Annotated in this window: 59 protein-coding genes (2 of these 59 running past the window's edge); 47 read left to right on the top strand and 12 right to left on the bottom strand. The window is 41.4% G+C overall.

Features of this window, described 5'->3' with window-relative positions; all coding sequences use genetic code 11:
* The 7 genes in view from sat to D9X91_RS09705 are tightly spaced (at most 19 nt apart) and all read left to right on the top strand, a layout consistent with a single transcriptional unit that may run on beyond the window.
* Positions 1–803 carry the 3' portion of a sulfate adenylyltransferase gene (gene sat, locus D9X91_RS09735; RefSeq protein ID WP_121680414.1) on the top strand. Its footprint begins 346 nt before the window's first position, so 803 of the gene's 1149 nt are visible here — the last part of the coding sequence; the start codon falls outside the window, past its left edge; its stop codon occupies positions 801–803.
* 10 nt (positions 804–813) lie between these two features.
* On the top strand, positions 814–1407 hold the full coding sequence (gene cysC, locus D9X91_RS09730) for an adenylyl-sulfate kinase (protein ID WP_121680413.1): 594 nt from the start codon (positions 814–816) through the stop codon (positions 1405–1407).
* Between the two features lie 14 nt (positions 1408–1421).
* On the top strand, positions 1422–3050 hold the full coding sequence (locus D9X91_RS09725) for a nitrite/sulfite reductase (protein ID WP_121680412.1): 1629 nt from the start codon (positions 1422–1424) through the stop codon (positions 3048–3050).
* A 19-nt stretch (positions 3051–3069) separates the two neighbouring features.
* The gene (locus D9X91_RS09720) at positions 3070–3291 is read left to right on the top strand and encodes a DUF3906 family protein (RefSeq protein ID WP_121680411.1); all 222 of its coding nucleotides are present in this window, start codon (positions 3070–3072) and stop codon (positions 3289–3291) included.
* Between the two features lie 17 nt (positions 3292–3308).
* Positions 3309–4091, top strand: a complete 783-nt coding sequence (gene cobA, locus D9X91_RS09715) for a uroporphyrinogen-III C-methyltransferase (RefSeq protein ID WP_121680410.1) — start codon at positions 3309–3311, stop codon at positions 4089–4091.
* Position 4092: 1 nt separating this feature from the next.
* Entirely contained in the window at positions 4093–4875 is a 783-nt protein-coding gene (locus D9X91_RS09710; protein ID WP_121680409.1) for a sirohydrochlorin chelatase, read from the top strand.
* Entirely contained in the window at positions 4856–5464 is a 609-nt protein-coding gene (locus D9X91_RS09705) for an NAD(P)-binding protein (protein ID WP_121680408.1), read from the top strand. The genes D9X91_RS09710 and D9X91_RS09705 overlap by 20 nt, the downstream gene beginning before the upstream one ends.
* 169 nt (positions 5465–5633) lie before the next feature.
* On the opposite strand, the gene D9X91_RS09700 is transcribed toward D9X91_RS09705, so the two are convergent.
* The gene (locus D9X91_RS09700; RefSeq protein WP_121680407.1) at positions 5634–5834 is read right to left on the bottom strand and encodes a YlaI family protein; all 201 of its coding nucleotides are present in this window, start codon (positions 5832–5834) and stop codon (positions 5634–5636) included.
* 143 nt (positions 5835–5977) lie between these two features.
* On the opposite strand from D9X91_RS09700, the gene D9X91_RS09695 reads away from it, so the two are divergent.
* Positions 5978–6442 carry a pyridoxamine 5'-phosphate oxidase family protein gene (locus D9X91_RS09695; protein ID WP_121680406.1) on the top strand — a complete coding sequence of 155 codons (465 nt, stop codon included), beginning with the start codon at positions 5978–5980 and terminating at the stop codon, positions 6440–6442.
* Positions 6443–6537: 95 nt separating this feature from the next.
* Here the strand turns inward: D9X91_RS09695 and D9X91_RS09690 are convergent, their stop codons facing one another.
* A complete protein-coding gene (locus D9X91_RS09690) occupies positions 6538–7143 on the bottom strand; it encodes a YhcN/YlaJ family sporulation lipoprotein (protein ID WP_121680405.1) in 606 nt (201 codons plus the stop codon).
* A gap of 199 nt (positions 7144–7342) precedes the next feature.
* On the opposite strand from D9X91_RS09690, the gene D9X91_RS09685 reads away from it, so the two are divergent.
* Positions 7343–8671, top strand: coding sequence for a PhoH family protein (locus D9X91_RS09685; protein WP_121680404.1), 1329 nt, complete (start codon positions 7343–7345; stop codon positions 8669–8671).
* Between the two features lie 53 nt (positions 8672–8724).
* On the opposite strand, the gene D9X91_RS09680 is transcribed toward D9X91_RS09685, so the two are convergent.
* The gene (locus tag D9X91_RS09680) at positions 8725–9222 is read right to left on the bottom strand and encodes a peptidyl-prolyl cis-trans isomerase (protein WP_121680403.1); all 498 of its coding nucleotides are present in this window, start codon (positions 9220–9222) and stop codon (positions 8725–8727) included.
* A 95-nt stretch (positions 9223–9317) separates the two neighbouring features.
* Between D9X91_RS09680 and glsA the strand changes: the two genes are divergently transcribed.
* The 4 genes from glsA to pyc all read left to right on the top strand — a co-directional run bounded on the left by glsA (position 9318) and on the right by pyc (position 15520).
* Positions 9318–10247: a glutaminase A gene (glsA, locus tag D9X91_RS09675; protein WP_121680402.1), complete on the top strand. Its 930-nt coding sequence runs from the start codon at positions 9318–9320 to the stop codon at positions 10245–10247.
* A gap of 108 nt (positions 10248–10355) precedes the next feature.
* A complete protein-coding gene (locus D9X91_RS09670) occupies positions 10356–10637 on the top strand; it encodes a YlaN family protein (RefSeq protein WP_121680401.1) in 282 nt (93 codons plus the stop codon).
* A gap of 177 nt (positions 10638–10814) precedes the next feature.
* Positions 10815–12029 (top strand): FtsW/RodA/SpoVE family cell cycle protein, encoded by a 1215-nt coding sequence (locus D9X91_RS09665; RefSeq protein ID WP_121680400.1) that lies wholly within the window; start codon positions 10815–10817, stop codon positions 12027–12029.
* A 50-nt stretch (positions 12030–12079) separates the two neighbouring features.
* Positions 12080–15520: a pyruvate carboxylase gene (gene pyc, locus D9X91_RS09660; RefSeq protein WP_121680399.1), complete on the top strand. Its 3441-nt coding sequence runs from the start codon at positions 12080–12082 to the stop codon at positions 15518–15520.
* A 292-nt stretch (positions 15521–15812) separates the two neighbouring features.
* Here the strand turns inward: pyc and D9X91_RS09655 are convergent, their stop codons facing one another.
* The gene (locus tag D9X91_RS09655) at positions 15813–16787 is read right to left on the bottom strand and encodes a COX15/CtaA family protein (protein WP_148709062.1); all 975 of its coding nucleotides are present in this window, start codon (positions 16785–16787) and stop codon (positions 15813–15815) included.
* Between the two features lie 516 nt (positions 16788–17303).
* On the opposite strand from D9X91_RS09655, the gene cyoE reads away from it, so the two are divergent.
* The 8 genes from cyoE to D9X91_RS09615 all read left to right on the top strand — a co-directional run bounded on the left by cyoE (position 17304) and on the right by D9X91_RS09615 (position 25480).
* Positions 17304–18218: a heme o synthase gene (gene cyoE, locus D9X91_RS09650; protein WP_121680398.1), complete on the top strand. Its 915-nt coding sequence runs from the start codon at positions 17304–17306 to the stop codon at positions 18216–18218.
* A 93-nt stretch (positions 18219–18311) separates the two neighbouring features.
* Positions 18312–19388: a cytochrome c oxidase subunit II gene (gene coxB / locus D9X91_RS09645; RefSeq protein WP_121680397.1), complete on the top strand. Its 1077-nt coding sequence runs from the start codon at positions 18312–18314 to the stop codon at positions 19386–19388.
* Positions 19389–19417: 29 nt separating this feature from the next.
* The gene (gene ctaD / locus D9X91_RS09640; protein ID WP_121680396.1) at positions 19418–21289 is read left to right on the top strand and encodes a cytochrome c oxidase subunit I; all 1872 of its coding nucleotides are present in this window, start codon (positions 19418–19420) and stop codon (positions 21287–21289) included.
* Positions 21289–21918, top strand: coding sequence for a cytochrome (ubi)quinol oxidase subunit III (locus D9X91_RS09635; protein WP_121680395.1), 630 nt, complete (start codon positions 21289–21291; stop codon positions 21916–21918). The genes ctaD and D9X91_RS09635 overlap by 1 nt, the downstream gene beginning before the upstream one ends.
* A gap of 4 nt (positions 21919–21922) precedes the next feature.
* Positions 21923–22255 carry a cytochrome c oxidase subunit IVB gene (gene ctaF, locus D9X91_RS09630; RefSeq protein ID WP_121680394.1) on the top strand — a complete coding sequence of 111 codons (333 nt, stop codon included), beginning with the start codon at positions 21923–21925 and terminating at the stop codon, positions 22253–22255.
* A gap of 182 nt (positions 22256–22437) precedes the next feature.
* Complete coding sequence (gene ctaG / locus D9X91_RS09625) at positions 22438–23358, top strand: cytochrome c oxidase assembly factor CtaG (protein ID WP_121680393.1); 921 nt, start codon at positions 22438–22440, stop codon at positions 23356–23358.
* 50 nt (positions 23359–23408) lie between these two features.
* Positions 23409–23870 (top strand): DUF420 domain-containing protein, encoded by a 462-nt coding sequence (locus D9X91_RS09620; RefSeq protein WP_121680392.1) that lies wholly within the window; start codon positions 23409–23411, stop codon positions 23868–23870.
* Between the two features lie 455 nt (positions 23871–24325).
* Positions 24326–25480 (top strand): GNAT family N-acetyltransferase, encoded by a 1155-nt coding sequence (locus D9X91_RS09615; protein WP_121680391.1) that lies wholly within the window; start codon positions 24326–24328, stop codon positions 25478–25480.
* 512 nt (positions 25481–25992) lie between these two features.
* Here the strand turns inward: D9X91_RS09615 and ytvI are convergent.
* Together ytvI and D9X91_RS09605 are read right to left on the bottom strand one after the other, a co-directional pair.
* A complete protein-coding gene (ytvI, locus tag D9X91_RS09610) occupies positions 25993–27051 on the bottom strand; it encodes a sporulation integral membrane protein YtvI (RefSeq protein WP_121680390.1) in 1059 nt (352 codons plus the stop codon).
* Positions 27052–27258: 207 nt separating this feature from the next.
* Positions 27259–27618, bottom strand: coding sequence for a YugN family protein (locus D9X91_RS09605; protein WP_121680389.1), 360 nt, complete (start codon positions 27616–27618; stop codon positions 27259–27261).
* 339 nt (positions 27619–27957) lie between these two features.
* Here D9X91_RS09605 and D9X91_RS09600 point away from each other — a divergent pair, with 339 nt between their 5' ends.
* Positions 27958–28983 carry a CAP domain-containing protein gene (locus D9X91_RS09600; protein WP_233569756.1) on the top strand — a complete coding sequence of 342 codons (1026 nt, stop codon included), beginning with the start codon at positions 27958–27960 and terminating at the stop codon, positions 28981–28983.
* 332 nt (positions 28984–29315) lie between these two features.
* Here the strand turns inward: D9X91_RS09600 and D9X91_RS09595 are convergent, their stop codons facing one another.
* Positions 29316–29810, bottom strand: coding sequence for a PaaI family thioesterase (locus D9X91_RS09595; RefSeq protein WP_121680388.1), 495 nt, complete (start codon positions 29808–29810; stop codon positions 29316–29318).
* A gap of 155 nt (positions 29811–29965) precedes the next feature.
* Between D9X91_RS09595 and D9X91_RS09590 the strand changes: the two genes are divergently transcribed.
* The 4 genes from D9X91_RS09590 to D9X91_RS09575 all read left to right on the top strand — a co-directional run bounded on the left by D9X91_RS09590 (position 29966) and on the right by D9X91_RS09575 (position 31612).
* A complete protein-coding gene (locus D9X91_RS09590) occupies positions 29966–30367 on the top strand; it encodes a YlbD family protein (RefSeq protein WP_121680387.1) in 402 nt (133 codons plus the stop codon).
* 15 nt (positions 30368–30382) lie between these two features.
* On the top strand, positions 30383–30622 hold the full coding sequence (locus D9X91_RS09585; RefSeq protein ID WP_121680386.1) for a YlbE-like family protein: 240 nt from the start codon (positions 30383–30385) through the stop codon (positions 30620–30622).
* A gap of 114 nt (positions 30623–30736) precedes the next feature.
* Entirely contained in the window at positions 30737–31111 is a 375-nt protein-coding gene (locus D9X91_RS09580; protein WP_121680385.1) for a hypothetical protein, read from the top strand.
* 57 nt (positions 31112–31168) lie between these two features.
* Positions 31169–31612 (top strand): YlbF family regulator, encoded by a 444-nt coding sequence (locus D9X91_RS09575; RefSeq protein ID WP_121680384.1) that lies wholly within the window; start codon positions 31169–31171, stop codon positions 31610–31612.
* Positions 31613–31706: 94 nt separating this feature from the next.
* On the opposite strand, the gene D9X91_RS09570 is transcribed toward D9X91_RS09575, so the two are convergent.
* Positions 31707–32036, bottom strand: a complete 330-nt coding sequence (locus D9X91_RS09570; RefSeq protein WP_121680383.1) for a hypothetical protein — start codon at positions 32034–32036, stop codon at positions 31707–31709.
* A gap of 100 nt (positions 32037–32136) precedes the next feature.
* On the opposite strand from D9X91_RS09570, the gene D9X91_RS09565 reads away from it, so the two are divergent.
* Positions 32137–32412, top strand: a complete 276-nt coding sequence (locus D9X91_RS09565) for a YlbG family protein (RefSeq protein WP_121680382.1) — start codon at positions 32137–32139, stop codon at positions 32410–32412.
* Between the two features lie 108 nt (positions 32413–32520).
* On the opposite strand, the gene D9X91_RS09560 is transcribed toward D9X91_RS09565, so the two are convergent.
* Positions 32521–32910 (bottom strand): DUF7147 family protein, encoded by a 390-nt coding sequence (locus tag D9X91_RS09560; protein ID WP_121680381.1) that lies wholly within the window; start codon positions 32908–32910, stop codon positions 32521–32523.
* Positions 32911–33058: 148 nt separating this feature from the next.
* Between D9X91_RS09560 and D9X91_RS09555 the strand changes: the two genes are divergently transcribed.
* The 3 genes from D9X91_RS09555 (at position 33059) to coaD (ending at position 35821) form a co-directional block, all read left to right on the top strand.
* Complete coding sequence (locus D9X91_RS09555) at positions 33059–34468, top strand: stalk domain-containing protein (protein WP_121680380.1); 1410 nt, start codon at positions 33059–33061, stop codon at positions 34466–34468.
* Between the two features lie 295 nt (positions 34469–34763).
* On the top strand, positions 34764–35339 hold the full coding sequence (gene rsmD, locus D9X91_RS09550; RefSeq protein ID WP_121680379.1) for a 16S rRNA (guanine(966)-N(2))-methyltransferase RsmD: 576 nt from the start codon (positions 34764–34766) through the stop codon (positions 35337–35339).
* On the top strand, positions 35339–35821 hold the full coding sequence (coaD, locus tag D9X91_RS09545) for a pantetheine-phosphate adenylyltransferase (RefSeq protein ID WP_121680378.1): 483 nt from the start codon (positions 35339–35341) through the stop codon (positions 35819–35821). The genes rsmD and coaD overlap by 1 nt, the downstream gene beginning before the upstream one ends.
* Positions 35822–36148: 327 nt before the next feature.
* Here coaD and ylbJ read toward each other — a convergent pair whose 3' ends face one another.
* Entirely contained in the window at positions 36149–37363 is a 1215-nt protein-coding gene (gene ylbJ, locus D9X91_RS09540) for a sporulation integral membrane protein YlbJ (RefSeq protein WP_121680377.1), read from the bottom strand.
* Between the two features lie 189 nt (positions 37364–37552).
* On the opposite strand from ylbJ, the gene D9X91_RS09535 reads away from it, so the two are divergent.
* Both D9X91_RS09535 and D9X91_RS09530 read left to right on the top strand, forming a co-directional pair.
* The gene (locus D9X91_RS09535) at positions 37553–38347 is read left to right on the top strand and encodes a patatin-like phospholipase family protein (protein ID WP_121680376.1); all 795 of its coding nucleotides are present in this window, start codon (positions 37553–37555) and stop codon (positions 38345–38347) included.
* Positions 38340–39395 (top strand): SepM family pheromone-processing serine protease, encoded by a 1056-nt coding sequence (locus D9X91_RS09530; RefSeq protein ID WP_121680375.1) that lies wholly within the window; start codon positions 38340–38342, stop codon positions 39393–39395. The genes D9X91_RS09535 and D9X91_RS09530 overlap by 8 nt, the downstream gene beginning before the upstream one ends.
* A gap of 322 nt (positions 39396–39717) precedes the next feature.
* On the opposite strand, the gene D9X91_RS09525 is transcribed toward D9X91_RS09530, so the two are convergent.
* Positions 39718–40923 carry a nucleotidyltransferase gene (locus D9X91_RS09525; protein ID WP_325050513.1) on the bottom strand — a complete coding sequence of 402 codons (1206 nt, stop codon included), beginning with the start codon at positions 40921–40923 and terminating at the stop codon, positions 39718–39720.
* Positions 40924–41345: 422 nt separating this feature from the next.
* Here D9X91_RS09525 and D9X91_RS09520 point away from each other — a divergent pair, with 422 nt between their 5' ends.
* From D9X91_RS09520 to D9X91_RS09505, 4 genes are all read left to right on the top strand, one after another.
* Positions 41346–41891 carry a YceD family protein gene (locus D9X91_RS09520; RefSeq protein ID WP_121680373.1) on the top strand — a complete coding sequence of 182 codons (546 nt, stop codon included), beginning with the start codon at positions 41346–41348 and terminating at the stop codon, positions 41889–41891.
* Positions 41892–41959: 68 nt separating this feature from the next.
* A complete protein-coding gene (gene rpmF, locus D9X91_RS09515; protein WP_121680372.1) occupies positions 41960–42133 on the top strand; it encodes a 50S ribosomal protein L32 in 174 nt (57 codons plus the stop codon).
* Positions 42134–42430: 297 nt separating this feature from the next.
* Positions 42431–43180, top strand: coding sequence for an enoyl-CoA hydratase/isomerase family protein (locus D9X91_RS09510; RefSeq protein ID WP_121680371.1), 750 nt, complete (start codon positions 42431–42433; stop codon positions 43178–43180).
* An 82-nt stretch (positions 43181–43262) separates the two neighbouring features.
* Positions 43263–43874 carry an RsfA family transcriptional regulator gene (locus D9X91_RS09505; protein ID WP_121680370.1) on the top strand — a complete coding sequence of 204 codons (612 nt, stop codon included), beginning with the start codon at positions 43263–43265 and terminating at the stop codon, positions 43872–43874.
* Between the two features lie 51 nt (positions 43875–43925).
* On the opposite strand, the gene D9X91_RS09500 is transcribed toward D9X91_RS09505, so the two are convergent.
* Positions 43926–44405 carry an N-acetyltransferase gene (locus D9X91_RS09500; RefSeq protein WP_121680461.1) on the bottom strand — a complete coding sequence of 160 codons (480 nt, stop codon included), beginning with the start codon at positions 44403–44405 and terminating at the stop codon, positions 43926–43928.
* A gap of 286 nt (positions 44406–44691) precedes the next feature.
* On the opposite strand from D9X91_RS09500, the gene D9X91_RS09495 reads away from it, so the two are divergent.
* From D9X91_RS09495 to D9X91_RS09445, 11 genes are all read left to right on the top strand, one after another.
* Complete coding sequence (locus tag D9X91_RS09495) at positions 44692–46032, top strand: acetyl-CoA carboxylase biotin carboxylase subunit (protein WP_121680369.1); 1341 nt, start codon at positions 44692–44694, stop codon at positions 46030–46032.
* Positions 46033–46049: 17 nt separating this feature from the next.
* Complete coding sequence (locus D9X91_RS09490) at positions 46050–46262, top strand: acetyl-CoA carboxylase biotin carboxyl carrier protein subunit (protein WP_121680368.1); 213 nt, start codon at positions 46050–46052, stop codon at positions 46260–46262.
* A 39-nt stretch (positions 46263–46301) separates the two neighbouring features.
* Positions 46302–47843, top strand: a complete 1542-nt coding sequence (locus D9X91_RS09485; RefSeq protein ID WP_121680367.1) for an acyl-CoA carboxylase subunit beta — start codon at positions 46302–46304, stop codon at positions 47841–47843.
* Between the two features lie 107 nt (positions 47844–47950).
* The gene (locus D9X91_RS09480; RefSeq protein WP_158598273.1) at positions 47951–48850 is read left to right on the top strand and encodes a 2-dehydropantoate 2-reductase; all 900 of its coding nucleotides are present in this window, start codon (positions 47951–47953) and stop codon (positions 48848–48850) included.
* Position 48851: 1 nt separating this feature from the next.
* On the top strand, positions 48852–49250 hold the full coding sequence (locus tag D9X91_RS09475; protein ID WP_121680365.1) for a DUF3397 domain-containing protein: 399 nt from the start codon (positions 48852–48854) through the stop codon (positions 49248–49250).
* Between the two features lie 110 nt (positions 49251–49360).
* On the top strand, positions 49361–50989 hold the full coding sequence (gene bshC / locus D9X91_RS09470; RefSeq protein WP_121680364.1) for a bacillithiol biosynthesis cysteine-adding enzyme BshC: 1629 nt from the start codon (positions 49361–49363) through the stop codon (positions 50987–50989).
* Positions 50990–51687: 698 nt separating this feature from the next.
* Entirely contained in the window at positions 51688–52119 is a 432-nt protein-coding gene (gene mraZ / locus D9X91_RS09465) for a division/cell wall cluster transcriptional repressor MraZ (protein ID WP_121680363.1), read from the top strand.
* Between the two features lie 37 nt (positions 52120–52156).
* Positions 52157–53089 carry a 16S rRNA (cytosine(1402)-N(4))-methyltransferase RsmH gene (gene rsmH, locus D9X91_RS09460; RefSeq protein WP_121680362.1) on the top strand — a complete coding sequence of 311 codons (933 nt, stop codon included), beginning with the start codon at positions 52157–52159 and terminating at the stop codon, positions 53087–53089.
* 15 nt (positions 53090–53104) lie between these two features.
* The gene (gene ftsL, locus D9X91_RS09455) at positions 53105–53467 is read left to right on the top strand and encodes a cell division protein FtsL (protein ID WP_121680361.1); all 363 of its coding nucleotides are present in this window, start codon (positions 53105–53107) and stop codon (positions 53465–53467) included.
* Positions 53464–55698 carry a penicillin-binding protein gene (locus tag D9X91_RS09450; RefSeq protein WP_121680360.1) on the top strand — a complete coding sequence of 745 codons (2235 nt, stop codon included), beginning with the start codon at positions 53464–53466 and terminating at the stop codon, positions 55696–55698. Before ftsL ends, D9X91_RS09450 begins: the two co-directional genes overlap by 4 nt.
* A gap of 198 nt (positions 55699–55896) precedes the next feature.
* On the top strand, positions 55897–57671 hold the 5' portion of the coding sequence (locus D9X91_RS09445) for a stage V sporulation protein D (protein ID WP_121680460.1). It continues 97 nt past the right edge of the window; the window shows 1775 of its 1872 coding nt (coding positions 1–1775); the start codon lies at positions 55897–55899; its stop codon lies off the right edge, out of view.

Here is a 57671-nt window from a genome sequence, read left to right as displayed (position 1 = left end):
CTGATAAACAGATCGAAGCAGAGCTGGTTTACGGTACAAAGGATCCCGCACATCCTGGAGTGAATAAATTGTTCAGCCGCCCAGACAGATGCGTTGGCGGGGAAATTACGATGATAAGGCGGCCGGAAAAAGGCTTTGCCGATTTTCATTATGACCCGAAAGATACCCGCAGGATTTTCAAACAGTCGGGCTGGAAGACCATTGTAGGATTTCAGACGAGGAACCCTGTGCACAGGGCTCATGAATACATTCAAAAAGCCGCTCTAGAAACAGTCGATGGACTCTTTTTGAATCCATTGGTAGGAGAAACGAAAGCGGATGATATACCTGCCGATGTCAGGATGGAAAGCTACCAGGCTCTGTTGGAAAATTATTATCCGGGTAATCGTGTATTCCTGGCGGTTTTCCCTGCAGCCATGAGGTATGCAGGTCCAAGGGAAGCAATTTTTCATGCGTTAGTTCGCAAAAACTACGGGTGCACCCATTTCATTGTCGGCAGGGATCATGCAGGGGTCGGCAATTATTATGGAACGTATGATTCCCAAAGAATTTTTTCCCAATTCACTGTTGAAGAATTGGGGATTGTTCCTAAGTTTTTTGAACATAGTTTCTATTGCTTGAAATGTGAAGGCATGGCCTCTTCCAAGACATGTCCCCACGATGAAGGGGAACACGTCATTTTATCGGGAACGAAGGTAAGGGAAATGTTGCGCAATGGCGAACTGCCTCCCGCTACGTTTAGCAGAAAAGAAGTTGTGGAGGTATTGATCAAAGGCTTGAGCCAAAATTCAGCATCCGCATAAGGAGGTCCATATGGATTCAAATATAGCTTGGCATCAAACAGCAATCACGAAAGAACAAAGAAGGAAAAAGAACCATCATCATAGTTTTGTATTGTGGTTCACCGGATTATCTGGTTCCGGGAAATCAACCTTGGCAAATGCTGTTGCTGCACAATTATTTGAAAAGGGGATTAACCATTACATTTTGGATGGGGACAACATTAGACATGGATTGAATCGGGACCTTTCATTTTCAGACGAAGACCGAAAAGAAAATATTCGGAGGATTGCCGAGGTATCTAAATTATTCGTCGATAGCGGGACAGTGGTGTTAACCGCCTTTATCTCCCCATTCATCCAGGATCGTCGAAAGGCAAAAGAATTATTGGATGACAATGAGTTTTTGGAGGTATTCGTGGATTGTCCCCTTAAAGAATGTGAGGAAAGGGATCCAAAAGGCCTTTATCAAAAAGCAAGAAATGGAGAGATTCCACAGTTCACAGGAATTGACTCCCCGTATGAAGTGCCTTTGAATCCGGATTTAGTCATTAAAACGGACCAGTTATCACTCCGGGACAGTGCAGGTGCTGTCATTGCACTATTGAAGCAGAAGAAATTCCTATAGAGGAGGATGCAGCCATGAGTTATGAAAAAAAATGGGCAGGAAATGAGAAGTTAAATAAAACGGAAAAGAAAAAATTGGAGAAGGATGGTCTTGAAATATTCAATGACATTCCGAATTACGCTAAATACGGCTTTTCCTCTATCCCAAAAGAAGAGTGGGACAGTTTTAAATGGGCGGGGCTTTACCTTCAACGGCCTAAAGAAGATGGTTTCTTCATGATGAGAGTGAATGTTCCATCAGGCATCTTGACACATGAACAGGCAGAAGTGTTGGCAGGAATCAGCAAGGATTATGGAAGAGGCGTATTCGACATTACGACACGGCAGGCAATTCAGTTTCACTGGCTGGAAATCGAACAAATACCCGATATATTTAATCGTCTTCATTCAGTCGGATTGTCGAGTGCAGGAGCATGTGGTGATATTACAAGGAATATTGTCGGGAATCCGTTGGCAGGTATCGATCCAAATGAATTATTCGATACATCTCCAATCGTCAAAGAAGTATTTGATTTCTTTCAGCATAATGAAGATTTCTCGAACCTGCCTAGGAAATATAAAATGTCCATCAGCACAAACCTCCATAATGCTGCGAATGCAGAAATCAATTGTGTATCATTTACACCCGCAGTGAAAGTGATCGAGGGGGAGGAAACAAAAGGCTTTCATATTAAAATAGGCGGAGGATTGTCGGCACGGCCATATCTTGCAGAGACGATCGATGCTTTCGTACTCCCTGCACAAGTCAGAAACATCTCAGTTGCAATCACTACCATTTTTAGAGATTACGGCTATCGCGAAAAGCGGCATTTGGCAAGGCTGAAGTTCCTAATGGCAGATTGGGGAGCGGAAAGATTCAAGGAAAAAATCGAAGAATATACAGGTCCGCTCCTGGCCAAAGGAATAGATGTTTCCAAAGCGTGGAATGCGGGCTACTTCTATGGTGTACACCCCCAAAAACAAGCAGGATTGAGCTATGTCGGGTTCAATGTACCGGTCGGGCGGCTGGCTGCTGATGAAGTGCTGGAACTGGCGCGCATATCTAAAGAATATGGGAATGGGGAAATCCGGACGTGCAACTCTCAAAATTTAATCATCCCTAATATTCCTTCCGAGAAAGCAGAAAAAATGCTGGAGGAGAAGATCTTTGAACGAATCACAGTCCGACCAAGGTCTTTCATTGGCTATTCTGTCTCCTGCACAGGAATTGAATATTGCAACTTAGCTCTTGTGGAGACGAAGGAGCGGATGAGGAGGATAGCAGAATATCTTGATGAAGAAGTCCTTCTCGATGTACCGGTCCGATTGCATATGGTGGGATGCCCCAATTCATGCGGTCAACGTCAAATTGCCGATATTGGGCTCCAAGGAATAAAAATGAAAACAAAGGATAAAAAAATGGTTGAAGCTTTTGAAATCTATGTCGGCGGTACGTTGAATAATGGCGGGAAATTTAATGAAAAGCTGAAGGGGAAAATTGAGGGAAGTCTTTTGGCTCCAGTATTGAAAGGGTTTCTGACCTATTTCAAAGAAAACAAACACCTTGAAGAAACATTTTTTGAATTTGTTGAAAGAATGGGTCTTGAGGCTTTGCAGGAACAGTTGGATGAAATATCTGCAAAAGTCAATGAACGCGTTTCTTGATGGAATAGGAGGGGTTTGAATGGACTTGTATCGATTCGAGGTCACAACGGACAATGAAATCATTGATGTGGTCATCGCAGCATCAACCGATCAACAGGCATTTGAACTTGTAGAAGTGGAGCTGGAGAAATATTTTCTGAAAATGCCTGAAATCAATGATATTACACTGTATGAAAAGAAAAAAATTCGAAGAGGGAATGGGTTTGTCCTCTATGCAGGTGGATCGGCGGCAAAAATATAGGAAAGAAGGTGGAGGAAATGGGAAAAGTATATCTCGTTGGAGCAGGGCCGGGGGATCCCGATCTTATTACTGTAAAAGGTCTGCGCTGTATAAAGGAAGCAGAGGTTATTTTGTATGACCGGCTCATCAATAAAGAACTTTTGAATCATGCGAAGCCGGATGCAGACTTAATCTATTGTGGAAAACTGCCGGATTTCCATACGATGAAGCAGGAAACGATCAATCATTTCCTTGTGAAGCATGCGAAGAAGGGAAGGGTGGTCACTCGATTAAAAGGCGGTGATCCATTTGTATTTGGCCGTGGAGGAGAAGAAGCGGAAGCCCTGGTGAATAATCAGATAGAATTTGAAGTCGTTCCCGGGATAACAGCTGGGATCGCAGCTCCAGCTTATGCAGGGATTCCTGTGACACACCGCGAATTGAGTTCAAGTTTTGCCATAGTGACTGGGCATCTAAAAAAGGGGGAAACGGAGGAAATAAAATGGGGAAATCTCGCTAAAGGAATCGACACGCTCGCAATTTATATGGGAGTGGGAAACCTGTCTTATATTTGCTCGAAGCTGCAGGAGTATGGAAAAAGCATTCATACCCCGGTAGCCCTCATACATTGGGGAACGACCGAAATTCAGCGGACGGCGATTGGCACGTTGGGGACGATTGTGGACATTGTTCAAAATGAGGGCATCGAAAATCCAAGCATGATCATTATCGGCGACACGGTGAATTTAGGAAGCCGGCTGAATTGGTTTAAAAAAGAAGCATTACACAGGGCAAACAACGAGTTAAGTGAGGCGTTATAAAATGGAAGCAGTCCTCCTCATCTGTCATGGAACACGTTTGAAACAAGGAAGGGATGAAGCATTGTTTTTTGCCGAGCGATGCCTCCGTAAAATTGATGTGCCAATTAAGGAAATATGTTTTTTGGAATTGGCATCGCCAAGCATAGAAGACGGTTTCGAAATGTGCATCCGAAAAGGGGCAAAAAAGGTGACGGTCATACCTGTCCTGCTTTTGGCTGCCGTTCATGCCAAAGTGGATATTCCTGAAAAGCTTTCCTTTATATCAGAAAAATATCCACATATCCAAATTTCATACGGAAGGCCATTTGGTGTTCATCCTGCCATTTCGACTCTATTATGGGAACGCATGAAGCAATCGACATCTATCATGGGAGATGCTGTTGTTTTGCTGGTAGGAAGGGGGAGCAGAGATCCTGATGTAAAAAGGGACCTCCATTCCATTGCCATTCAATTATGTGGGGATTTTCCAGTTTCAAACGTCCAAACATGTTTCCTTACTGCCGCAGAGCCATCATTTGAAGAAAGTTTAATGCTGGCAGGGTGGGGGCGGAAGCAAATCATCATCATCCCCTATTTGCTGTTTTCAGGATTATTGCTGAATGGGATGAAAAAAAGCATCCAGCATCAGCGGAAAATGACAGGGCAGGATATCATCCTTTGTGAACCACTGGGATATCATTTCATATTGGAAATGGTTCTTCATTCCCGAATAATGGAAGCTATGAAGGATCCGTCATTTTGTTTCTGCAAGGGAGGAGCATACTATGTATCCAATCACACTTGATCTTACAAACAAAAAGGTATTAGTGGCGGGAGGAGGTGAAGTTGCACTTCGAAAGATCAAACGTCTTTTGAAAGCTGGCGCATTCGTAACTGTCGTCAGTCCGGAGGCAGTTAATGGGATTGAAAGTCTTTATTTGGAAAATAAGATCAGATGGGTGAAAAATAAGGTCGTGAAAGAAGATTTTGCGGATGCGTTTCTGATTATCGCTGCGACAAATGATAACAGGGTGAATAGGGATATTGTGAGGCATGCTGGTGAGAATAAACTCGTTAATGTCGCATCATCACCTGAAGATGGTAATTTTCATGTCCCGGCTACATTGCAGAGGGGCAGTCTACTGCTATCAGTATCGACAGGAGGTGCCAGTCCCTCACTTGCAATGAAAATCAGGGATGATTTATCCGACATATATGGTGAAAATTATGATCAATATGTAAGGTTTCTTCAGGAGTGCAGGGAATGCATCAAATCGCTGAGAATTTCAAAGGAAGAAAAAAAAGAATACTTGAATGAATGTTTGGAGGGAAGGTTTGTAGATTGTGTTGAGGAGCGAAAGAAATTCAAGGAGAAGCTGATGGTGACTCGATAACTAATTTACATCGCATTTACTAATATCTTTACATCCGTGTGATAGCATGAAAAGAATCAGTTCGGAAGGTGTTTTGTGACACCGGGCGGGCTCATTGCCCGCCAAGCATCAAGCGGGCATCCTGGAGAGGAGTCATCTAATCATCACTATTATCTAAAGAAATGAAATTCTAAAAATCTTCCTCTACCCGGATCGGCCTGTATAGCTTGAAGTTTCCGGTTGCTATGCGTTCATTCGTTTTTTTGGTGATCCGCTCATGGCATTCCTTGCACATATATGTATGGATTGGCCTATTTCTCAGTCTCTTGGCTTCAAGGGTATCATCATCGAGCTGATCTATTTTTTCACAAAGCACACACTTTACTCTCATGTATTACACCTCAAACATTCATAATTACTTTTTATCAGTATAGCATGGATGAATTAATAATTTCTAAATTTTTATTGATGTAATGGTTTAACTTTCCTTTTCGTATAGTATAATGTGGGTATACAAAAAAGGGAGGGAAGAGAATGGCAAATCGTGTCGAGCCCAAATTAACACCGGTTCTATTCGATCAATTGCAGCGTGAAAGGTTTGTCACCATTGCCACCTGTGATCATGAAACGGGCGGTCCGAATGTCAGTGCAGTATCCTGGGTGCTGGCAAAAGATGAAGAAACCATCTTTATCGCTGTCGATCAGCGTTCCCGCATCATTCAAAACATTCAGCGTAATCCCTTGACGGTTATTAACTTAATCGCGAATGAATCTACATATTCCATCAGTGGAAATGCTTCAATCATCATGGATAGAATGGAACATGTACCATTAAAATTATCTTTGGTGGAACTTAAAATAGAAAATGTCAGGGATGTGATGTTCTATGGCTCTAAAATTGTTTCAGAGCCCTCCTATGACAAGACCTATGATAAAAATGCGGCCGATCGCCTGGATTGTCAAGTGATGGACGCAATGAGAAAAAAGACTGTCACATGATTGCCGATATCCCACGGATACGATGTATAGCATGGCTATAGCACCTCGTATATCAGGGAGTACGGTGATTTGATGCGACAGTCTTTTTTGATGGCTTATTTATGATAGTTGGATTGACGTTCTTGATCTTTTTCCAGTTGCTTTTCGTTTTTATCGTTTGTTTGTTTTTTTGGCTGTTGCGGAGCCTGTTCTGGATTCGTATCAGAGAGATGTCCAGGCAGTTCTGGCATCACCCTACCTACGACATCAGATAGTTCATTCATGATTCCTTGAATCGGTTGGCCCCTTTTAATATCTTTGTTAATTTCCTTCAATCGGGCAACGATGTCGGGGTCAGCCACAATGACGGCATTGGCTCCGTAGGGGTCATTTTTCAAGCTTTCTGCCACTGAATATTTTATGGAGCCGACTTGTGAGCGCTCGACGTTTGAATCAATATCAATTCCTACTACAGCGTATCGTCCAAGGACAACAGCAGTTGCATCTTTTACATTTGGAATGCCGCTGGCCAGCTTGACCAAATGTTTCGATATTTGTTGGCCCGTCTTTGGCTTAACATTCTCTTTATTGCTGTTTTTGACTGTAATGGGCCTTGGCTCGTTGCTCCCTTGATACTTTTGGGATTTAGGCTCTGAATTTAAATTTGATGAACACGCAGTTAAAAAGGTTGCCATCAGTAATATGGCCGCAAAATATTTCATTATTTGCACCTCCACTCCTTTAGATTGGAACGTATCTGTCTTTTAGTGTGCAAAATTCTTCTATCTTTATGCATTGGGACATATATTTTAGCAATACTCACACTTTGTCCCGAAAAAGGGAAAGGTGAATGTCAGAGAACCCGTTGAACTAGAGCAACATACAATAAGATAAAGAATATCAGGAGCAGGAGGCATCGATTTGAATAATATTTATGTGTTAGATACCAATGTCTTGTTGCAGGATCCACACGCCATCTTTTCATTTGAAGACAATGATGTAGTGATTCCAGCAGTGGTGCTGGAAGAAGTCGATTCAAAGAAACGCTATATGGATGAAGTGGGAAGGAATGCAAGACAAGTATCCAAATTGATTGACAACTTGCGTCAAGCAGGAAAGCTCCATGAAAAGGTCCCTTTAGAAAACGGGGGTACACTAAGGATTGAACTGAACCATCGTTCTTTCCAACAATTACAAGAAGTTTTTGTGGAAAAGTCGAATGATAATCGAATTCTTGCCGTAGCCAAAAATATATCGCTAGAGGAAGAAACAAAGGAAGATGGTAAAACGGTTGTACTGGTCAGCAAGGATGTGCTTGTAAGGGTGAAGGCAGATGCCATCGGTCTGACTGCCGAAGACTTTCTCAATGATCGAGTTGTTGAAATCGATCATATTTATACAGGGTATCTTGAAGTATATATCGATAAAGGTCTATTGAACCTCTTTTATGAAAAAGGGGAATTGCAATTATCGGAAATAACGAATCATCCCTTTTATCCGCAGCAATTTTTAATCATGAAGGATGCACTGGGAAGCTCGGCTTCAGCCATCGGCATTGTCGACAGCACCGGGAAAAAGGTGAAAAAATTGACCCATCCGAGTGAGCATATCTGGGGGATCAAACCAAGGAATGTTCAACAATCGATGGCGATGGAATTGCTGCTTAGGGACGATATTCCCCTGGTTACGATGATTGGGAAAGCAGGTACAGGGAAGACGCTGCTGACATTGGCAGCAGGGCTCCTGCAAATTGAGGATTTGTATACCTACAAAAAGCTTCTTGTTGCACGTCCGATCGTTCCAGTCGGAAAGGATATCGGGTACCTGCCAGGCGAAAAAGAGGAAAAATTACGGCCATGGATGCAGCCGATCTATGATAATCTGGAATATCTATTTAATACAAAGAAACCAGGAGAGCTGGATGCCATCCTCGCAGGCATGGGATCAATTGAAGTTGAAGCACTGACTTACATCCGTGGAAGAAGCATCCCGGATCAATTCATCATCATTGATGAGGCGCAAAACCTGACAAAGCATGAGGTCAAAACCATCCTTACAAGGGTAGGGGACAGGAGTAAGATTGTTCTGATGGGAGACCCGAATCAAATTGATCACCCGTATTTGGATGAATACAACAATGGATTGACATATGTAGTGGAAAGATTCAAAGATCAGACCATATCAGGACATATCAAACTGGTTAAAGGTGAGAGATCAGGATTGGCCCAATTGGCAGCGGACTTGTTATAGAGGCTGATTAAAAGAAAAGACCGGAAATCCCGATAGAGGGACTCCCGGTCTTTTTAATCGACCTTAAAAGCTTGTACAAATTTAATCGGTGCGGTCCTATTGCTCCCATCTTTGAAAAGAATATGGACCGGTCCGTCCTCTTTCAATGGCTTTCCTTCTTTTGAAAAAGCCAAAATCATATCTTTTGTCTTCTCAAGTGGAAATTCAATCGCTTCCTCTTTTGTTTCAATGATTAATTTTGACGCACCGCTTAAAGGCTCGGCATTTTTCAGGAAGGGTTCGAGCGGGATTCCAAATGTTCCAGTCAACACCTTTTCCTTTTCGAATTTACGTTCAGACTTAAGCGTAGGAGGAAATACTGCCCCTTCTCTTATTTCCCTCTCCCAATGTTTGGAGGTTGCCTTTACGTACTCCTCTTCAGCATTGATTTCTGGTTCTTCAGTTTCAAAGTATGTAGTCAAGTCGATTCGACGATCATCGAAAATCCATACACTCGGATCGATTGTTATAGGGAATTTTACCTTTCCTTTGAATGGGATGATCATTTCCATATGCTTCTCCCCCTTTTCTTTTATTAGTATATATGTAAAAAGCGAGAATGAAAAGCGCTCGCCTACCCAAACTAACTTGAAAAGGGGCTGAAAGAATGAAATGTCTAAGCAATGAAGAATTGAAAAGGCTGGTTGAAATAGCACGCCCTACTTCTAAAAGTGGAAAAATAGTCGATTATATCCCCGCGCTCAAAAATGCAGAACAAAATGACCTTTCCGTTTCAATATATTATCCCGACGGCCCTTTTTATTTCGCTGGGGATTATTTAAAAAAGTTCACTTTGCAGAGTATTTCAAAGGTCATCACGCTAGCCTTGGTCCTGAGTGAATCTGGGGTGGAAGCTGTGTTCTCAAGGGTGGGGATGGAGCCGACTGGTGATCCGTTCAATTCGATCGTCAAGTTGGAAAGCACTCGTCCATCCAAGCCGCTTAATCCAATGATCAATGCGGGCGCATTGGCAGTAACGAACATGATCAAAGGGAAAGATCATAAGGAAAGATGGGACAGGCTCATCCATTTTGTCCGGGAATTGGCGAATGATCCTTATATCTCCTTTAACCGGGAAGTTTCTGATTCTGAATACGAAACGGCCCATTTAAATCGCGCTTTGTGCTATTTCATGAAGCAGCACAGCATCATAGAGGGAGATGTTGAATATTTATTGGACGTCTATACGAAACAATGCGCCATTGAAATGAACTGCTCGCACTTAGCGAGGATAGGGGCTGTCTTTGCCATGGATGGCTATGATTTTACGATGGGAAGGCAAATAGTATCCAAGGACATTGCAAGAATGTGTAAAACGTTCATGGTCACATGCGGGATGTACAATGCTTCAGGAGAATTTGCCATGAAGGTCGGAATCCCGGCAAAGAGCGGTGTTTCAGGAGGCATCATGGGGGCGGTCCCACAAAAGTGTGGAATTGGCATCTATGGTCCCTCGCTTGATGAAAAGGGAAATAGTGTAAGTGGTTTGAAGCTTTTAGAAATGATGAGCGAGAAATATGATTGGAGCATTTTTTAATTTGCAATAAGCGTCATAATCCCTTATTTTTTCTTGCAATTTAGCGCTATTAACGGTAAAATTTTTAAATAGAATTGGCTAATCGCTCGGAAACGGGGGGATTTAAAGTTGGCTTCTGAACTAAACATAAATCATTCAGAAAAAGCCCATGAACTTCTTAAGGCAGACGCAGAGAAAATCCTGCGTTTAATTAAAGTGCAAATGGATAACCTGACAATGCCGCAATGTCCTCTATATGAAGAGGTATTGGACACGCAGATGTTTGGCTTATCCCGTGAAATAGATTTTGCCGTTCGTTTAGGCTTAATTGAAGATCATGAAGGGAAAGAATTATTGGACTCATTAGAAAGAGAACTGTCCGCGCTTCATGAAGCATCGATCAAAAAATGAATACAAACCTAAAAGCTCAAACAGTCTGAGGAATGTTTGAGTTTTTTTGTAGCCAACACTCCATGAGCCAAAAGTCATTCAATCTAGAAAAAATCGGATACATAACAAGTGGTTAGAGGGATATTAGACTTTTATCTAGAATGTTAATATTAATAAAAAAGGATTGGAACGATATGAATGTTTAAAAAAATCATGAAATCTTATGACTATTCTTTAGTGGTTGTGTACATAATACTGTGCTTATTTGGATTGGTCATGATTTATAGTGCATCAATGGTCTGGGCTGTACAGCAGCTTGGCTTGGAAAATGACTATTATTATAATAAACAAAAAATAAACCTAGTCTTATCCTTCATCTGCTTCATTGCCGCGGCTTTCTTTCCATATAAGGCATATAAGAGCAACAAATTTCTGGGCATGATGGTTCTTTTGTCTATTTTGGGCTTATTTTCATTGTTTGTTTTCGGCCATATTTCGAATAATGCGCAAAGCTGGATCAAATTAGGGACGAGGATGATTCAACCGGCCGAATTCGTAAAGCTAAGCGTCATCATTTATCTTTCAGCCGTCTATGCAAAAAAACAGGCATATATTAACGAAAAATTTAATAAAGGTGTCATTCCACCCATCGTATTTTTAATTTTTGTCTGCTTCCTGGTAGCCATCCAACCTGACTTTGGGACAGCGGCTATCATCTTTTTGATCGGGCTGACCATCATTATTTGTTCAGGGATGAATTTTAAAAATATCATCAGGCTTGTTGTTTTAGGTTTGATAGTTGCGTTGATTTTATCCCCTTTCGCCTTGTTGCTCAAGGATAAGATTTTCTCCAATGAAAGGATGAGCCGAATCGAAGTGTTCTTAGATCCATTTGCTGATGAGCAGGGGCAGGGTTATCAAATGGTAAACTCATATATTGCCATCGGTTCAGGCGGAATTACAGGACAAGGGCTGGGGAAAAGTGTACAGAAATTAGGCTATCTACCCGAACCTCATACGGATTTCATCATGGCGATCGTTGCTGAGGAGCTGGGTGTTTTCGGCGTATCATTTGTCATCATCGGGCTATCCTTCATCGTGCTGAAAGGGATATTGATAGGAATGAAATGCAGGGATCCTTTCGGGAGTTTATTAGCGATAGGTGTCTCGAGTATGATTGCCATCCAATCGATCATCAATCTGGGTGGAGTTTCTGGTTTCATTCCATTGACCGGTGTCCCGCTTCCATTTATCAGTTATGGGGGGTCTTCCATATTGCTTTTATCCTTAGCAATGGGTGTTCTCGTAAATGTATCAATGTTTGTGAAATATGAAAACAAATATAAAAATCCAAAAGAATCGACCTCATCGCTTGAAAATTCGCAAAATAATGTATATCGTGTAAAATATTAAACAAGCAATATATTTTTCATCAAGTTATGTCCAGGGGAGGAAAGCAGTCAATGAAAAAAATCAACAAAATTCTCGTTGCCAATCGAGGCGAAATTGCTATTCGTGTATTCAGGGCTTGTACAGAGCTGAATATTCGAACCGTTGCAATCTATTCAAAAGAAGACTCAGGCGCTTATCATCGTTATAAAGCGGATGAAGCATATCTTGTAGGAGAAGGAAAGAAACCGATTGATGCCTACTTGGATATTGAAAATATTCTGGAAATCGCAAAACGGGCAGAGGTGGATGCCATCCATCCTGGATATGGATTTTTATCCGAAAACCTTCAGTTCGCTAAAAGGTGTGAAGAAGAAGGGATTACTTTCATCGGTCCCAAAGCAAAACATCTGGAAATGTTCGGGGATAAAGTGAAAGCCAGGCATCAGGCAATCTTGGCAGGTCTTCCGGTCATCCCGGGAAGCGACGGCCCGGTAGATGATCTTGAGGAAATCATTCAATTCGGCAAGACAAATGGGTTTCCAATTATCATCAAAGCCTCGCTTGGCGGCGGAGGCAGAGGGATGCGCATCGTTCATAGGCTCGAGGAAGTAAAGGATGCCTTTGAACGTGCAAAATCTGAAGCGAAGGCAGCTTTTGGTAATGACCAGGTATACGTTGAAAAATTCGTTCAAAATCCAAAACACATCGAAGTGCAGATCATTGGAGATAACGATGGGAACATCGTTCATTTGTTTGAACGCGATTGCTCCGTTCAAAGACGCCATCAAAAAGTAGTTGAAGTTGCCCCGTGCGTATCAATGTCTCATGAACTCCGAAATAAAATCTGTGACGCAGCTGTTCAGCTGATGTCCAATATCGAGTATGTCAACGCCGGTACAGTCGAATTTCTCCTCTCAGGCGAAGAGTTTTATTTTATTGAAGTCAATCCGCGTGTTCAAGTGGAGCACACCATCACTGAAATGATTACAGGAATTGATATTGTTCAGACCCAAATTATGGTGGCTCAAGGGTTTAGCCTTCACAGCAAAAAAATCGGCATTCCTAATCAAGAAGACATTCGAATAAATGGCTATGCCATCCAATCGCGGGTCACAACGGAAGACCCATTGAATCAGTTCATGCCGGATACAGGAAAAATCATGGCCTATCGTTCAGGTGGGGGCTTCGGTGTCAGGCTCGATGCCGGAAACGGATTCCAAGGCGCCGTCATCACTCCATATTATGATTCCCTGCTGGTTAAGCTTTCTACTTGGGCTTTGACTTTTGACCAAGCTGCATCTAAAATGGTCAGAAATTTACAAGAGTTCAGAATACGGGGAATCAAAACAAACATTCCATTTTTGGAGAATGTGGTTAAGCACGAAAGCTTTTTAACAGGCAGCTATAATACTTCATTCATTGATACAACACCTGAACTGTTCATTTTCCCTAAAAGGAAAGACCGGGGCACGAAGATGCTGAATTATATCGGCAACATCACAGTCAATGGCTTTCCAGGTGTAGAAAAAAAGAAGAAGCCGGTATTCGATGCCCCAAGAATACCAAGTGTGCCATCCGATATTAAAGCCAGACCAGGAACGAAACAAATATTGGACGAAAGAGGAGCCGATGGCCTCGTACAATGGGTCAAGGACCAAAAAGAAGTACTATTGACAGATACAACATTCAGGGATGCCCACCAATCCTTATTGGCGACACGGATCAGGACGAATGATCTGAAGAAGATTGCCGAACCGACTGCTAAGCTGCTTCCAGATTTATTCTCACTGGAAATGTGGGGCGGGGCAACATTCGATGTATCGTACCGCTTCCTCAAAGAAGATCCTTGGGAACGCTTATTGACACTAAGAAAAAACATTCCAAATACACTTTTTCAAATGCTCTTGAGAGCGTCAAATGCAGTCGGCTATAAAAACTACCCGGATAATGTCATAAGGGAATTCGTAGAGAAGTCGGCCTATGCAGGAATAGATGTATTCAGGATATTCGATAGCCTGAACTGGGTAAAGGGTATGGGGGTAGCTATAGATGCAGTGAGGCAGACCGGGAAAATAGCTGAAGCATCCATCTGTTATACTGGTGATATCAATGATCCCACAAAAAACAAGTATGATATCCATTATTACAAAAATCTGGCGAAGGAGCTTGAGAATCAGGGAGCGCATATCCTCGCGATAAAAGATATGGCGGGCCTCTTAAAACCGCAATCGGCTTATAGGCTGATTTCAGAATTAAAAGATTCAACAGACTTGCCGATCCATCTCCATACTCATGATACAAGCGGCAATGGTATATATACGTATGCAAAGGCAATTGAAGCTGGAGTGGATATAGTCGATGTAGCAATGAGCACGATGTCAGGTTTAACCTCACAACCAAGTTCAAGTACATTGTATTATGCATTGGAAGGGACAAGCAGGAAACCAAAGACGAATGTTCAATCCTTAGAAACGCTTTCGCATTATTGGGAAGATGTCCGCAAATATTACCGAGATTTCGAAAGCGGTATGATGGCCCCCCATACTGAGGTGTATCAGCATGAAATGCCTGGCGGGCAATACAGCAACCTTCAACAGCAGGCGAAGGCAGTTGGGCTGGGGGATCGTTGGGATGAAGTCAAGGCAATGTATCGCCGTGTAAATCTTATGTTTGGCGACGTTGTAAAAGTAACTCCATCCTCCAAGGTCGTCGGCGATATGGCGTTGTTCATGGTCCAAAATAATTTAAGCGAAGAGGATGTACTGGAACGAGGAGAGAAAATCGATTTTCCTGATTCAGTCATTGAATTGTTCGAAGGCTATTTAGGCCAGCCGTATGGAGGATTTCCAGAAAAGCTGCAAAAAGTCATTCTCAAAGGCAGGAAGCCAATTACAGTAAGACCTGGCGAGCTCTTGGATGATGTTGATTTTAATGCGTTAAAGGAGAAACTTTATCATGAAATCGGCCGCCCTGTAACAAGCTTCGATGCTTTGGCATATTCTTTATATCCAAAAGTATTCATGGACTATGTCAAGACAATGGATCAATTCGGCGATATTTCAATGCTCGATACCCCGACATTCTTGTATGGAATGCGCTTAGGGGAAGAAATAGAGGTAGAGATCGAGAAAGGAAAGACATTGATTGTCAAACTTGTTTCCATCGGACAGCCGCAAGCTGACGGGACAAGGATTGTTTATTTCGAACTAAATGGACAACCACGTGAAGTAGTTATTAGAGATGAAAGCATCAAAACAACGATAGCTTCCAAGATGAAGGCTGATCCGAAAAATGAACTTCACATTGGTGCCACGATGCCGGGGACGGTCATCAAGGTCATTTCAGAAAAAGGGGAGAAAGTGAATAAAGGGGACCACCTCATGATCACGGAAGCCATGAAGATGGAAACGACCGTTCAAGCCCCTTACACGGGAATTGTCGAAGAAATTCATGTTGAAAATGGAGATGCCATCCAGCCAGGGGACCTGCTGGTTGAATTGAAGAAAATATAAAAAAGAGCCGGTAGTGGTTCGTTCCAGACTGTAGACAAATTATGAGAAGGTAGTTTGTCTACAGTCTTTTTGCTGGTCACCGTTTATAAAGGTTGATCTTCACTGATGGGGAACCCAACCGCTCCCCTCGGCTGCAATCAAACTGCATTACAAGTCGACGTTTACATATCTGCATTTTTCATGAGGAAACGCTGAGAAAAAAATGAGCATAAAGTGAGTGGAAAGAATCGGATGACCATAAAATGACAAAAGGGATCGAGAGGATTACCTCTCGATCCCTTTTGATTCGTAATTAATGAATCGTTGCTGCAGATTGGTTTGCGTTTTTAGAGTCACTGGACTTTTCCGGCTCTTCAGCACCTGAGTTCACTTTTGTACGGCTTGCTAAAAGAACCAGATAGCTTAATAGTCCAAAGAGGCAGGAAATGAACAATGAATGTGATAATGTAATATAAAGATTCAAACGGGACAGCACGACAAGCACGCCTGCGATTGCCTGAAGGCATACAAGTATGAATGCGATGATCCATCCCCAAAAGATGACCTTTTGGTTTCTATAGTGTTTAATTGCAGTATAAGCGGCATAGGCGATCCATATAAAGATCAGTCCTGCTGCCATCCTATGTCCCATTTGTACCCACTCATATAAATTTTCCGGCATTGCAGGGGAAGAATTCACACAGAATGGCCAATCCGGACAAACGAGGCTGGACTTTGTATGTCTGACTAAAGCCCCGGAATAGATGACAATATAACTATAAATGGTAATCCCGTATATATGGAACTTCATCCGTTTATCCAGAACAATATTTTGTGCATCAAACTTCTGATCGACTTCAAATATCAACAATGTCAATAATAATACTGAAGCAAATGAAACAAGCGAAATGCCAAAATGGATGGCAAGGACAAAATCAGATTGCCCCCAAACGACTGCAGCAGCACCGATCAGAGCTTGGAGTACAAGGAAAAACAAAGATAAAATCGCTAAAAATTTTGTTTCCCGTTTATATCCGATCGTTTTCCATGCCCATACACAAAGAATGAGAAGAAGAATCCCAACGCTCCCGGACACTAGCCGATGAGCCAATTCAATAACCATAGCTATCGTGATATGTTGTGGTATAATCCTCCCCTCACAGAGTGGCCAAGAGTGTCCGCAGCCCATCCCAGAACCGGTCTTTGTGACTAGTGCGCCGCCAAGCAGGACAAAAAGCATTCCTAGCGTTGTCATTACTGCAAACCATTTTAAACCACGTCGACGCATATATATCCACCTTCTTAAAAAAGAGTTATTTTTCAATTACCCGCAACACATAACTTTAATACCTTTACGATACTACATAAATTAGTAGGAAAATACAATGAATGATTTATGAACGTTGAGCAAACATTGATATTAATGAATAAACGTTGAAAGATCCATTGGAATTTGCTAGAAATATATATGAAGCAAAAAAATGAAAGCGTTTTATTGACGGATCTCACAATAGGTGCATGTATGATTTATTATCTTAAAAAAGCGAAAAAAATGAAGCGTTGTCACAATATAGACATAATTAATTCAAAAAATATTCACAAAAGAAAAAAATTATATGTTTTAATATTACATTGATAGCATTTATTGCTACATTTTTAACAATTATTTCAATCCTCTTGCTTTTCAAAAAAGAAAAAATTGAACACATTGTGGAATTTTCATGGAAATATAGCAATGATGGTAAGAATCCTTTATAGTATTCTTATATAGTCTTGCTTGTCAGACAGAGAGGAGGAGAAGAAAATGGCTAATACAAAAGTCATTTCTTCAATTGAAGAAACAGAAATCCCAGAAACATCCGCTTTAAAGGATTTTCTGGCTTTAATAAAAATTGGGATTGTCAATTCTAATTTAATCACTACGTTTACCGGAATGTGGCTCGCCTTTTATTTCACGGGTCAACACTTCCTATCATCACTGGACACCATGTTATACACCCTTTTGGGAACTGCGTTTATTATAGCTGGTTCATGCAGCTTAAATAATTATATTGACCGCGACATAGATCCTATCATGGAGAGAACGAAAGGACGGCCGACCGTTACGGGCAAAATCAGCGGATGGAAGGTCCTTACGATAGGTTTCACCTTGACGGCACTTGGTACGATGCTATTATTCTTGACGACGATAACGGCAGGAATAATTGGTTTGATCGGGATCTTCAGCTATGTCGTCCTATATACAATGTGGTCAAAACGTTTATATGTCAGCAATACGATCGTCGGGAGCATTTCCGGTGCAGTCCCTCCGCTAATTGGATGGGCGGCAGTTGATCCTCAGCTTGGACTCGTTCCATGGATGCTGTTTCTGATGATGTTCATCTGGCAGCCTCCGCACTTTTATGCGCTGGCAATGAAAAGATGCGAGGAATATCGCGCAGCAGGCATTCCGATGCTTCCGGTTGTAAAAGGATTCCAAAGAACAAAACACCATATCGTGGCTTGGGTAGCACTATTGCTCCCGATTCCATTCTTCCTAACACCACTTGGACTTCCTTTTGTCATACTGTCAACATTATTTAATGTCGGCTGGTTAATACTAGGAATAGCAGGCTACAAAATGAAAGACGACCTGAAATGGGCAAAATTGATGTTCGTATATTCATTGAACTATTTGACAATCTTGTTTGTAGCGATGGTTATTGTAACCGTCATTTAACAAAGGGAATTCTTTCTTCCAAGAAATCCATATAGAGAAATCCAGTCCTTATTACACAAAAGTATATTTACGAAAGAGGGGTTTGATTAAGCTATGAAACATTGGCTGCAAAAGTGGCGCCTCATTTCAGCTATTGGAATGCTGGCGCTGATTTTGTCCGGCTGTGGTGAACCGTATTTATCTACGTTGGATCCAGCTGGAGAAGTTGCTCAGTCTCAAAAAGACCTAATGATTTTGAGCACAAGTATCATGGTAATAGTCATAGTAGTAGTATTTCTAATTTATATCATTGCGCTTACCCGTTTCCGCCGCAAAAAAGGAGATACTAAAATTCCTAAGCAAATAGAAGGGAATCACAAACTGGAAATACTCTGGACTACTGTTCCGATTCTTTTGCTTTTGATTTTAGCCATCCCGACGGTTGCAGCGACTTTCCACTTTGCCGACACATCCGCTATGGAGAAGAAAGACAAAGATGGCAAACATAAAGCGCTTGTGGTGAATGTTCGAGCGAACCTTTATTGGTGGGAGTTCGAATATCCGGATTTAGGGATTATCACATCACAGGATTTAGTATTGCCGACTGATCAGAAGGTTTATTTCCAAGTAAAGGCTTCTGATGTCAAGCATTCATTCTGGATCCCATCGGTTGGCGGAAAAATTGACGCCAATGTAGACGGAGTCAATAAATTTTGGCTTGAAATCGATAATGACAAAGCAGAAAAGGCTGGGAATTTATTCTATGGAAAATGTGCCGAACTTTGTGGTCCATCACATGGTTTAATGGACTTTAAAGTGAAAGCGATGACAAAGGATGAATTCAAGACTTGGGTAGCGGATATGCAAAACGCTAAAGAAACAAAGCCTGATTCCGCACTCGCACAGGAAGGTCAGCAAATTTTCAAAAAGAATTGTATCAGCTGTCATGCTGTCACACCTAATGACAAGCGTCCAGAGTCTGCTCGATTGGCTCCAAACCTCGCCACATTCGGTGAACGTGCACGTGTAGCTGGTATATTGGATCACACAAAAGAAAACGTAAAAAAATGGATCAAGGATCCAGAGGCATATAAACCAGGTAATAAAATGACTGGAGCCTATGGTGATTTGTCCGATGACCAGATTGACGCTTTAGCAGAATACTTAATGGGTTTAAAGGTTCAAGATTAATGGGATAGACACAAAAGGGAGGTTTAATTGTGAGTTCCTACGCACAAAAGAAAGGCTTCCTCGGCACCATTTGGGACTACTTGACAACGGTAGACCATAAGAAAATTGCCATCCTATATTTAATGGCAGGCGGTTTCTTTTTCTTAGTTGGTGGTATTGAGGCTTTAGTGATTCGTATTCAACTTGCAGTACCAAACAATGATTTTGTCAGTGCGGGTCTTTATAACGAAGTTCTGACTATGCATGGTACGACAATGATTTTCTTGGCAGCGATGCCATTGATTTTTTGTTTTTTAAATGCGGTAGTTCCATTGCAAATTGGAGCTCGCGACGTTGCGTTTCCTTATGTTAACGCTTTAGGTTTTTGGTTGTTCTTTTTTGGAGGCGTATTCTTAAACCTTTCATGGTTCCTAGGTGGAGCACCTGATGCAGGCTGGACTTCATATGCATCTTTATCACTTCATTCTCCAGGACATGGGATTGACTTTTATGCTTTAGGGTTGCAGATTGCAGGGGCTGGTACACTTATTGGTGGTATTAACTTCCTTGTCACAATCATCAATATGCGTGCACCTGGGATGACATATATGCGTATGCCATTATTCACATGGACAGCATTTGTTACATCTGCATTGATATTATTTGCATTCCCTCCATTGACTGTCGGATTATTTTTAATGATTTTTGACCGTATGTTCGGTTCCAACTTCTTTGATGTAGCAGGCGGAGGTAATACAATCATCTGGGAGCATTTCTTCTGGATTTTTGGACACCCAGAGGTATACATACTTATACTTCCGGCATTCGGTATTTTCTCTGAGATCCTTCCAGTGTTCTCGAGAAAGCGTTTATTCGGATATTCTTCCATGGTTTTTGCAACCGTTTTAATCGGGTTCCTAGGATTCATGGTTTGGGCCCACCATATGTTCACAACAGGATTGGGGCCAATTGCGAACGCGATCTTTGCAGTGGCGACAATGGCAATTGCCGTTCCTACCGGGATCAAGATTTTTAACTGGATCTTCACCATGTGGGGTGGAAGCATTAAGTTTACAACACCGATGCTATATGCGGTTGCATTCATTCCATCATTCGTTGCAGGTGGGGTAACAGGGGTCATGCTGGCAGTAGCGGCTGCTGACTATCAGTACCACGACAGTTATTTTGTCGTAGCTCATTTCCACTATGTTATTGTTGGTGGTGTAGTATTTGCGTTATTGGCTGGTCTTCATTTCTGGTGGCCGAAGATTTTTGGAACAATGTTGAACGAAGTGATGGGCAAAATTTCATTCTGGCTGTTCTTCATTGGTTTCCATTTGACATTCTTTATTCAGCATTTCCTAGGTCTGATGGGTATGCCTCGACGTGTATGGACATATTTGCCGGGACAAGGGTTTGAAACTGGAAACTTGGTAAGTTCCTTCGGAGCTGCTTTCATGGGAGTGTCCGTTGTCATAATGGTGATCAATGTCATCGTGACACAAGCAAAAGGTGTCAAAGTGGGCAACGATCCATGGGGAGATGGACGCACACTTGAATGGTCGATTTCTTCTCCTCCGGTATTTTATAACTTCAAGCAAACACCGCTTGTACGTGGTCTGGATGCTTGGTGGCTAGAGAAGATGGAAGGCAAGAAGGAAATGACTCCAGCTGAGCCAGTCGGAGATATTCATATGCCGAACAATTCGATACTTCCATTCTTTACATCCATGGGACTATTCATTGCTGCATTTGGTGCAATGTATCACGTAGATCATAAACCTTGGGCAATCCCAGTATTGGTCATCGGTTTCCTAGTGACCCTGGGTTCAATGTTCCTAAGATCTGTCATTGATGACCATGGATACCACATCCACAAGGAAGATTTAATTGATGATAAGAACAAGGGGGTCAAGGCATAATGCATGTTGAAGAAAAATTCACACCTAAAACTTGGCCTGCAGCGCCTGAAAAATCAACCCTCGAAGGCAAGAATAAGTTCTTAGGATTTTGGCTATTCCTTGGGGGAGAGACGGTTCTATTTGCTTCCCTGTTTGCGACTTATTTGGCGCTCAAGGACCATGTGCCGAATCAATCAATGGCGCATGCGAAGGATTTGTTTGAGCTACCAACCGTATTTTTGGCAACGATGCTGCTTTTATTCAGTTCGTTGACAAGTGTATATGCAATTTATCATATGAAGAATTACAATTTTAAGAAGATGCAGGCCTGGCTTTTGATTACGGTATTAATGGGACTGGGATTCCTAATACTAGAAGTGATGGAATTCAGTAAGTACGTCCATGAATTTCATCATACTTTTACAAGCAGTGCATTTGGATCGGCATTTTATACACTAGTAGGATTCCACGGAGGACACGTCGCCTTCGGTCTCCTCTGGATCACGACATTGATGGTCCGCAATGCTCGACGCGGCTTGAACTTATACAACGCTCCGAAGTTCTACGTAGCTAGTCTATATTGGCATTTCATCGACGTTGTATGGGTATTCATTTTCACGGTAGTATACTTAATGGGAATGGTGGGATAAACTGATGGCGAATCAACAATCAACTTCAGGCAACCCAAGTGTGGATTATGAGTATCGTCGCAAAAAAAATGCACAAGAAATGAAGCACCATGTCGTATCTTTTGCCTTGATGATTTTCTTGACGCTAGTTGCATTCGTGGCTGTCTATGCAGATATGTCCAAATGGTTCATCGTTCCATTTATTTTACTGCTTGCAGTCGTTCAAGTAATACTACAGCTGTATTATTTCATGCACATGAGTCATAAAGGGCATGAAACACCGCAAATGTTTTTGTTCTCAGGCTGTCTCGTTGCATTTTTGACGATATTGACATTCTCCACAATTATTTGGTGGTAGTTCATAAAATGGCTGGTCCTTTGCAAAGGATCAGCCATTTTCGTATTTGGATTCACAATGATGCATCAATGACAAACCTTTGTTCTACAAACTGTCAAGAAGTTGTTGCCAGGTGTTATTGAAGTATTGCATCAGTAAACGTATAATGTATGTGTACATATTTAGGAAAGAGGTGAACATCAGTGCCTTTAGGTATTTTTGGGTTTCAAGCGTTGTGGAGTCCGTATTTTTTATTTTCTGTAGCTTCCTTGACTGCCATTTATTTTCTGTTAACCACAAAGTGGAGACACAAATTCAAGGACAGTGAGCCTCTTACGACGAAACAAGCATCCTTATTCATTAGTACCATGATTATTGTGTACATAGTGAAAGGCTCCCCTGTAGATATAATCGGTCATATCCTTTTTTCGATCCATATGATCCAGATGGCCATTCTTTATTTGATTGTACCGCCAATTTTAATTGCAAGCATTCCTACTTACCTTTGGTCGGCTTTTATCAACTTGCCTGTCGTTAAACCGATTTTTCACTTTTTTACATTACCGCTTATTGCATTAATCTTATTCAACGGGGTATTCTCCTTCTATCATGTCCCTAGTATTTTTGATGCCATTAAGACACATGAAACACTGCACATCACGTATACGATCGTGTTATTTGTCTTTGCCATCTTCATGTGGTGGCCATTGGTCAATAAGCTGCCTGGCCAGTATCAGCTTAGCGGTGTGAAAAAAATTGGATACGTTTTCGCAGATGGTATACTTTTGACCCCGGCATGTGCACTCATAATCTTTGCAGATCATCCTCTATATGCCTCTTATGCAGATGCTTCTGTTTGGCTGAAGGCCATGTCATTATGTGTACCGAATGGAACATTGGCGAACTTGAGCTTGAGTGGTCCGGAGCTTTTCACCAACATGCCCGTGGTAGAGGATCAGCAGCTCGGAGGTGTAGTCATGAAAGTTATACAAGAAATTGTCTATGGTGTCATGCTGTTTCAAGTATTCTTTCAATGGTTCAAGAAAGAACAGGAAGATTCGGATGCAATCAATGAAGCTGCGCTTAAGGCGTATCAGGCAAACTCCCCCCGTACAGTCGAATAAAAGGGAGTATGCATAGAAAACACTATTATCATTAGAGAGAGGACGTAATCATGTCTTTGCCTATATTACCTACATTAAGCACATCCTGCATCGTTATAAGTGCAGTACTGGTGGCCATCGGATGGTGGCTCATCAAACAAAGAAAGATTGAAGCCCACAAGAAAACCATGTTTTATGCAGCGATTTTCGCATTGACTTTCTTTATCATCTATATGAGCAGAACAGTTTTTATCGGAAATACTTCCTTCGGTGGGCCGGACAGCATTAAAATATACTATACTCTGTTTTTGATCTTTCATATTACCCTTGCAACAGTTGGTGCTGTATTCGGGGTTGTCACATTATGGACGGGCTATAAAAGCAATTTTAAAAGGCATAGAAAGATCGGCCCGATTACCAGCATCATCTGGTTCTTTACAGCCATTACTGGTGTCGCAGTCTATGTATTATTATATGTACTCTATAAAGGCGGAGAAACTACATCCGTGATCAAAGCAATATTAGGATTTTAAAAACAAGAGGTTGATCGGTGCCAGTGCACAGTAGATCGGCCTTTTTTTTATAGGCATTGTTCCTGCGAGCGGGTCGTACGGCATTCGGGGTCTCCCTGACTCCTCTTTTTCCAACGGATTCTACGACTCGTCCTCCAATAAAAAGCGTTTTACCCCCTTGTTATCAGTTTTTCATCATCTTATGTTGATAGGAGCTGAAGGTGCGAGACTCCGAAGTGATCCGCCCGCCCCTCGGAAAGCGAGCATCCTTTCGTGGAAATCAATTTTCACACTTAGGATGGATAGCAACAAACATAGCAAAAAGAACCATTATAAAGGGTGATGGGCACAAGGGTAAGTATTTTATATTTAGACTCTTAATTTGCCGCTTCGAAAAGAGCAAATGAAGTGATAAAAAGGAAATCATGTCTAAATAGAGAAATTAATAAATTAGAAAAGAAAGGAGAGTAAATGCCATGGAAATCGTTGAGTTAACCAAAGATCAATATATTGATTCCATCCGTCTTTCGATGTATGCATTTCAATATGACGTCCCTGATGAGAAGATGGAGGAGAGGAAAAAGAATATATCCAATCATAAAATCTTTGGGATCTATGATCAAGATACACTTGCAGCTAAGCTTCATATTATCCCTTTTCGATTATGGCTTCAAGGTAAAAAGTGGGACATGGGAGGAATTGCTGGTGTGGCTACATATCCGGAATATAGAAGAAAGGGGCATGTACGGAAATTGATCATGCACAGCCTTAAAGTAATGAAGGAGCAAAAGCAGACCATTTCGATGCTTCATCCCTTTTCCATTCCATTTTATCGAAAATTCGGCTGGGAATTGTTTGTCGACCGGAAAAAAATCCACTTACTAAAGGCGGATTTGATCTTTATGCCAAGGCAAGAAGGTTTTATTAAGCGACTGAAAAAAGAGTCGCATACAGATTACATTGAAGATATATATGAGTCATTTGCTTCTCAATTTTCTGGGATGTTGAACAGGGATAGGGATTGGTGGATGAATAATGTATATGGAAATGAACAGATAGCCGTTTATTTTAATGAACAGAAAAAAGCAGAGGGGTATTTGCTTTATAGTGTTGTGAAGTCACATATGAAAGTAGAAGAATTTGTCTCTTTGTCACCAGCTTCCCGAGCAGGTTTATGGAATTTCATTTGTCAGCACGATTCCATGGTCAATTCCGTTGAAATAGAGATATCACAGCATGAACCATTGTCATTCATGATGCCCAATCCTCGCGTCAAAATGGAATTGCATCCATATTTCATGTGCAGGATCGTCGATGTGAAGGACTTTCTGGAGAAGTATGAGTGGAACTGGGGGGATGAGGAAGAGCTGTTTTTACATATAAATGATCCACTTGCTGAATGGAATGACCAAAGTTTTATTGTTACTAGAAAAGGTGTCCAATCGATAGCAAAAACGGAAAACACAAAGGGGATCCGAATGCAAATAAATGCTCTTTCCACCATGTGCTTCGGGTACAAAAATCCTATGGAACTGTGGGAACTTGGCGCAATTCATTGCAGCCGTGATGAGGCGGTCAGGCTTAATAACATGTTAAAGGTGGATCGGCCATTCCTATATGATTTCTTCTAGATGATATAAAATAAGCTGACTCCTGAAATATTATCGTTTTTTCAATTCCTTCGGAGAAAGCTAGGATTGTCCATTCGTTTTTTATCTTTAAAATTGCCTAATATGCGAGAAAAGAGACGGGATTCTATATTTCAACGCGCAAACATCAATTTACACGTTAAAATCGTCAGAAAGAATTTAACAACAATCTTTACTTGAGGCTCTTTTCTCAAAGATTGTTGTTTTTGTCAGTTTTTCTTTAAGTTAACTCATCATATGAAGTTGATTGGAGCTAGACAGGTGAGACCCCACAGCGAAGCGCGGAGGGGTTGGGGGGATGTGTGCCAACATCGAACGACCTCACTTCGTGTGAGGCCCCTCGGAAAGCGAGCATCCTGCAGCGAAAATCAACCTTACACACCATTTAATGAAAAGCAACAAACTATTCGAAAAGAGCGTTACGAAAACAGCCTAAAATAAGAACAAAAAAAGTATGGATATCCATACTTTTTTATTATCTATTACACAGCCTGCTATATTTTGAAATTCCATTTAATGATTCCTGCTTCTTTGGCTGAATTGAATACGATGAGCAGGAGCGGGCCGATAATAAACCCGAATAAACCCAACAATTTCAAACCAAGGAACATGGCAATCAGTGTTGAGAGCGGGGATAGTCCTATATGGGTCCCCATTACTTTTGGTTCGACAGTCCTTCTGATTATCAGCAGGATAATCGCCAAAATAGCCAGCTGAGATCCGAGGGAAATATCTCCTGTAAGCAAATGGAATAGAGCCCAGGGTCCGAGGATCACAATGGAGCCGATCAATGGAATGAAGTCGATGATCCAAATAATGAGCGACATCACGACTGCGATATCAGGTGTGATGATTAATAAACCTATCATGGATACGATAAAGATAATGATGCTGACCAGGAATTGGGCCTTTAAAAACCCGAATACTACATAGGATAACCTTGAAGTCATAAAATTCACCTTATCGGCTGTCCGTTCATGAAGATGTGAATAAATGGCCTTCTTGATATTTGGAAGCTCCAGCATAAATAAAAATAATGCAATCAAATAGACTAGGAAACTGACAAGAAAGTTTGGAATGTATGACAAAAAGGTGCTGACCTTTTCAAAGTTTAAGTAGTTAAATAATTTTTTCTTTGAAGATTCTAAATTTGTTTGAATCTCATTTGAAACGGTATCGACAAGTTCTTTTGGCAAGTCCTGAGAAGCGCTGCTAAAATGTCCTTCATAGTTGCTCCATAAATCATTCATTTGACTTACATATTTCGGGGCATCCTGGACCAGTTTGACTGCTTCGGTCACTACTTTGGTGGTAATGAAGAATGCAGCAAGCCCCATCAATAATGTAAACGTGATAAACACAATCATTACAGCAAAATGCCTTTTCCGATTGAATTTATTGACAACCAGCCTGACAAGGGGATCTAAAAATAACGCCGTCACGATGGCTACAATGAGGGGGATTGAAACTGGCAGGACAAAATAAATAAATAATGCTGAGATGATCAGCAGCAAGATGAAAATTAAATATTTCTTTTTGAAGATTGCGGACAACGTAGTTCTCCTTTCTGACAACACTAACTTACTATTATTATATTATGCTGGGATGGGATTTGAACAGAAAAAGAAATAGAATTGAGGGAAAATATGGATGTGTAATCAAATGCTTTATCATGCATATTGATTAGAGCTGATGATGCGTTACTAAAAAAAAAGAAACTGTCCCTAAATCTGGTGCAGGCACCGAAGGGACAGCTTTTTTTATTCAGCAAAAACGGATATGTCATTTTTTACATCAGCTAATATTTTTTCACATTTTGTCACCAAATGTTTTGGAAAGTCTTCTCCTTCTCCATATTCTACTCCATGAGGATAATAGTGCTTTCCGAGAAGCGGTGTCATTAATTGAATGACGGCATCATGTGAACCGACATCACCTTCTGCAGCGTGTCCGAATACACGCAAATAGAAGGTACCTTCCTTAATTTCAAACTTGTGGTCATATGTAACACGCTCATAATCCCATTGGGCTTCGCGGACAAGTCCGTGTGACTTCATTACCTCATCAAGGCGGTTCAAATCTGCTTTAATCGTTTCAAAACCCGTTTTTTCGAATTTCATACACAAATCCCTCCTATGAACAATAGGCAATTATCTTATATAATGAAGCGTTTCCAACAATCAAAAGATAAATGCATGACATGATTTCATTACTAATAATAGTCGAAAATGAAAATTCTTGCAATGTGTACATAATAATCAAGCTGAAAAATCAGGAAAAATTATGAAAAACAAAAAGACATAGTTAATGAATTGTAAAAATAGTGTATATTTTTAGGAATTATCATTCCAAAGTATTAATACCTGGTACTAAAATGTTATAATGAAAATATAGTGTTTCAAGGTTTGAAAGGAGGCTAACTTCTGCGCACTCTTCTTAGAATATTTGTAATCTTAATATTGATTTTTGGAGTCTGGATTTATAAAAATCTTCATCATACCGAAAATAATGTATTGAAGGATGAACATCAGTCGCCAACTGCCAAGATGGATTTGAATGTTGATTCAGATGGAAATATGCCTTCCAAAAAGACAAAACGTCCAAATGAAGGGGTTACAACCCTTATTGGAAAGTCTGCTGATCGATTGAAGCAATTATATGGTGAGCCGACCAGAATCGACCCTTCCTCATATGGCTATGATTGGTGGATATATAATAAGGCTGATCAGACTTATATGCAAGTAGGGGTGGCGAAGCAAAAAGTTGTCACAATATTTGCCATTGGTGATAACGTGGACATAGCCCCGTTTAAAATTGGACAAAGCATAGAAAAAATTTATACATCTACCTATTTGAACCCTGATGTCCATGTTCAATATGAAAAAGGTACATATCGCTTCGAATTATCAGAAGAAGATTTGAACATCCGGCCGCTCGTTCAGCTGGGAAATATTTATGTTCAATTATATTTGGATAAAGTGAAAGGCACTCTGTCAAGTATTCGAGTATTGGATAAATCAACCCTAATTAAACAACGCCCGTATGAAATGGTATATCGCGGTGAATTGGTTGATCCTGAAGTCCCTTCAGATAATCAGTGGCAAGTGATTGACAGGGGCAGTGAAAAAGAAATTTTTGATTTGACGAACATCATCAGGAAAAGATTTGAATTAAATCCCGTTCAATGGGATGAAGATACTGCAAAGGTAGCTTATGAACACAGTAAGGATATGTATGACAATGATTACTTTTCGCATAAATCCCCCAAATACGGTGATTTATCCGAAAGGTTGGATGCGGCAGATGTGAGCTACCAAATGGCAGGTGAGAATATTGCTGCCCAATATATTGACGCACCAGCGGCCATTGAAGGGTGGCTGAACTCACAAAGCCATAGGGAAACGATGCTGAATAAAGATTTTACCCATTTGGGAGTGGGGGTCTATCAAAAAAATTATACGCAAAATTTCCTACAGAAACCTTGAGATAAGGTTGGGACATAACAAAACCACATCACAAGACAACTAATACCTTTTGGATCTGTAATTGCACCGCTATTGATTTTCGCGCAAGACTTCATTTTCGGCGGAGCGGACATTGATCCCGCCGGAGTCTTCGTCTTTGCTCTTCGATCAACAGCTAGAATAAGCTGAAAACAACATACATGCTTTAACAATGGCTATTAAAAAATCCGAACAGATTCTAATAAAAGAATTAGTTCGGATTTTTATTCTCCAAAAATACTTTTGTCCCATTCCTTTTTTATGCTCAGTATTGAGAATCTTTTTGAAAGGGGACGGACGCGTTTCCACTTTTCTTATGCAGCTGGTTTTTTTATGACAAAGAACGTCCCTGTACAGTGTGCGATTTTCTTTCCGTCATCTTGTATGATTTCTCCTTCAATGACAATCGTTTTGGTGCCTTTATGAATAATGCGGGCAATGGCGGTCATGGAATTTCCGATGCCAGGTGAAATGTAATGAATCGTTAAATTGGAAGTGACTGCTCCGAAACCTTCAGGCAATAAAATATTGGCTAAAGTTCCCATCGCTGAATCAAGGACGGTTGCAGTGATACCTCCATGAACAATGCCAAGTGAGTTAGCCGTCAACTCATTGATCGGCACTTCAACTGCATAGCCGCCATCTTCCATCATTTTTTTTTCCATATTTAAGATCGCCCCGATAAAGGACCCATTTAATCCGATCTGCTTTCTTCGAATGCCTTCCAAAACCTGCTTGATTGTCGATAAATCTTCCCCGCTTGCATGTAGGATGCAATCTTCGAGCAAAAGCTGTAATTCTTTGTTCATATTCCTCTTCCTTCATGTCCATTGATAAAATGCTCCATTATCATAACATGAAGAAATTGCATAGGAAAGAACTAGGCACTCACCTTTTTGTAAAATTATCATAATTTATAATAGTCAATTGATTGTATGGAATGATTTGAATAGAGGTGAATATAATGACGGGAAAAAAGCTTCATCCTTCCGTCGAAAAATTCAAGGGGTTCGTAAAAAAACATCCCAAAATGATTCAAGCTGTTAGGAGCGGAAAGGAAAACTGGCAGGAATTATATGAAGATTGGTATTTGCTTGGAGAAGAAGATGCACGCTTCAACAAGTTCCGTGAAGAAAATGAAGTGAAAGAAGAAAAGACAAAAACGGATACCCAATGGATCAGCCAAATAGGAAATATGATTAAAAATATGGATGCCGACCAAATGCAGCAGCATATCAATCAACTCAGCCAAGCGATAGGTAGCATCCAAGGTGTTTTATCTCAGTTCCAGGGAGGGAAAGGAAGCGGCAGTGCACCAGTCAGGGATTCAAAGCCAAATAATCCATTTTCATTTCGAAAAGATTAGAAATCAGGTGAAAAGATGAGGGCAGAAATCATTGAATATATTTACGAAAAACAAGATCTAAAAGAATTTATCCGGGAACAGCCAATGTGGTATCGAACATTGACCAGAAATCCGAATCACATAGAAAAACTTGAGATTGCTTCGTTGAATTATTATAAAAAAACGATCCCGCATCAAGTCGAAAGGTTTTCAAATGGGCTGCAAATGGCATCGATGATGATGCATATGTTTCAGGCGATGAATACACAGGATTGAAAAAGAGCATGAATTGAATGCATGCTCTTTTGTTTTGGCAATATTATTATTTCACCTTTGTATGAGTAAAAATTGGCATTACAGCAAAACCTATCATACAAGGAGTGATACAAAATGATAAGAATAGCCTTACTTTTGTCCGTTATGCTATTGGGAGGCTGTCAATCCTACATACCTGAAAAACATGGGGAAATCAATGCTAAAGCACAGACAGTCTCACAATCTTCCGCCAAAAAAATGAATGTAAAACACGTGGTCAGAGGAAAAGATGTATTTGTAGAATGTGTAATTTCCAGCATATCATTAAACGGAAAAAATCCTGCAAAAATTGCCGTGTATGTAGATGGCAGACTCAATGGAGATTATCAAACCGCTGCATTCATCATCAAAGGATTGCCAAAAGGGGTTCACCACATTAAATTGGATTTGGTTAATTCCAATCATAGCCGCTATGGGGTAAGTAAGGATTTCTATGTAACTATTCAGTGAGTTACTATTCGCCTACATTAACAAAACATGTTAAAATATAGGTGGAGGTGAGCGATTGTGCTTGCTACAACACCTGAGAAACTTGAATTATTAGCAAATGCTGAACAACTTTCACGAATGATTCTAGAGTCAGATATCGCCGAAAACTATCGTATCTGTCTTTATCATATGAGGAAAAATAAAGATACACAGGATAAGATAAAAAAATTCTCAAGTCTGAAGGGACATTATGAGGATGCTCAGCGATTCGGGAAATATCATCCAGACTACAAGCGAATCATGAAAGAAGTAAGGGAAGCCAAGCGTGACATGGACATGGATGATTGCGTAGCAGAATTCAGGAAAGCCGAAACAGATCTACAGAATTTATTGGATCAAATCAGTGTTGTTATTGGAAGATCAGTATCTGAACATATCAAAGTACCTACCGGAAATCCATTTTTTGATTCTGCCTGCAGCGGCGGTTGTGGATCTGGCGGGAGCTGTGGCTGTTCCGCATAAAACAAGGGAATGTGCTTTGGTCTCCATGCAGGGAGTAAATTATTTATTTACTGCAGCATGGATGGCCAGGCACATTCATTTTTTGTGAGGAGTTTCAGTGCCAGAAAAGATTTGGTTTTAGCCGGACACAATCATTGCACATATTGCCGCAGCAAAACATTTTTTCCTGAGGTACATAGAAGCGGTGGCGATAAACATGCAGGCTTTCTTCCTTTCTGACAAAAATGGTTTCACACTTTAGCTGTTTTCCTTTCATAGCTTGTGCAGAGGCTTTTTTGACAACATGTTCGACATGATGTGGGTTTTCCGGTGATTGTATATAAATGAAAGGGATCCCGGCAATCTTTTTCCATACGGCCCTTGTGATTGTATCTTCTTCATTCATTATTTGGATAAATTTATTCCAAATGTTTTCGATATCCATAATGACCACACCTTATTTTTGACTATTTGATCTGTTGCGAACGTGAAGAGACATGTGCTAGACTTAATCATACATATTGTAAATTTAAGGGGAAAATGAAATGCAAACAGAGAGACAAGGGATTATCGTTTGGTTGTATAATTTGAAGCATGCAAAGTCATTGCGACGATTTGGCAATGTGCACTACATTTCCAAAAAAATGAAATATGCAGTTGTATATATGAATCAACCTGATGTCGAAGCAGCAATGGACAAGCTAAGCTCCCTTGCGTTCGTCAAGAAAGTAGAACCATCATACAAACCGTTCGTTCGGACAGAATATGAAAATTCCAAGCCAGATAAAGCAAAAGAATATGATTATAAAATCGGTATTTAACAGGTGACGCATTCACCTGTTTTTATTTTGGTCTATTGTTCCCTTAAAAATCTAACATTACGAACAGGATGGAGGAGAAAGGCAGCCCTCCATCAATGTATCGTCTCTCTATTTCATCGGTGGGATGAGGTGGTTCAGTCTTAGTATGCCTATTAAGTATTGGTAGTAAAGTTCTTTTTCATTGAAGGTGGTGGATGGTTTGACATCCATTTCAATTACTTTACCGTTCAGTTCAGATGCAGTTGCTTTGAAAAGGTCGAATCGCTTGTTAGGGATCACATTTGGATTTGGGATTCCTTCCCGGCAAATGTACAAGGGCTGAAAGTCTCCTGGATTGGTCGGAGTAAGCACGACAGTCAAAGATGTGACTGCTTTGCCATTGATCATAGTGTGGAATGCAAGCATTTGGGAGAGGCGATGCTTGTTTGCTTTGGCGATTTCAAACAGCTCGTATAAATCAGAATATCCTTCGCCTAATTCGATAAATCGTTGGATCATGTCATTTCCTCCTAAAATCTTCATCAATTCTCAATCAAAGATACTCTACCATTCCTCAATGGAAAAGAGAAGGATCCATCAAGATTTTCATATAGATTTTTGCTCGATTTTGGTATGGTAATAGTAAGGAAGAAAAAGGAGAAGTTTCATGGCAAGGAAAATATTGATTATAGGTTTTCTGCTTTTGCTCGTAATCTTGTCTGCTTTGTCCCTGCAGTGGAATCGGTTTTCAGACAAGGAAGCTCCATCTGGATCGAGTGTGGATGGCAGGCAGGAAATAACCATCGTTCACCAAAAAAATACATTTCAAATAAAACAGACTGTTTATCTACCAAAGGGAACATACAACCTTCACATTCCGCCAAAAACCGAGCTATCTTCATGCGTGACAGCAGAGGAAGCTGAATGCGATTGGACGAAGCGGAACAATTCGCTACAAAAGGAAGAAGGGCCAATTACATTGGAATATAAGACTATGGCCGGCCGTATTAATGATCATTATTTTGCATCACAATGGGCAATTAAATTAGAAGATGTCAAGATGGTTGATACGAAGATTAATTTTGCAGAACAAACGCTTCGAAATGGAGAATGGTTTTCCTCCGGGCAAAGGATTGCAATGAAGGGGTTGAAGCTGGTCGATTATTATAAATTTGAGTCACAAGGGGGTGCACCGCCGCTTTATTGGGAAAAAGGAACCTGGAAAAAAAAGAAGCTGGATGAATTATATACGATTTATTATCAGGGGGATGCTAATAAAGATTTCGGTAAATTGAAGGAATTGGACTTTCCCTATGAGCAAAATCCCATCAATATCATTGTATCCAAACAAAATCAGCACATTTCAAGCAAGGATTTTTATGTGATCAATCAAGAGAAGCAATTAACCAGCATAATTCCACTTTCCATTAAGGAGTCGATTATCCAACATGCTCACTTTGAGCCGGATCAGCGATGGTATGCTGATGTTGTAGCATCATTGGTGACAAAGACGGCAATCGGCTCAGTCCATAGTATCAGTATGTTTCATAAACTGGATGGTTTTATGCGCCCGAAAGAACAAAATACGTTTATTTCCGGATTTTATCGTTTAAAAGGTGTCGTAAGTGCAGAAAAGCTCGATCAACTTTTGAGCAGGGCAAAAGGGTATCCAATACATTTCTTTAAATTAAATAAAATTGAGAAAGAAAGCTACCGTAACCTTATTGCATATGATGAACGGCCGGTCCGGTTTCATGGGAGTCCGCTGCATGGAGTGGAATGCATCTATGACGATGGAAAAATGCTGTTTCCTGCAGCCATGGTTTTTAAGGGGTTGGGGTTTACTGTGAAAAATAATTCCGATGATCATGAATGGATGATTATAAAGGGAGAGGAACATGTTCGTTTGTCCGAAACCGGGAATTTTCTTTATATTAATGGAGAAAAGTATGGAATGCTCACCAATCCTTTCGTTCACATTAATCAGTCTGTCTATATCGATGAAGGCTGGCTGAAAAAAATATTCCATCTATCAATTGATAAAAGAGAAAACAGCATAGTCATTTCAGAACAATAAAAAAACCTGCAGAAATATTTCTGCAGGGTCCTTCCATTTCCTAATTATTAGGAATGAAGGCAAAGGGAGAGGAGAAACCGGAGGAAGAACTTATGGGGAAACGTAAGTCTTCTCCGCGGTTGGCAACAACATCCGATTGATGTTGTTATTCACATTATCACCAATGTGGATAGGAATATACATGATTATCCAAACTTCGATTCCATTTCCTATCATTCAGCATTTGTTTGCTGGCTTGTCGATTTTTTTTGTGATAGGATAAGGAAGAAATCTTGAAACTACAGTGGTGAATAACGTGAGAGTCATATCTGGAACATGCAAAGGACGACCGTTGAAATCGGTCTCTGGAAATCAAACAAGACCAACGACAGATAAAGTGAAAGAATCGATCTTTAATATGATCGGGCCATACTTCGAAGGTGGACATGGCCTGGATTTGTTCGCAGGAAGCGGCGGGCTGGGAATCGAAGCATTGAGCAGAGGATTTGAGCATGTCATTTTTGTCGATCGGGACAATAAAGCATTTCAAACAATCAGGACGAATATTGGACTGTGCGGATTCGAAGAATGCAGTGAAGTCTATAAAAATGACGCTGAAAGAGCTTTACGGGCAGTGGTTAAGAGAGAAATCGCTTTTGATGGGATATTTTTGGATCCTCCATATAAAAAGCAGCAGCTTACCAAAATATTAAGCAGCATCAGCAAACATAATTTATTAAATGAAAACGGATACATAGTGTGTGAACACAGTTCGGATATCATCCTGCCTCGGGAAATAGATGGTCTGAAAATGATCAGGAATGAAACATATGGATTGATAGGCGTATCCATTTATACACTAGCGAAGACGTTGATGGAGGGAAAAGATTAATGGCGAGCATTGCAGTTTGTCCCGGGAGTTTTGATCCAATTACTTTTGGACACCTCGATATCATTCGGCGCGGGGCGAAGGTGTTTGATCAAGTCTATGTGACGGTATTGAACAATTCTTCCAAGACGGCCCTGTTTACACCTGAAGAAAGGATTCAATTAATCCACGAAGTGACCAAGGACATTCCGAATGTGAAAGTGGATTCCTTTCAGGGATTGTTAATAGAATATGCAAAAAAGGTAGGAGCCAGCGCAATCATAAGGGGCTTGAGGGCCGTATCCGATTTTGAATATGAGATGCAGATCACTTCAATGAACAGAGTGCTGAATGAAGATATTGAAACATTTTTCATCATGACAAATAACCAGTATTCATTCCTGAGCTCCAGTATCGTTAAAGAAGTGGCAAAGTATGATGGGAATATTTCAGAACTCGTCCCTAAACCGGTGGAAGCAGCTTTAAAGAAAAAATATTTCGGATAACCAAACGGATCGGCGCTTTGACGTTCTTTCCAACAAGAAGGCAAGAGGAATCCAGAGAAAATTCTCGCGATTCCTTTTGTTTTTTTTTATGGTTGTTTCTTATAACTATTGTTGATTAAAAATGGCTCTATTCATAAAGTTTTTTGCTATTCATTAAAGGTTGATCAAGGTTGATTTCCGCTGCAGGATGCTCGCTTTCCGAGGGGCCTCACACGAAGTGAGGTCGTTCGATGTTGGCACATGGATTGCCGAACTCTCATTCCCCCTCGCTTCGCCTGAAGGGGTCTCCCGCTTCGATGGAATGAGAGTCTGCATCCCGCCGGTTTTTTAATGGATAAAAATCTTTCTAGTATATAGGATTATATACAGGACCAGCGCTCCAATGGTAATCATCGGGCCAAAATGTATGAAGAATTCAAGGGCATCCTTCCATAACCTGCTTTCTGAATGAAGGAATACAGGCGTGGAATACGAGGGGATGCCGGTGCTGTAAAACCTTTCGAAAAGTGGTTTCCACATTAAAAAGGTCAAACAGGCAGCGGAAAATCCATGAAGGATTCTGGCTGCAAAAAATGGCTTAAACCGAATATCAGTATTGGCCAAAATACTGGCTACCTGGGCCTGAACGCTGAAGCCGCTGAATCCAAGAATGAAGCTGACGGTCATGGCTTGCTGCATAAGGTTTGCTGCTTCTGCTTGACTGGTCATTTTGCTTCCTAAGGTGATTTCGAACAAGCCGGAAATAAAGGGAATGCCCAAGGCTTCTGGAAAATCGATCATATGAAAAAATCCGTTAATGAAAATGCTGATGAAAGAAGTGATATGTAAAAAGAATAGTAGTTTGTTAATGACTGAAAACAGGATGATGAAACCACCGATCATCAACAGAGTCTGTATCGAGGATACGACAGCATCCCCAAGAATTTTCCCGATTGGCCGTTCTTCTTTGATCCTCGTTTGATGGAGTGATGAAAATGCTGCCCGGATGGAGGGTTTTTTCTTTCTTTCCGGCTTTGATCCTGTTTGCTCTCTTCCATAAAACCGCATGAACAATCCTACTGTAAAATTCCCCAGGTAGTGGGAAAGGGCTAGGATGACCCCAAGGTTCGGATTGTAGAAAAATCCAACTGAGACAGCCCCAAAAATGAATAGTGGATTCGATGAATTTGTAAAACAGACAAGGCGTTCCGCTTCTATCCTTGTTAGCTGGCCCTCTTTGCGAAGCCGCGCTGTCAGGTTCGCTCCTGAGGGGAAGCCTGTTGCCATACCCATCGCCCATACGAAGCCACCGACGCCTGGAACTTTGAACAATGGGCGCATGAATGGTTCGAGCAGTACCCCAATGAACTTCACCACCCCGAATCCTATAAGCATTTCTGATATGATAAAGAACGGCAATAAAGATGGAAAAACGATTTCCCACCACATATTCAGACCGCGGATGGAAGCCTCGAAGGATTCCTCCGGATATACAATCATCGAAATTGCCATGATTGTTATGGCAGCTGCCAGGATAAGCGTTTTGATTTTTGAAAGCACCAAACTTTTTCCTCCTCTTGCCGCATGCAATTAAGTGAAACATCAGGACATCAATGATACAATGAAAGGGAGAATGAAATGACCTTGTCCTTATATTTCAATATACTCATAGACTTGAAAATTAGACCATATGATGAATGGTGAGATACTGTACGAGCTTAATTCGACTGCATTTGAAAAGGGGGAACGGCTTTGAAAAAGCCGAAGATTGGTTTGGCTCTTGGTTCTGGGGGAGCTAGAGGTTTCGCCCATTTGGGGGTCATGAAGGCTTTCCAGGAACATAATATCGGAATAGATTTAATCGCCGGGAGCAGTATGGGTGCGCTGGTAGCCTGTTTTTATGGGATCGGCCACGATATGGAGCAGCTCTACAAACTATCGACTGCATTTAAACGGAAGTTTTATCTCGACTTCACTGTCCCCAAAATGGGCTTTATCGCAGGAAATAGGATTAAAGAATTCATTAGATTATTTACACATGGCAAGAATATTGAAGATTTACGCATCCCGACAGCTGTAGTCGCAACAGATTTGACGAATGGCGAGAAAGTTGTTTTCAAGAAAGGATTGATCGCCGATGCAGTTAGGGCGAGTATATCCATACCCGGGATTTTTGTCCCTGAAAAAATTGATGGGAAGCTGCTTGTAGATGGAGGGGTTGTCGATCGTGTTCCCGTTTCGGTCGTAAAAGAAATGGGGGCTGACATCATCATTGCGGTGGATGTGTCAAATGTTAAACCTAATGCAGAAATATCCACGATCTATGATGTCATCATGCAAAGCATCGATATTATGCAAATGGAACTCGTGGCCAACCGTGAGGTCGAGTCCGATATCATGATTCGTCCTCCCGTGGAAAAATTTAGTACAAGGGCATTCACCAATATAGAAGAAATCATCAAGATCGGCGAAGAAACAGCACTTAAAATGCTGCCGGCCATCATAGCTGCGATTGAGGAATGGAAGGAGTCCAACAAAGATGTCTAAGAAGATCAGCTTTAGAATTGCCGTTTTTTTGGCCTTGGTATTTGCAGTGGCATCATTTATACATTTGCCTTATTATGTAACGAAACCAGGGATGGCACACGAGCTGGAACCGATTGTCCATGTAGATAATGGATATGGGGAAAAAGGATCGTTGATGCTTACGACAGTGAGGATGGGACAGGCAAATATATACTCGTATCTCATTGCGAAAGTTAAGGATTTTGAAGAGATCATCCCCATCGATGATGTAAGGGGAAAGGAAGAGACAGAACAGGAATTCAATGTCCGTCAGCTATATTATATGGAGAACTCCAAGCATAACGCAGTCCAGATAGCCTACAAAAAAGCAAATAAGCCTTATCATTTTGACTACAGGGGCGTCTATGTATTGGATGTTTATCCAGATATGCCTGCAGCAAAGGTTTTGCATGCCGGTGATCGCATTACGAAAGTTGATGGAAAAGCATTTGAGTCTTCTTCTCAATTCATTGACTATGTAAAACAAAAAAAAGCAGGCGATTCAATAGCCGTTACATATATTCATAATCAAAAGCAACATACTGCTCCCATCAAGCTGGCTCAATTCAAAGGTGGAGAAAATGTCAGCGGCAAGGTAGGAATGGGGATCGGCCTCGTCGATGATCGTGAATTGATTTCAGTCCCTGACGTTAAACTTAAGACTGAAAATATCGGTGGCCCTTCTGCAGGATTGATGTTCAGCCTTGAAATCTACAATCAGTTGACCAAGGCGGATTTAACAAAAGGCTATCAGATAGCGGGTACCGGAACCATTTCTCCGGAAGGAAATGTCGGAAGAATCGGAGGCATCCAGCTAAAGGTTATTGCAGCTGACCAAAAAGGGGCTGAAATCTTTTTTGCACCGGATGATGAACTCCCAGCCGACGTGAAAAAGGAGCATCCGGAGCTTAAATCCAATTATCAGGAAGCATTGGAAGCAGCGAAGGAAATCGGAACAAAGATGAAGATTGTGCCCGTCAAGTCATTTGATGATGCGGTCAATTATTTGAAGAAGCTCCCATCCAAATAAATCACTAAAAGAGGCTGAAAAAAAGGATTTTAGTTGAAGAAAAACCCGAACAATATTCAAATTCTTTTATTAGAATTCGAATTTGTTCGGGATTTTTTATAGGTTTTGTTAAAGCATGTTTGTTGTTTTCAGCTTATTCTAACTGTTGAATGGAGTGCAAGACGAAGCCTCCGGAGGCCACAAGCCCGCCCCGCGGAATGCGGAGCCATGCCTGGGAATCATCAGCGGTGTAATAACAGGTCCTAAATATAAGATTTATGAAATATTGTTCGCCTGATTAAAATGATTTAGTTATTTATGCCCCAACCTTTTTTTTGAGTGATTAGAGTTGAATGGGAGGCTGTGAGTACTCCATTTTCATCAATTTCGCTTTATATGGCTCCGGCAGTCCTTGAGCGTACACATTTGATGCTCTTATATCTAGATGTATATCTTCTTGTTTTGCAGAAGACAGTTTTGAAATCATTGGCAGAGAAAGCTCTTTTTTTACCATGCCAAGATATTTCCTGCCTTTTTCATTCATCCCCAGAAGTCGGATATAGGAAGGCTTGTGACAATGGGAAATCATTTGTTCCTTTGTCGTATTCGTAAGGACATGAAGCACCATCCGTTGAATCCTGGTCCAGGTATATCTCTTCGTCTTCACCTTGGTCATGAACTCTTGAAAGGAGGATGCTAGTTGTGCTGCTTCCTTCAATCGGTGTTCAATTCCTTCTTCGATTTCGTATATATTGGCCAGTTCATCGAGGGATGCAGATATCAATCGATACTGGAGAAGTGGCCAATATCTTTCCCATTGGTGAAAGATAGTGAATTCTTTGTGGTAGGAAATCAGTTCCTCTATAGTCGATTCTGGAACATATTGTCTGATCACATCCTGTTGAAAGCCCTCAGAAAATAGGGCTTTCCGGATGCTGGTGGCACTTGCTATGGTAGCGGAAGAAAAATCCTCATCGTGATAGTCTGCATTTTTTCTTTGAATGGTAAATGCCTTCATCGCTGTGCCAATCTCCCGAGCTGCTTTCATATAGTGATATCCCAGGATGTTATTGGGGGTGGTCAGGTCAACGTGGCCTTCGCCGGTCAATCCAAGAGAAGCGATTGCCTTTGATACAGATGAGGGATAGCTCATGCCTTCCTTTATATTTTCTTTAATTAGACTATTCATTCGGTCTTCCGATCTTTCCAGCTTTTCGATTGTATGGGTAAAGGCACCGATATCGCCGGATTCACTTCCAAAACAGTATGATTGACAATGCATGGCGTCTAAAAGGCAGATTGAACCGAAAGCAAAGGTTTCGGCTTTTTGAGTTGCAAATGCATAGGGAAGCTCTATGACAATATCAACCCCAGATCTTAAAGCCATCTTGGCTCTCGACCACTTTGATACAAGCGCAGGCTCTCCCCTTTGCAGGAAGTTTCCGCTCATCACAGCAATTGCTGCATCTGCATTTGTCTTCATTTTGGATATCTCTAAATGATGCAGATGCCCATTATGAAATGGATTGTATTCAACAATTACCCCCATACTTTTCACTGAACAACTCTCCTTTTTTCCTTGGATTTTCTATTACGAGTTTTTTGAAAGGGAATCAATAATAAGGCAGTTGATTCTAGCGGGCATCCTTCCGGAAAAAAACTTGTCCAGCCTCTGATGAATAGCAACAAGCCTTTCCGAGAGGATGATTTCTCTAAGCATTTTGGATAATGTATGTATGATAAGTGTAAATGAAATACTAGCGTTATAGCAATTTGATTGTTGATGCAATTCTTGTATCAGTTTATCCTAAGTTTTGTGGTGTTGCTAGAAATGAAAAATGGTGCTGAAATATAGACGAAATTCTTTTACAATCACGAATTCATTTGCTATCCTAAACTGTAAAGAAAAAATATTGACAAAAGGTAGTAGTAAAAGCTATAATAACCTTTGTTGCCTAGAGGTGATTCCTTATGAAATGGTCAACGATTCAATTGCAAAAATTCAGAGACAAGGGTCTTCATATTGACGAAAATGTTCATATGGCTGAACAATTACAGAAGATGGATCCGCAGATTCGAGATGCAAGTCCAATCCATATAAAGGGAAGGGCGGACATCAGTTCCGAAAAAGTGACGTTCCATTTGAGTATTGACGGTACAATTGTGCTGCCATGTTCAAGAACCCTTGTGGATGTAGATTATCCGATCGATATCCAAACGACTGAAACATTTCTGCTGAAGCCTTCGGACTATGAAAGGCAAGGCGACGAAGAATTGCATCCAATTGAAGGGGAAATGATTGACTTAAACCCTATCATCCAAGAGATTATCTTGCTTGAAGTACCGATGCAAGTATTCAGTGAAGAGGCAAGAGATGATCAAAACCTTCCGTCCGGAAACGATTGGGAAGTGCTGACAGAAGAACAGGCTTTCCAAGAAGAAGTCGAGGATGAGAAGAAAGTAGATCCGCGTCTTGCTGGCTTATCTGATTTTTTTAAGGAAAACAAAGATTCTTAAATGATGGGAAGAACCAGTTCGTTCTGGCCTTCATAACAACATTTACTCTCTTTAAGGAGGTGGGAATAATGGCTGTACCTTTTAGAAGAACTTCTAAAACTGCAAAAAGACAACGCCGTACACACTTTAAATTACAAGTACCTGGTATGGTAGAATGCCCAAACTGCGGTGAAATGAAACTTGCTCACCGTGTTTGTAAAGAGTGCGGAACTTACAAAGGAAAAGAAGTTGTAAGCAAATAATTGCTTATCAATCATTTTCAAAAAATGCGAAGGGTCCAAGTATTTTCGGTTTCCGAAAAACGATGGCTCTTCGCATTTTTTTTAACCTTTTTCATCTGCACTAAAGTCAATGCCGCGATCTCCCTTCGTGTGAGGTCCTTGGGAAAGTGAGCATCCTGCCGCTTCAATCATCATCAAAAGTATGAATTATTTTAAAAAACTTTAAAAACAGTGATCGTTGAGAAAACAGCCATTTAAAAAGAACCTATTAAAAACACATTCATCAATTTTAAAATTTTTCAGGAAGGCTGGGCTGTAATGAGTTCCTACGAAATTGATATAAAACATGGTGGAATCGTTCAATTTATGATTACAAGAAGGGCAAAGAGAAATGCGATCAATTATGAAGTAATGGAGGGGCTTTCCATGGCTATGGATACAGTGCTAAAAGACGATGCCGGAAAAGCCTTGGTTATTACCGGGGAGGGGGAACAAGCTTTCTGTTCGGGCGGCGATTTGGCTGAGTTTCAACACCTGAAATCAGAGCAGGAAGCCTATGGGATGCTTTCAAAGATGGGAGCGATATTATTTCGGTTAACTACCCTTCAAAAACCTACGATTGCCATGTTGAATGGAACGGCGATCGGGGGAGGCTGCGAATTGGCCGCAGCATGCGATTTCCGCATAGCCAAAAAAGGAATCAAGGCTGGTTTTGTTCAAGGAAACTTGGGAATTACGACCGGCTGGGGAGGGGCGTCAATATTGTTTGAAAAAATACTTCCCTCAGATGCACTCAAGATTTTGACAGAGGCCAGGACCTATCCTGCGGAGAGCTTGAAGAGAATTGGCTTTATCCAAGAAGTTGCCGAAAAACTAGATTTGGAAGTTTTACTCGACTTTATAACAGATAAGCAGCCAGATGTACTTTCTGCTTACAAGCAGGCATTGGTCAGCAAATGGCATTCTTCAGACTTGAAGGGAAGGATGAACGAGGAAATCAAAAGGTGCGCCAAACTGTGGGCTTCCGAGGAACACCATAAAGCTGTAGATAGATTTTTGAACAAATAAAGCACTATAAAAAGAGCGGATAGTCTATCTTTTCTATCATCTGCATATGAATGAGTAAATACATTGCAAGGGGGGAATCGATATGACTTCAACTCGCCAGGATGCTTGGTCCCAGGATGAGGATTTGCTGTTGGCTGAAGTGATCCTAAAGCATATCCGGGAAGGGAGTACACAGCTTCATGCCTTTGAGGAAGTTGGGAAAAGATTGTCCAGGACGCCTGCTGCCTGTGGATTTCGTTGGAATTCATATGTAAGGAAACAATACCGGTCCGGAATCGAACTAGCAAAGAAGTATCGAAAAGAATCGAAGCGAAAGAAAAGCAGTACGACGGAAAGTCCATCACCACAATCCGCAAAGGATATCGTTATCCAAGAGAAAACGGAACTTAACCTTAAAGACTTTTTTACTTATGTTGAACAGCTGGAAGCAGACAGGGAGGATGTTCATAAATTCAAGCAGGAAAATGACGAATTGATTTGTGAAATTTCCAACCTAAAAGCACAATTGAATGAACTGGACCTTAACTATAAAAGTCAATTGGAGAAATATCATGAACTGGAAGAGGACTATCGTTCACTTTTAGGGATCATGGAAAAGGCGAGGAAAATGATGGTGCTGGAAGAAAGTGAAAAACAAAAATCGGTCAAGTTTAAAATGGATAAGAACGGAAATCTTCAACGGGTCAATAAATGACATCGAAAATAAAAGGCCGCTCCGATATAAACGGACGGCCTCGTTTATGCATCATTCGCTAGGCTTTTGTTCAGATACCCCTTCTGGATACCATACAAGTGGATTTTCGCCAAGGTCCCTTTCAACATCATAGGTTACTGCTTGGAAGCCTTGTTTTTCCCAGAATCCTTGTGATTTGATCCTTGAGTTTGTTTTGATTGGCAGGCCGAACCCTTTTGCGAAATCGACAAGGGCCTTGCCGTAGCCTTTCAGTTGATAATTTGGCAAAATTTCCAGCTTCCAAAGTTCGAGATAATTTTGAGGCGGGTTGAAATAAAGATCATACCTGCTGTCCCGTTGATATAAACTCATCCTGGCCACCAATTTATCCCCGAAGTAAATTCCGTAGAAAGGCGAAACACTGTCGTTTTCAATGATGTTTGCCTGCAGATCTTCAAGCATCGACAATTCCTGTATGCCATATTCTTTGAATTTCTTAAATTCTTCAAGAGTTTTATAATTTACATTCAAGCGTTCCACTTTTACTGCCAAAATGCTTCTCCCCTTCACCATATTATTTTTCTTCTATAATTTTGGATTGGATTAACCCCATATAGAAAGCACTTTCAATTCTATCAGTAAAAAAAATCTAAAAAGAAAGTGCAGCTGATTGTTTATTTATTATCATTATATAACAAAAAGACAAAAAATTCTGCAGATAAATTAAGGAAGCGTTTTCAAAATAAGAAGGAATTTCGCGATTTTTGTAGAATAGATGAACAAGGAACGGAGTTTTTTTCTGAAATTATCTTTATATGGGCAGGAAAGGGGTCATGACGTGCGCAAAATACTAATTGCGAATAGAGGAGAGATTGCTTCTAGAATCATTAAGACTTGCAGACAAATGGGAATTAAGACAGCAGCGGTGTACTCTGATGCCGATGCAAGTATGCCTTTTGTTAAACAAGCTGATGAGTCCTTCAGAATCGGTGAGGCTCCAGTAAATAAATCCTACTTGAATATGGACGCCATCGTCGAGATTGCCAAAAAGGTGAAGGCGGATGCCATTCACCCTGGATATGGACTTTTATCTGAAAATGCTATGTTTGCAAAAAAAATCATCGATAATAACCTGCAGTTCATCGGTCCAAATCCTGAGGTCATCGAAAAGATGGGCGACAAAATTACTTCAAGGATGGTCATGAAGGAAGCTGGTGTCCCGGTTGTTCCAGGAACCTCTGGAGTAAAAGAAATTGATGAAGCAAAAATTTCCGCAAAAGATATCGGCTATCCGGTCATGTTGAAGGCGAGCGGTGGAGGCGGAGGAATCGGTATGGTTCGCTGTGACGATGAGCAAGCGCTCATTCAGCATTTTTCCTCCACAAAAAATCGTGCCAAGGCTTATTTTGGCAGCGAAGAAGTTTTTCTTGAAAAATGCATCGAGAACGGCAGGCATATTGAAGTTCAGATTTTCGGCGATCTTCACGGAAATACCGTCCATCTATTTGAACGGAATTGCTCGGTTCAGCGAAGAAATCAAAAGGTGATCGAGGAAGCTCGGTCTCCACAATTATCGGCACAGACAAGAGAACGAATGTATAAAGCTGCACTCGATGCTGCAAATGCAGTTGGGTATGTCAATGCAGGGACGGTCGAATTCATAGTGGATGAAAATGAAAACTTTTACTTCCTGGAAATGAACACCCGCCTGCAAGTAGAACATCCTATCACTGAAGCGATCACGGGCCTTGATTTAGTGAAATGGCAAATTTTAATTGCCGGCGGGGAAAAGTTGCCTTTAATGCAGGAAGAAATCGTGGCTAATGGCCATGCACTGGAATTCCGAGTGTATGCAGAGGATCCGAAAACATTCTACCCATCACCCGGGAAAATCACTACATTAAAATGGGGGGAAGACCATTTGGTCAGAATCGATGCTGGCTATGAAGAGGGAACACAGGTGACCCCATTCTATGATCCGATGATCGCAAAATGCATAGTTAGTGGAGAGAACCGCAATGAGTGCATCGAAAGAGCGATTGAGTTTTTTAAAGAAACAAGGCTTGAAGGAATTAAGAATAACATACCGTTATTTAATGATATCCTGCGTCATCCTGATTTCCAGACGGGGGATTATAATACGAATTTCATCAGCCAATTACTATCCATCAAGAAATAATTCAGGAGGAATGAACCATGAAAGAAATTACAGCCTCAATGGCAGGTACAGTATTAAATGTGTTGGCAAACAGTGGTGACGAAGTATCGGAAGGACAAGCAGTCATCATGCTCGAATCAATGAAAATGGAAATCCCGGTTGAAGCTGAAAGCGCTGGAAAAATTTCTGAAGTGAAAGTCAATATCGGTGATTTTGTCAACGAAGGGGACGTATTGATTACATTCGAATAAGCTGTTTGGTCAGCTGGTTCAACTATAAGGAGGGATTCCATGACGGTTTCAAAGACATTAGAACAGTCTCTTAAGGAAAAGCGGGATCAGATTGCTGCCGGCGGTCACCCAAAATACCATGAAAAACTCAAAGAACAAAACAAAATGTTTGTACGGGATCGCCTGCAACTATTGTTTGACAATGGACAATATCAGGAAGATGGGATATTTGCCAATTACAAAGCAGGAGATCTGCCAGCGGACGGAGTGGTTACAGCAACTGGAAAAGTCAATGGACAAACGGTTTGCGTCATGGCCAATGATTCAACTGTAAAGGCAGGTTCTTGGGGAGCAAGGACGGTTGAGAAAATCATCCGCATTCAGGAGACAGCTGAAAAACTGAAAGTTCCCATGTTATATTTAGTTGATTCAGCAGGAGCAAGAATCACCGATCAATTGGAGATGTTTCCAAACCGAAGAGGAGCAGGGAGAATATTTTATAATCAAGTGAAAATGTCCGGAATGGTCCCGCAAATCTGTTTATTGTTCGGACCTTCAGCAGCTGGCGGCGCCTATATTCCAGCTTTTTGCGACATTGTCATCATGGTCGATAAAAATGCATCCATGTATTTAGGTTCTCCAAGGATGGCAGAGAAGGTCATTGGTGAAAAAGTGACACTGGAAGAAATGGGTGGAGCCCGCATGCATTGCTCGGTCAGCGGATGCGGGGATGTACTTGCACAGAATGAAGAAGAGGCCATTCATCGGGCAAGGACATATCTTAGTTATTTTCCTCAAAACTTCAGTGGCAAGCCAAAAGTATGCGAAAGTATTGCTCCAAAAGCCGGTAAGCCGCTTGAAGAAATCATTCCTGAAAATCAAAACGCTCCATTCAATATGTATGATGCGATTGATTCATTGATTGATGAAGGCAGCTTTTTTGAAATCAAAAAATTGTTTGCAGCGGAAATCATTACTGGTTTGGCAAGGATAGATGGAAAGGCTGTAGGGATCATCGCCAATCAGCCTAAAGTGAAAGGCGGAGTGCTCTTTGTGGATTCTGCCGACAAAGCAGCCAAATTCATTGCGCTTTGCGATGCTTTCCACATACCGCTGCTTTTCCTTGCGGATGTTCCTGGGTTCATGATTGGAACTAAGGTCGAAAGAGCGGGAATCATCAGACACGGAGCAAAATTGATAGCTGCCATGAGCTCTGCTACAGTGCCAAAAATCTCCGTGATCGTCAGGAAGGCTTATGGCGCCGGTTTATACGCAATGGCCGGCCCGGCATTTGAACCTGATTGCTGCATTGCACTTCCAACAGCCCAAATTGCTGTAATGGGGCCGGAAGCGGCAGTCAATGCTGTTTATTCCAATAAAATACAAGCGATTGAAGATCCTAAGGAAAAAATTGCTTATGTTCAAGAAAAGCATAAAGAATATAAAGAGCATATCGATATTTATAAATTGGGATCAGAATTGATCGTAGATGAAATCACGGCAGCCAATGATTTAAGGGAGACCTTGATTGCCAGATTCGAACTATATGAAACGAAGGAACTTCATTTCAATACAAGAAAACATCCCGTGTACCCAGTTTAATGAATGGGGCTGTCCAACCGGCAGCCCTTATTTTATTATGGGAGAATTAGCTATTTTTTGATAAAATGGGAACCATACATATTCAAAGAAGAAAAGAAGGGATTATGATGAAAATTGGAGTGATCGGCGGGGGTTCGATCGGCTTATTATTCAGCCACTATCTTTCTGCCAAACATTCATTGACGCTTTTGGCACGAAGAAAAGATCAGGCATTTCAAATCAATGAAAAAGGCATCACGTTAATTCATGATGGTACATCCACAACGATATGCAATATTTCAGCCACAGTCATGTCGGATGCTCTCTCCTCGCAGGATATAATCATCATTGCCGTGAAACAATATAACCTATCTACTCTGCTGCCTATTCTCAATAGCATTCCTCCTGAAATCCCTTTGATTTTCCTGCAAAATGGGCTTGCCCACATAGAACAGATCGATCGATTAAACCAAAAAACAATCATAGTAGGGACAGTCGAACATGGCTGTCAGAAGATTACGGACGCAACCGTGAAGCATAATGGATTCGGCAAAACACTCCTAGCCCCATACAGGGGTGACATCGAGCATATCCGCTGGCTGATTTCTGATTTTAAAGATACGTTTCCTTTTTTGATCCATGGTGATTGGAAAGAGGTTCTCTTTCGCAAATTGATCATAAATGCTGTCATCAATCCTTTGACATCGATTTTAAAAGTAGAAAATGGAGGATTGATAGAAAATCCATACTACTTACATTTAATGATGAGTATTTTGGAAGAATTGCTTCCATTAGTGCCGATGTTGAATGAGGAAAAAATGAAAGCGGATATTTTGAAAATTTGTGAAAATACCAAGGAAAATCGCTCATCCATGCTGAAAGATATAGATGCAGGAAGAAAAACGGAGATTGATGCAATTTTAGGCTATGCCATTGAATTGGGGAAAAAAAGACAGCATTCCATGCCAATATGCAATGTGATGTATGCAATGGTGAAAGGAAAGGAAGCGGATCAGGGGGAAAGCTAATATGGGAACATTTTTATCAGATGTGGCGGCTGCTTTTGTCACAATCCCTTTTTTGGGATATTTGATCGTCTTTATCGTCGTTAAACAAATAACGAAAAATCATAAGCAGGCTGTTCGCTCAGCCATTGATATGACAACTTTGCTCTTATTTATTTCTGTTCATTTTATGATTTCTGCCATATGGGAGCATTCCTATCTCTGGCTGTTGATTATTTTTGCCTTATCCTTGGGGGTCGTTTTCGTTTTCATTTACTGGAAGATGAAAGGGGAGGTAGTCATTTCAAAAGTACTAAGAGGCTATTGGCGCCTTAACTTCATCGTCTTTTTTTTGGCCTATGTTCTCTTGCTCATCTATGGAATCACTTTTAGGGTGGTTGAAGCGGTTTCATTGCAATCATGAAACAATATCGGCAAGTTATGTTTTCAAGCAACATTTTTTCTTTTCTTGTTCGAGAATGCTATACTCAATGAAGAAAAATTATTGCGACGAGAAAGGGAGTACATAAATTTATGGAACTGGAAAATGTTTCGATTCCAGCAGCAAATCGATTTGCATCACAATACTTGCAACAGGAAGAACCTGTTGTAGATTATTTTCATTATAAATTGAACAAAAATGTATACAACGAAAGGTTGCAAGACCTTTTGCAGCGTGAATTCAGACGTAATGAACTTTCAAATTGTATTGGTTCCTATATGAAGAAGTTCCCGGGGTCACCACAAATCAATGAATCTCTGGAAAAGTTGAGACAGCCCGATTCATCAGTGGTCATCGGAGGCCAACAAGCCGGGATTCTCACCGGACCGCTCTATACGATCCATAAAGCCATTTCCATCATAAAGCTTGCTAAGCAGCAGGAAGCTGAATTAGGAACTCCGGTGGTCCCCGTTTTTTGGATCGCCGGGGAAGACCATGACTTCCCTGAGGTTAATCATGTTTTTGTTGAAAAGGAAAAATCACTCAAAAAAATGAGCATAACTTCAGATCAGCTTGAGAAAACGATGGTAACAAATATCGAAGTGGAAAAAGAAAAATTAGAACAATGGGTAAGGAAGGTGTTCGAAGCATTCGGTGAAACAAAGTATACAAAGGATATATTGGGGCTCATCGATGGCGCAATAAATAAATCAAAAACATTTGTGGAGTTTTTTTCATACATTATTGTGGAATTATTTAAATCCTATGGCTTATTATTGATCGACTCCGCTGATCCACAGCTTCGAAGGATGGAAGTGGATCATAATTTACGCGTGCTTCACCAATCCAGCGAAATAACCAATCAGGTGATCGCCCAGCAAAAGATGATGGAAGAGATGGATTTCCCAAAAACCTTAGAGATTGGTGAATATGCTGTTAATTTATTTTATTGTGATGATAATAATGAACGAATCCTTCTGGAATTCAACCCTGAAAAAGAATTCTATTCTGGAAAAAACAGCGAAGTGACCTTCACTAAGAGTGAGCTGCAGGATTTAATCCAAAAAAATCCAGAAAGAATCAGCAACAATGTCGTCACACGTCCACTTATTCAAGAATTCTTGTTTCCTACCCTCGCATTTATAGCAGGGCCCGGGGAAATAGCTTATTGGGCAGAGCTGAAAAAAGTATTTGAACATGTGAACACGAAAATGCCCCCGATTGTTCCACGTCTGAATATAACACTGTTGGATCGTGCCATTGAATCCGAAATAAATGAGCTGCACCTCGATCTTCAAAGAGTATTGAAAGCCGGAACAATTAAGGATAAAGAGCTATTTTGGGACGGTGTAAAAGATGCAAGGATGGAAGAGTTGATGCAGGAAGCTGAGAATTGGCTTACCAATCAATATGAAATGATTGAAAAGAGGGCTTCGCAGCTCGATGCAACGTTAGAAGCATTGACGAAGAAAAATCTATCCTTCCATTTACAGCAGATTTCGTTCTTGAAAAGAAAGACGGACCAAACGATCCAAAGCAAAAATGATGTGATGCTGGACAAATACGATCGAATTGAACGGGCATTGAGACCGAACGGTGCACCTCAGGAGCGGATCTGGAACGTCTTTTATTATATCAATAAATATGGTGCAACATTGATTGACCGATTGTTGGAGCTTGATTATCAATTTGATGGTCTTCATAAAGTCGTAAAATTATAAATGACATATTTTTGAAGGCGTCCCAAATGGGGCGCCTATTTGTTTTGAATTAAATATTTGAGTTGAGTGTATGAGCATCCTTCAGCTGAAATCAACCTTGTACAAACTTAACAAAAGACAAAAAAATAGGCTGTGTTAAAACCTGTAGTTGATTTTAGGCTGTTTCCAGCTGTTGATTGGAGCGTAATTCGTAGACTCCGGCGGGAAAAGCGGAGTCGGGGAGACCCCGCAGCGAAGCGAGGAGGAATTAGGTGGATGTTCGATTAAGTTCGGCATGCCCTCGAAAAATGACAGGCATTTTTCTTCATGCGATGTGTGGCTGACGAAGAGTTCCTTGTCCTGTGCCAACATGGAACGACATCGTTTCCGGTGAGGCCCGAGGAAAGCGGAGACTTGCGTGGAAATCGACAGCGGTGTTTAACAGAGCCAAAAAATAAAGGGGTGAAGCAGGTGCAAAACAAGTTTTTTTGACAAAGAAACTAATAATGACAAAATGAATTTCAAAACTTTACAAGTTTTTTGAGAAGATTGTCTGTCTGGTGTTTTTATGAGGAAATATCCGCGAAATAACCATTAATTTCACGGACGAAAAAAATTTAAAAAAGGAGGAATATTTTGCTCGAAAAAGGAAATTAAAAATATGTGGTGAAAAGTGGGGGGATGTGGTAAGGTTGAGTTAGAAAGTGGGGGAAATGGGCATGTTCATGGGGGAATATCAGCACAATGTTGATAATAAAGGGAGATTGATCGTCCCTGCTAAATTTCGTGAACACCTTGGTGAGACCTTTGTTTTGACAAGGGGCCTCGATCAATGTTTATTTGGATATCCTTCCTCAGAATGGGCCCAGGTTGAAGAAAAGTTAAAAGCTCTTCCCCTTACTAAAAAAGATGCCCGTGCATTTACTCGTTTTTTCTTTTCCGGTGCGACCGAGTGTGAAGTGGACAAGCAAGGCAGGATCAACATTCCCGGTTCGCTTCTGGGCTATGCACAGCTGGAAAAAGAATGTGTGGTTTTAGGCGTTTCCAATCGAATAGAGATTTGGAGCAAAGCATTATGGGAAGAATACTTCGTAGAATCTGAAGAATCATTTGCTGAGATAGCAGAGAATATGATAGGGTTTGATATTTAGGCAGTACAGCCATGATTCGATTGGAAAGGTGAAGAAAATGTTTGAACATACAACAGTATTATTGAAAGAAACGGTAGATGGATTGAACATCAAGCCGGATGGGATTTATGTCGATTGTACATTGGGCGGCGCAGGGCACAGTGAATATTTGCTGTCCCAGTTATCAAAAGAAGGCAGGCTTTATGCCTTTGATCAAGATGAAACCGCCATCGCGCATGCCAAGGAAAAGCTGGCTCGATATGAAAGCCAGGTCACGTTCATTAAAAGCAACTTTAAATACATAGCGGAAGAGCTTCGATCAATCGGTGTACAGCATGTTGATGGAGTCCTATATGATCTTGGAGTTTCATCTCCCCAGCTCGATACCCCAGAGAGAGGCTTCAGCTATCATCATGATGCCCCGCTCGATATGAGAATGGATACGAGCAGTTCCGTTTCTGCTTTTGAAGTCGTTAATCATTGGTCTTATGAAGATCTTGTCAGGATTTTCTTTAGATATGGAGAAGAGAAATTTTCAAAGCAAATAGCCAGAAAAATTGAAGCAGCAAGGGAAAAAGCTCCGATAGAAACAACGCATCAGCTTGTCGAACTTATTAAGGAAGGCATCCCTGCGCCAGCAAGAAGAAAAGGCGGACATCCAGCCAAGAGAATATTCCAGGCAATCCGCATTGCAGTCAATGATGAACTTTCCGTATTTGAAGAATCATTAAAGAGTGCGATTGATTTGGTGAACAGTGGTGGGAGAATCAGTGTGATCACTTTCCATTCGCTGGAAGACAGGATCTGCAAGAGCATCTTTAAAGAAGGAAGTACTGGTCCAGAGCTGCCGCCGGGATTGCCTGTCATACCGGATGAGTATAAGCCTGTCCTGAAACTGGTAAATAGAAAGCCAATTTTGGCCAGTGAAGATGAATTAGAGATAAATAATCGTGCAAGATCCGCAAAATTGAGAGTGGCGGAAAAACTATAATCGGGGGGAGTAGAAATGGAAAACTTAGCACGTAAGCAGGAAAGGAATTTTGTCAGTCATGGCCAGCCGGACATAGCCCCAAAGAAAGCACCGCTTAAACGTCGCGGCATCACACCTGGCGAGAAAATCCTCGGTATTTTATTTGTGGCATTCATATGCATCGTTGCTGTCAGAATGGTATCTACACAAGCATCCATTTATGGGGTTAATAAGCATATTCAAGATGTTGAAAGCACCATTCATGAACAAAAGAAATCCAATAACGACCTTGAAATGCAAATCAGTGAATTGAGCCGCTTCGAACGCATTAAAAAAGAAGCCAATAAACTGGGCTTAAAACTGAATGAAGATAATGTTAAGGTTGTGGACCAAAAATGAAATCGAATAAAGTAAATAGAAATGTCGGAGCAGCGGTATTATTCTTAATATTCGGCCTGCTCTTTTTTGTATTGATTGTCCGGTTCTTGACGATTCAAATCACTGGACAGGTGGAAGGCAAGGCTTTAGCAGCAAAAGCGGCTCATAAATACTTGCGTTCTGAAATACTTGATGCTAAAAGGGGGACGATCTTTGATCAAAATGGTGAAGTGATCGCAGAGGATACCGATTCCTTTTCACTCGTTGCCATCCTCGATAAGAAGATGACAACCGATCCGGACCACCCCCACAATGTTGTCGACCCTAAGATGACAGCGGAAAAACTTTCGAAATACATAGATATGAGCGAAAGTGAGATATATGATATTTTGAATAAAAAAGGCAGATTCCAGGTGGAATTCGGCAGTGCTGGACGAGATATTTCCGTTGAGACGAAAAAGAAAATCGAAGCAGAGCACCTGCCCGGAATAACGTTCAAAAGGGAATCCAAACGATTCTATCCAAATGGAGTATTCGCATCTCACTTGATTGGCTATGCCCAAAAAGAAGAAGATAAAGACGGAAAAGTGAAGACAATCGGAAAGATGGGGATCGAGAAAAGCTTTAATTCCATCCTTTCAGGGAAAGATGGTACCCTCCAATATGACAGTGATCTATGGGGCTATCTTCTTCCGAATAAGAAAGAGATGGTGAAAAAACCGCAAAATGGGTCGGATATTTATATGACCCTTGATAAAAAGATCCAAACATTTTTGGAAGATTCCATGAATCAAGTCGAGGAAAAATATAAACCGAAAAAAATGGTGGCGATCGTGGCAGATCCGAAAACAGGTAAGATCCTTGCCATGAGTCAGAGGCCGACCTTCCACCCTTCAACCAGGGAAGGAATCGCAGATAATTGGCACAACTTGAATGTGGAATCCCAATATGAACCTGGATCGACCATGAAGGTTTTTACCCTTTCGGCGGCGGTTGAGAGCGGTGCATTCGACCCGAATGAGCGATATCAGTCGGGAACATATTATGTTGGAAAATCGCCTATAAGGGATCATAACTGGGGAGCAGGATGGGGCAAGATCACCTATTTGGAAGGGGTTCAGCGTTCATCCAATGTTGCCTTCGTCAAGCTGCTTGAAAAAATGGGCGACGATACCTTCAAGGATTACTTAAACCGTTTCGGCTTCGGCCAGCCGACCGGCATCGACCTTCCGAATGAAGCTTCGGGGAATATCCTATTTAAGTATCCTATCGAAAGAGCGACTACAGCTTTCGGACAAGGAACGACGGTCACGCCTATGCAAATGATACAGGGGATGACTGCCATCGCCAACAACGGCACGATGATGAAGCCTTATGTCGTCGACAAAATTGTCAATCCAAATACGAAAGAGGTAAAAAAGACGCAGCCTGAGGTTGCCGGCCACCCGATCAAGCCGGAAACCGCCAAGAAAGTCCGGGACATCTTAGGGACGGTCGTGACGGCGGAACATGGGACAGGGCATTCATATGCCCTTGATGGCTACTCTGTTGCAGGAAAGACTGGAACAGCTCAAATTCCGGATCCGAAAACCGGCAAATATATGACAGGTAACGATAATTATATCTTTTCGTTCGCCGGCATGGCCCCGAAGGATGACCCTCAGCTAATCATGTATGTCGCCGTCCAGCAGCCGCATTTGCAGCAGAACGAAGAAGGCTTGCCAGACAGCGGCTCTGTGCCGGTATCCATGATTTTCAATCCTGTCATGAAAAGCAGCCTGCAATACATGAACATCAAGCCGGAGAAGAATATTTCGGCAAAAATCACTAAGGTGCCCGATTTTAAAGGACAAAACATCGGTTCCATCCCGGATAATATGAAAAAAGATGGCATCGATCTTGTTAAATTAGGAAATGGCACAACAATAACTGAACAGCTGCCTGCCCCGGGATCCAACCTTTTGGAAGGGGAAAAAGTCGTTGTGAAAACCAACGGACCGATGAATTTGCCAAACATGACTGGATGGTCCAAGCGAGATGTACTCAAAGTCGCAGAGCTGGAAAACCTTAAGTTGAATACGATGGGAAGCGGATATGTGGTCAGTCAAAACCTAAAACCGGATTCACCTGTTGTCGAGGGAGATCACCTTGTCGTGAATTTCATGACGCCAGAACAAGTCAGAACCAAGAAAGAGAATGACAAGATCGCAAAAGAAAAACAAAAAGGCGAAGAAGCAACACCGCAGGATTAATGGATATGGGGCTGGTTTGCGTCAGGGCAATCTCCATCATTCTCGTCAACGTCATTTTGGCGAATGAGGGTGGGCCTGGATGGCAGGCCAGCCTGTTCTATTGAAATACGTACAAGCATATACTGAAACGAGCCTTAAGAAGAGGAGGTCCGTTCAGTGAAGCGTGTTTCAAATGTGACTGTCAGAAAACGTCTAGCCATGACATTGCTGGCAGGGCTCGTGATATTTGGGATTATTGACATACGGCTTGGGTATGTACAATTTATCATGGGGGATATGCTGACTGGTAAAGCAAAGGATTCTTGGAGCAGGAATATCCCCTTTGAGCCTGAAAGAGGAAAGATAGAAGATCGGAATGGAGTGGAGCTTGCCACAAACCAGAGTGCCCCTACCGTATATGTTGTGCCGAGGCAGGTAGTCAATCCTGCAGAGACAGCTGAAAAGCTTGCTGCAGCTTTAAATATGTCCAAAGAAAAAGCTTATCAAATCATCACCAAACGTTCCTCGATTGAAAGGATTCCCGAAGGCAGGAAAATATCATACGAGAAAGCGAACGAGGTGCGTGAACTAGGGTTGAAAGGAATATATATTGGAGAAGACTCAAAAAGATATTATCCTTTCGGAAGCTACTTATCACACGTGTTGGGCTTTGCTGGAGTTGACAATCAGGGCCTGATGGGACTCGAATTGGAGTATGACAAAGAGCTGAGCGGCAAAAAAGGTTCTGTCCAATTCTATTCCGATGCAAAAGGGAAGAGGATGCCGGACATGTCGGATGACTATGAGCCGCCTGTCGATGGACTTGACTTAAAATTAACGATTGATACGAAGGTGCAGACGATTGTGGAGCGTGAGCTGGATATTGCAGAGGCAACCTATAATCCTGATGGATTGATTGCGATCGCCATGAATCCGAATAATGGTGAAATTCTGGCCATGTCGAGCAGGCCTACATTCGATCCCGCAAATTTCAGAAATGTTTCCCCGGAGGTTTACAACAGGAACCTCCCCATTTGGAGTACATTTGAGCCGGGTTCCACGTTCAAGATCATCACTCTGGCTGCTGCCCTTCAGGAAGGAAAAGTGGATCTCGAACACGACCATTTCTATGATTCCGGTTCTGTCGAGGTAGCAGGGTCTACGCTTCACTGCTGGAAGCGTGGAGGACATGGATCTGAAACCTTCCTCGAGGTCGTCCAGAATTCCTGCAACCCGGGCTTTGTGGAACTGGGGCAGCGTCTGGGGAAGGAGAAATTGTTCAAATATATCAAGGATTTCGGATTTGGAGAAAAAACGGGGATCGATTTGCAGGGGGAAGGAAAAGGGATCCTTTTCAACCTGGATCGCGTAGGACCAGTCGAGCAGGCGACAACCGCCTTTGGGCAAGGTGTTGCAGTTACCCCGATCCAACAGGTAGCAGCAGTGGCAGCTGCGGTTAATGGAGGAATATTATATCAACCATACATTGCAAAAGAATTGGTTGATCCAAAGACCGGGGATGTAGTGATGAGGAAGACTCCGGTAGCAAAAAGGCGTGTCATCTCAGAAGAGACATCAAAGAAAATCCGCAATGCCTTGGAAACTGTCGTCGCACTCGGCACAGGTAAAAATGCATATGTGGATATGTATCGTGTCGGAGGAAAGACAGGGACCGCCCAAAAAGCCCAGAACGGAAGATATTTAGAAAATAACTATATCGTTTCATTCATGGGGTTTGCCCCTGCGGATGATCCACAGCTGGTAGTATATGTTGCGGTGGATAACCCTAAAGGAACAGTTGCATTTGGTGGAACGGTCGCTGCGCCGATTGTTGGCAACATCATGGAGGATAGCCTTAGGGCTATTGGAGTGGAACCTCGTAAAAATCAAATTGAAAAGAAGCCATCGATTTTGGATGCTCCGACAGTGAAAGTACCTAACCTTGTTGGATTGACAAAAAAAGAACTTCAGCAATATTTGTACGATATTAAACT

It is taken from the genome of Falsibacillus albus (assembly GCF_003668575.1).
Lineage (GTDB): Bacteria > Bacillota > Bacilli > Bacillales > DSM-25281 > Falsibacillus > Falsibacillus albus.
This window is presented reverse-complemented; position numbering and strand designations above follow the sequence as displayed.

Coding starts and splice junctions, on each gene's coding strand:
- cysC (WP_121680413.1), top strand. CDS start 814: ATGGATTCAAATATAGCTTGGCATCAAACAGCAATCACGAAAGAACAA.
- D9X91_RS09725 (WP_121680412.1), top strand. CDS start 1,422: ATGAGTTATGAAAAAAAATGGGCAGGAAATGAGAAGTTAAATAAAACG.
- D9X91_RS09720 (WP_121680411.1), top strand. CDS start 3,070: ATGGACTTGTATCGATTCGAGGTCACAACGGACAATGAAATCATTGAT.
- cobA (WP_121680410.1), top strand. CDS start 3,309: ATGGGAAAAGTATATCTCGTTGGAGCAGGGCCGGGGGATCCCGATCTT.
- D9X91_RS09710 (WP_121680409.1), top strand. CDS start 4,093: ATGGAAGCAGTCCTCCTCATCTGTCATGGAACACGTTTGAAACAAGGA.
- D9X91_RS09705 (WP_121680408.1), top strand. CDS start 4,856: ATGTATCCAATCACACTTGATCTTACAAACAAAAAGGTATTAGTGGCG.
- D9X91_RS09700 (WP_121680407.1), bottom strand. CDS start 5,834: ATGAGAGTAAAGTGTGTGCTTTGTGAAAAAATAGATCAGCTCGATGAT.
- D9X91_RS09695 (WP_121680406.1), top strand. CDS start 5,978: ATGGCAAATCGTGTCGAGCCCAAATTAACACCGGTTCTATTCGATCAA.
- D9X91_RS09690 (WP_121680405.1), bottom strand. CDS start 7,143: ATGAAATATTTTGCGGCCATATTACTGATGGCAACCTTTTTAACTGCG.
- D9X91_RS09680 (WP_121680403.1), bottom strand. CDS start 9,222: ATGGAAATGATCATCCCATTCAAAGGAAAGGTAAAATTCCCTATAACA.
- glsA (WP_121680402.1), top strand. CDS start 9,318: ATGAAATGTCTAAGCAATGAAGAATTGAAAAGGCTGGTTGAAATAGCA.
- D9X91_RS09665 (WP_121680400.1), top strand. CDS start 10,815: ATGTTTAAAAAAATCATGAAATCTTATGACTATTCTTTAGTGGTTGTG.
- pyc (WP_121680399.1), top strand. CDS start 12,080: ATGAAAAAAATCAACAAAATTCTCGTTGCCAATCGAGGCGAAATTGCT.
- D9X91_RS09655 (WP_148709062.1), bottom strand. CDS start 16,787: ATGCGTCGACGTGGTTTAAAATGGTTTGCAGTAATGACAACGCTAGGA.
- cyoE (WP_121680398.1), top strand. CDS start 17,304: ATGGCTAATACAAAAGTCATTTCTTCAATTGAAGAAACAGAAATCCCA.
- coxB (WP_121680397.1), top strand. CDS start 18,312: ATGAAACATTGGCTGCAAAAGTGGCGCCTCATTTCAGCTATTGGAATG.
- D9X91_RS09635 (WP_121680395.1), top strand. CDS start 21,289: ATGCATGTTGAAGAAAAATTCACACCTAAAACTTGGCCTGCAGCGCCT.
- ctaF (WP_121680394.1), top strand. CDS start 21,923: ATGGCGAATCAACAATCAACTTCAGGCAACCCAAGTGTGGATTATGAG.
- D9X91_RS09620 (WP_121680392.1), top strand. CDS start 23,409: ATGTCTTTGCCTATATTACCTACATTAAGCACATCCTGCATCGTTATA.
- D9X91_RS09615 (WP_121680391.1), top strand. CDS start 24,326: ATGGAAATCGTTGAGTTAACCAAAGATCAATATATTGATTCCATCCGT.
- D9X91_RS09605 (WP_121680389.1), bottom strand. CDS start 27,618: ATGAAATTCGAAAAAACGGGTTTTGAAACGATTAAAGCAGATTTGAAC.
- D9X91_RS09595 (WP_121680388.1), bottom strand. CDS start 29,810: ATGAACAAAGAATTACAGCTTTTGCTCGAAGATTGCATCCTACATGCA.
- D9X91_RS09590 (WP_121680387.1), top strand. CDS start 29,966: ATGACGGGAAAAAAGCTTCATCCTTCCGTCGAAAAATTCAAGGGGTTC.
- D9X91_RS09585 (WP_121680386.1), top strand. CDS start 30,383: ATGAGGGCAGAAATCATTGAATATATTTACGAAAAACAAGATCTAAAA.
- D9X91_RS09580 (WP_121680385.1), top strand. CDS start 30,737: ATGATAAGAATAGCCTTACTTTTGTCCGTTATGCTATTGGGAGGCTGT.
- D9X91_RS09570 (WP_121680383.1), bottom strand. CDS start 32,036: ATGGATATCGAAAACATTTGGAATAAATTTATCCAAATAATGAATGAA.
- D9X91_RS09565 (WP_121680382.1), top strand. CDS start 32,137: ATGCAAACAGAGAGACAAGGGATTATCGTTTGGTTGTATAATTTGAAG.
- D9X91_RS09560 (WP_121680381.1), bottom strand. CDS start 32,910: ATGATCCAACGATTTATCGAATTAGGCGAAGGATATTCTGATTTATAC.
- D9X91_RS09555 (WP_121680380.1), top strand. CDS start 33,059: ATGGCAAGGAAAATATTGATTATAGGTTTTCTGCTTTTGCTCGTAATC.
- coaD (WP_121680378.1), top strand. CDS start 35,339: ATGGCGAGCATTGCAGTTTGTCCCGGGAGTTTTGATCCAATTACTTTT.
- D9X91_RS09530 (WP_121680375.1), top strand. CDS start 38,340: ATGTCTAAGAAGATCAGCTTTAGAATTGCCGTTTTTTTGGCCTTGGTA.
- D9X91_RS09525 (WP_325050513.1), bottom strand. CDS start 40,923: ATGGGGGTAATTGTTGAATACAATCCATTTCATAATGGGCATCTGCAT.
- D9X91_RS09520 (WP_121680373.1), top strand. CDS start 41,346: ATGAAATGGTCAACGATTCAATTGCAAAAATTCAGAGACAAGGGTCTT.
- rpmF (WP_121680372.1), top strand. CDS start 41,960: ATGGCTGTACCTTTTAGAAGAACTTCTAAAACTGCAAAAAGACAACGC.
- D9X91_RS09510 (WP_121680371.1), top strand. CDS start 42,431: ATGAGTTCCTACGAAATTGATATAAAACATGGTGGAATCGTTCAATTT.
- D9X91_RS09505 (WP_121680370.1), top strand. CDS start 43,263: ATGACTTCAACTCGCCAGGATGCTTGGTCCCAGGATGAGGATTTGCTG.
- D9X91_RS09490 (WP_121680368.1), top strand. CDS start 46,050: ATGAAAGAAATTACAGCCTCAATGGCAGGTACAGTATTAAATGTGTTG.
- D9X91_RS09485 (WP_121680367.1), top strand. CDS start 46,302: ATGACGGTTTCAAAGACATTAGAACAGTCTCTTAAGGAAAAGCGGGAT.
- D9X91_RS09480 (WP_158598273.1), top strand. CDS start 47,951: ATGAAAATTGGAGTGATCGGCGGGGGTTCGATCGGCTTATTATTCAGC.
- D9X91_RS09475 (WP_121680365.1), top strand. CDS start 48,852: ATGGGAACATTTTTATCAGATGTGGCGGCTGCTTTTGTCACAATCCCT.
- bshC (WP_121680364.1), top strand. CDS start 49,361: ATGGAACTGGAAAATGTTTCGATTCCAGCAGCAAATCGATTTGCATCA.
- mraZ (WP_121680363.1), top strand. CDS start 51,688: ATGTTCATGGGGGAATATCAGCACAATGTTGATAATAAAGGGAGATTG.
- rsmH (WP_121680362.1), top strand. CDS start 52,157: ATGTTTGAACATACAACAGTATTATTGAAAGAAACGGTAGATGGATTG.
- ftsL (WP_121680361.1), top strand. CDS start 53,105: ATGGAAAACTTAGCACGTAAGCAGGAAAGGAATTTTGTCAGTCATGGC.
- D9X91_RS09450 (WP_121680360.1), top strand. CDS start 53,464: ATGAAATCGAATAAAGTAAATAGAAATGTCGGAGCAGCGGTATTATTC.